The organism is Methylobacterium litchii, from assembly GCF_038442315.1.
Taxonomy (GTDB): Bacteria; Pseudomonadota; Alphaproteobacteria; order Rhizobiales; family Beijerinckiaceae; genus Methylobacterium; species Methylobacterium litchii.
The window spans coordinates 1-54,695 of the sequence record NZ_JBBXMY010000008.1; the positions used below are offsets into that span (position 1 = coordinate 1).

58 protein-coding genes and 1 pseudogene (1 of these 59 running past the window's edge) are annotated in these 54,695 nt (G+C 68.7%); 40 read left to right on the forward strand and 19 right to left on the reverse strand.

The features are described from left to right. From AAHF99_RS15310 to AAHF99_RS15345, 8 genes and pseudogenes are all read left to right on the forward strand, one after another. A pseudogene (locus AAHF99_RS15310) lies at positions 1-117 on the forward strand (IS5/IS1182 family transposase); the annotation flags it as partial. Between the two features lie 88 nt (positions 118-205). After that, a complete protein-coding gene (locus tag AAHF99_RS15315; RefSeq protein ID WP_342165289.1) occupies positions 206-1,738 on the forward strand; it encodes a sensor histidine kinase in 1,533 nt (510 codons plus the stop codon). Positions 1,739-1,785: 47 nt separating this feature from the next. Beyond that, positions 1,786-2,142: a response regulator gene (locus AAHF99_RS15320; protein ID WP_342165291.1), complete on the forward strand. Its 357-nt coding sequence runs from the start codon at positions 1,786-1,788 to the stop codon at positions 2,140-2,142. Positions 2,143-2,478: 336 nt separating this feature from the next. Then, positions 2,479-2,688 (forward strand): cold-shock protein, encoded by a 210-nt coding sequence (locus AAHF99_RS15325; protein WP_342165293.1) that lies wholly within the window; start codon positions 2,479-2,481, stop codon positions 2,686-2,688. A 103-nt stretch (positions 2,689-2,791) separates the two neighbouring features. Beyond that, entirely contained in the window at positions 2,792-3,154 is a 363-nt protein-coding gene (locus AAHF99_RS15330; protein ID WP_243953491.1) for a DUF6481 family protein, read from the forward strand. Positions 3,155-3,195: 41 nt separating this feature from the next. Continuing rightward, the gene (locus AAHF99_RS15335) at positions 3,196-3,393 is read left to right on the forward strand and encodes a hypothetical protein (protein ID WP_243953492.1); all 198 of its coding nucleotides are present in this window, start codon (positions 3,196-3,198) and stop codon (positions 3,391-3,393) included. A gap of 3 nt (positions 3,394-3,396) precedes the next feature. After that, complete coding sequence (locus tag AAHF99_RS15340) at positions 3,397-3,867, forward strand: hypothetical protein (RefSeq protein ID WP_342165296.1); 471 nt, start codon at positions 3,397-3,399, stop codon at positions 3,865-3,867. A gap of 42 nt (positions 3,868-3,909) precedes the next feature. Then, positions 3,910-4,278, forward strand: a complete 369-nt coding sequence (locus AAHF99_RS15345; RefSeq protein WP_342165298.1) for a hypothetical protein — start codon at positions 3,910-3,912, stop codon at positions 4,276-4,278. Between the two features lie 22 nt (positions 4,279-4,300). On the opposite strand, the gene AAHF99_RS15350 is transcribed toward AAHF99_RS15345, so the two are convergent. The 3 genes from AAHF99_RS15350 to AAHF99_RS15360 form a co-directional block, all read right to left on the reverse strand. After that, entirely contained in the window at positions 4,301-4,573 is a 273-nt protein-coding gene (locus AAHF99_RS15350) for a hypothetical protein (RefSeq protein ID WP_342165300.1), read from the reverse strand. Between the two features lie 87 nt (positions 4,574-4,660). Next, positions 4,661-4,792, reverse strand: coding sequence for a hypothetical protein (locus AAHF99_RS15355; RefSeq protein WP_279597732.1), 132 nt, complete (start codon positions 4,790-4,792; stop codon positions 4,661-4,663). A gap of 43 nt (positions 4,793-4,835) precedes the next feature. Next, the gene (locus tag AAHF99_RS15360; protein WP_342165303.1) at positions 4,836-5,114 is read right to left on the reverse strand and encodes a hypothetical protein; all 279 of its coding nucleotides are present in this window, start codon (positions 5,112-5,114) and stop codon (positions 4,836-4,838) included. Positions 5,115-5,420: 306 nt separating this feature from the next. On the opposite strand from AAHF99_RS15360, the gene AAHF99_RS15365 reads away from it, so the two are divergent. Continuing rightward, on the forward strand, positions 5,421-5,666 hold the full coding sequence (locus AAHF99_RS15365) for a DUF6894 family protein (RefSeq protein ID WP_243953497.1): 246 nt from the start codon (positions 5,421-5,423) through the stop codon (positions 5,664-5,666). Between the two features lie 21 nt (positions 5,667-5,687). On the opposite strand, the gene AAHF99_RS15370 is transcribed toward AAHF99_RS15365, so the two are convergent. Continuing rightward, positions 5,688-6,362, reverse strand: coding sequence for a Crp/Fnr family transcriptional regulator (locus tag AAHF99_RS15370; RefSeq protein WP_342165305.1), 675 nt, complete (start codon positions 6,360-6,362; stop codon positions 5,688-5,690). 138 nt (positions 6,363-6,500) lie between these two features. Between AAHF99_RS15370 and AAHF99_RS15375 the strand changes: the two genes are divergently transcribed. The 6 genes from AAHF99_RS15375 (at position 6,501) to AAHF99_RS15400 (ending at position 11,321) form a co-directional block, all read left to right on the forward strand. Further along, positions 6,501-7,301, forward strand: coding sequence for a pentapeptide repeat-containing protein (locus AAHF99_RS15375; RefSeq protein ID WP_342165307.1), 801 nt, complete (start codon positions 6,501-6,503; stop codon positions 7,299-7,301). A 117-nt stretch (positions 7,302-7,418) separates the two neighbouring features. After that, positions 7,419-7,808, forward strand: coding sequence for a thioredoxin family protein (locus AAHF99_RS15380; RefSeq protein ID WP_342165309.1), 390 nt, complete (start codon positions 7,419-7,421; stop codon positions 7,806-7,808). Positions 7,809-7,817: 9 nt separating this feature from the next. Further along, positions 7,818-8,537, forward strand: a complete 720-nt coding sequence (locus AAHF99_RS15385) for a cytochrome c biogenesis CcdA family protein (protein ID WP_342165311.1) — start codon at positions 7,818-7,820, stop codon at positions 8,535-8,537. Between the two features lie 112 nt (positions 8,538-8,649). Further along, positions 8,650-9,606 (forward strand): cobalamin B12-binding domain-containing protein, encoded by a 957-nt coding sequence (locus tag AAHF99_RS15390; protein WP_342165313.1) that lies wholly within the window; start codon positions 8,650-8,652, stop codon positions 9,604-9,606. Between the two features lie 70 nt (positions 9,607-9,676). Then, the gene (locus AAHF99_RS15395; RefSeq protein WP_342165316.1) at positions 9,677-9,880 is read left to right on the forward strand and encodes a hypothetical protein; all 204 of its coding nucleotides are present in this window, start codon (positions 9,677-9,679) and stop codon (positions 9,878-9,880) included. 13 nt (positions 9,881-9,893) lie between these two features. Further along, complete coding sequence (locus tag AAHF99_RS15400; protein ID WP_342165317.1) at positions 9,894-11,321, forward strand: 8'-apo-carotenoid 13,14-cleaving dioxygenase; 1,428 nt, start codon at positions 9,894-9,896, stop codon at positions 11,319-11,321. A 9-nt stretch (positions 11,322-11,330) separates the two neighbouring features. Here the strand turns inward: AAHF99_RS15400 and AAHF99_RS15405 are convergent, their stop codons facing one another. Continuing rightward, positions 11,331-12,596: a cation:proton antiporter gene (locus AAHF99_RS15405; RefSeq protein ID WP_342165319.1), complete on the reverse strand. Its 1,266-nt coding sequence runs from the start codon at positions 12,594-12,596 to the stop codon at positions 11,331-11,333. A gap of 189 nt (positions 12,597-12,785) precedes the next feature. Here AAHF99_RS15405 and AAHF99_RS15410 point away from each other — a divergent pair, with 189 nt between their 5' ends. The 7 genes from AAHF99_RS15410 to AAHF99_RS15440 all read left to right on the forward strand — a co-directional run bounded on the left by AAHF99_RS15410 (position 12,786) and on the right by AAHF99_RS15440 (position 19,182). Continuing rightward, complete coding sequence (locus tag AAHF99_RS15410) at positions 12,786-13,037, forward strand: hypothetical protein (RefSeq protein ID WP_342165321.1); 252 nt, start codon at positions 12,786-12,788, stop codon at positions 13,035-13,037. Between the two features lie 73 nt (positions 13,038-13,110). Further along, positions 13,111-14,424, forward strand: a complete 1,314-nt coding sequence (locus AAHF99_RS15415) for a DUF2254 domain-containing protein (protein WP_342165323.1) — start codon at positions 13,111-13,113, stop codon at positions 14,422-14,424. A 103-nt stretch (positions 14,425-14,527) separates the two neighbouring features. After that, complete coding sequence (locus AAHF99_RS15420; protein WP_342165325.1) at positions 14,528-15,220, forward strand: MgtC/SapB family protein; 693 nt, start codon at positions 14,528-14,530, stop codon at positions 15,218-15,220. A gap of 214 nt (positions 15,221-15,434) precedes the next feature. Then, complete coding sequence (locus AAHF99_RS15425; RefSeq protein WP_342165327.1) at positions 15,435-15,764, forward strand: hypothetical protein; 330 nt, start codon at positions 15,435-15,437, stop codon at positions 15,762-15,764. Between the two features lie 33 nt (positions 15,765-15,797). Next, positions 15,798-16,052 carry a hypothetical protein gene (locus tag AAHF99_RS15430; protein ID WP_342165328.1) on the forward strand — a complete coding sequence of 85 codons (255 nt, stop codon included), beginning with the start codon at positions 15,798-15,800 and terminating at the stop codon, positions 16,050-16,052. Positions 16,053-16,143: 91 nt separating this feature from the next. Then, a complete protein-coding gene (locus AAHF99_RS15435; protein ID WP_342165329.1) occupies positions 16,144-18,657 on the forward strand; it encodes a CheR family methyltransferase in 2,514 nt (837 codons plus the stop codon). Between the two features lie 246 nt (positions 18,658-18,903). Continuing rightward, a complete protein-coding gene (locus AAHF99_RS15440) occupies positions 18,904-19,182 on the forward strand; it encodes a DUF6894 family protein (RefSeq protein ID WP_243953516.1) in 279 nt (92 codons plus the stop codon). A 10-nt stretch (positions 19,183-19,192) separates the two neighbouring features. On the opposite strand, the gene AAHF99_RS15445 is transcribed toward AAHF99_RS15440, so the two are convergent. Further along, positions 19,193-20,062, reverse strand: coding sequence for a Crp/Fnr family transcriptional regulator (locus AAHF99_RS15445; protein WP_342165331.1), 870 nt, complete (start codon positions 20,060-20,062; stop codon positions 19,193-19,195). Between the two features lie 421 nt (positions 20,063-20,483). Here AAHF99_RS15445 and AAHF99_RS15450 point away from each other — a divergent pair, with 421 nt between their 5' ends. Further along, positions 20,484-22,571 carry a catalase gene (locus AAHF99_RS15450; protein WP_342165332.1) on the forward strand — a complete coding sequence of 696 codons (2,088 nt, stop codon included), beginning with the start codon at positions 20,484-20,486 and terminating at the stop codon, positions 22,569-22,571. 127 nt (positions 22,572-22,698) lie between these two features. Beyond that, positions 22,699-25,233: an HWE histidine kinase domain-containing protein gene (locus tag AAHF99_RS15455; protein WP_412759893.1), complete on the forward strand. Its 2,535-nt coding sequence runs from the start codon at positions 22,699-22,701 to the stop codon at positions 25,231-25,233. A 28-nt stretch (positions 25,234-25,261) separates the two neighbouring features. Here AAHF99_RS15455 and AAHF99_RS15460 read toward each other — a convergent pair whose 3' ends face one another. From AAHF99_RS15460 to AAHF99_RS15470, 3 genes are all read right to left on the reverse strand, one after another. Continuing rightward, positions 25,262-26,122 (reverse strand): flagellar motor protein MotB, encoded by an 861-nt coding sequence (locus tag AAHF99_RS15460; protein WP_243953520.1) that lies wholly within the window; start codon positions 26,120-26,122, stop codon positions 25,262-25,264. A 29-nt stretch (positions 26,123-26,151) separates the two neighbouring features. Beyond that, the gene (gene motA / locus AAHF99_RS15465) at positions 26,152-27,009 is read right to left on the reverse strand and encodes a flagellar motor stator protein MotA (RefSeq protein WP_342165336.1); all 858 of its coding nucleotides are present in this window, start codon (positions 27,007-27,009) and stop codon (positions 26,152-26,154) included. 286 nt (positions 27,010-27,295) lie between these two features. Next, positions 27,296-27,655, reverse strand: a complete 360-nt coding sequence (locus AAHF99_RS15470) for an SH3 domain-containing protein (RefSeq protein WP_342165338.1) — start codon at positions 27,653-27,655, stop codon at positions 27,296-27,298. 145 nt (positions 27,656-27,800) lie between these two features. Between AAHF99_RS15470 and pufL the strand changes: the two genes are divergently transcribed. The 6 genes from pufL to AAHF99_RS15500 are packed head-to-tail and all read left to right on the forward strand — an operon-like array spanning position 27,801 to position 32,852. After that, positions 27,801-28,640, forward strand: coding sequence for a photosynthetic reaction center subunit L (gene pufL, locus AAHF99_RS15475; protein WP_342165340.1), 840 nt, complete (start codon positions 27,801-27,803; stop codon positions 28,638-28,640). A gap of 42 nt (positions 28,641-28,682) precedes the next feature. Further along, positions 28,683-29,684 (forward strand): photosynthetic reaction center subunit M, encoded by a 1,002-nt coding sequence (gene pufM, locus AAHF99_RS15480; RefSeq protein ID WP_243953523.1) that lies wholly within the window; start codon positions 28,683-28,685, stop codon positions 29,682-29,684. Then, on the forward strand, positions 29,681-30,775 hold the full coding sequence (gene pufC, locus AAHF99_RS15485; protein WP_342165342.1) for a photosynthetic reaction center cytochrome PufC: 1,095 nt from the start codon (positions 29,681-29,683) through the stop codon (positions 30,773-30,775). The genes pufM and pufC overlap by 4 nt, the downstream gene beginning before the upstream one ends. Next, positions 30,772-31,701: a photosynthetic reaction center subunit H gene (gene puhA / locus AAHF99_RS15490; RefSeq protein WP_342165344.1), complete on the forward strand. Its 930-nt coding sequence runs from the start codon at positions 30,772-30,774 to the stop codon at positions 31,699-31,701. Before pufC ends, puhA begins: the two co-directional genes overlap by 4 nt. Beyond that, positions 31,698-32,354 carry a photosynthetic complex putative assembly protein PuhB gene (puhB, locus tag AAHF99_RS15495; RefSeq protein ID WP_342165346.1) on the forward strand — a complete coding sequence of 219 codons (657 nt, stop codon included), beginning with the start codon at positions 31,698-31,700 and terminating at the stop codon, positions 32,352-32,354. Before puhA ends, puhB begins: the two co-directional genes overlap by 4 nt. A 12-nt stretch (positions 32,355-32,366) precedes the next feature. After that, the gene (locus AAHF99_RS15500; RefSeq protein WP_342165348.1) at positions 32,367-32,852 is read left to right on the forward strand and encodes an HPP family protein; all 486 of its coding nucleotides are present in this window, start codon (positions 32,367-32,369) and stop codon (positions 32,850-32,852) included. On the opposite strand, the gene AAHF99_RS15505 is transcribed toward AAHF99_RS15500, so the two are convergent. The 3 genes from AAHF99_RS15505 to AAHF99_RS15515 form a co-directional block, all read right to left on the reverse strand. Next, the gene (locus AAHF99_RS15505) at positions 32,849-33,616 is read right to left on the reverse strand and encodes a Crp/Fnr family transcriptional regulator (protein ID WP_342165350.1); all 768 of its coding nucleotides are present in this window, start codon (positions 33,614-33,616) and stop codon (positions 32,849-32,851) included. The two genes, AAHF99_RS15500 and AAHF99_RS15505, sit on opposite strands and share 4 nt — an antisense overlap. A 2-nt stretch (positions 33,617-33,618) precedes the next feature. After that, positions 33,619-33,864 carry a DUF6894 family protein gene (locus AAHF99_RS15510; RefSeq protein ID WP_342165351.1) on the reverse strand — a complete coding sequence of 82 codons (246 nt, stop codon included), beginning with the start codon at positions 33,862-33,864 and terminating at the stop codon, positions 33,619-33,621. Positions 33,865-33,939: 75 nt separating this feature from the next. Beyond that, positions 33,940-34,695 (reverse strand): cobalamin B12-binding domain-containing protein, encoded by a 756-nt coding sequence (locus AAHF99_RS15515; RefSeq protein ID WP_342165352.1) that lies wholly within the window; start codon positions 34,693-34,695, stop codon positions 33,940-33,942. Between the two features lie 262 nt (positions 34,696-34,957). Here AAHF99_RS15515 and AAHF99_RS15520 point away from each other — a divergent pair, with 262 nt between their 5' ends. Continuing rightward, a complete protein-coding gene (locus tag AAHF99_RS15520; RefSeq protein WP_342165353.1) occupies positions 34,958-36,586 on the forward strand; it encodes an inorganic phosphate transporter in 1,629 nt (542 codons plus the stop codon). A 5-nt stretch (positions 36,587-36,591) separates the two neighbouring features. Next, positions 36,592-37,629, forward strand: a complete 1,038-nt coding sequence (locus AAHF99_RS15525) for a transporter (protein ID WP_342165354.1) — start codon at positions 36,592-36,594, stop codon at positions 37,627-37,629. A gap of 9 nt (positions 37,630-37,638) precedes the next feature. On the opposite strand, the gene AAHF99_RS15530 is transcribed toward AAHF99_RS15525, so the two are convergent. The 4 genes from AAHF99_RS15530 to AAHF99_RS15545 form a co-directional block, all read right to left on the reverse strand. Continuing rightward, positions 37,639-39,156 (reverse strand): carbohydrate porin, encoded by a 1,518-nt coding sequence (locus AAHF99_RS15530; RefSeq protein ID WP_412759894.1) that lies wholly within the window; start codon positions 39,154-39,156, stop codon positions 37,639-37,641. Positions 39,157-39,244: 88 nt separating this feature from the next. Further along, positions 39,245-40,594 (reverse strand): HAMP domain-containing sensor histidine kinase, encoded by a 1,350-nt coding sequence (locus AAHF99_RS15535; RefSeq protein WP_342165356.1) that lies wholly within the window; start codon positions 40,592-40,594, stop codon positions 39,245-39,247. Beyond that, the gene (locus AAHF99_RS15540) at positions 40,591-41,271 is read right to left on the reverse strand and encodes a response regulator transcription factor (protein ID WP_243953535.1); all 681 of its coding nucleotides are present in this window, start codon (positions 41,269-41,271) and stop codon (positions 40,591-40,593) included. Before AAHF99_RS15540 ends, AAHF99_RS15535 begins: the two co-directional genes overlap by 4 nt. 21 nt (positions 41,272-41,292) lie before the next feature. Continuing rightward, positions 41,293-41,601 (reverse strand): PepSY domain-containing protein, encoded by a 309-nt coding sequence (locus tag AAHF99_RS15545; protein ID WP_243953536.1) that lies wholly within the window; start codon positions 41,599-41,601, stop codon positions 41,293-41,295. Between the two features lie 118 nt (positions 41,602-41,719). Here AAHF99_RS15545 and AAHF99_RS15550 point away from each other — a divergent pair, with 118 nt between their 5' ends. From AAHF99_RS15550 to AAHF99_RS15570, 5 genes are all read left to right on the forward strand, one after another. Beyond that, positions 41,720-42,298: a thermonuclease family protein gene (locus tag AAHF99_RS15550; RefSeq protein WP_342165357.1), complete on the forward strand. Its 579-nt coding sequence runs from the start codon at positions 41,720-41,722 to the stop codon at positions 42,296-42,298. 198 nt (positions 42,299-42,496) lie between these two features. Next, positions 42,497-44,176, forward strand: coding sequence for a methyl-accepting chemotaxis protein (locus tag AAHF99_RS15555; protein WP_342165358.1), 1,680 nt, complete (start codon positions 42,497-42,499; stop codon positions 44,174-44,176). Positions 44,177-44,389: 213 nt separating this feature from the next. Beyond that, a complete protein-coding gene (locus AAHF99_RS15560; protein ID WP_342165359.1) occupies positions 44,390-46,078 on the forward strand; it encodes a hypothetical protein in 1,689 nt (562 codons plus the stop codon). Between the two features lie 494 nt (positions 46,079-46,572). Continuing rightward, entirely contained in the window at positions 46,573-46,851 is a 279-nt protein-coding gene (locus tag AAHF99_RS15565; protein ID WP_342165360.1) for a metal/formaldehyde-sensitive transcriptional repressor, read from the forward strand. 14 nt (positions 46,852-46,865) lie between these two features. Next, positions 46,866-47,990, forward strand: a complete 1,125-nt coding sequence (locus AAHF99_RS15570) for a nickel/cobalt efflux transporter (RefSeq protein WP_342165362.1) — start codon at positions 46,866-46,868, stop codon at positions 47,988-47,990. Positions 47,991-49,082: 1,092 nt separating this feature from the next. On the opposite strand, the gene AAHF99_RS15575 is transcribed toward AAHF99_RS15570, so the two are convergent. From AAHF99_RS15575 to AAHF99_RS15585, 3 genes are all read right to left on the reverse strand, one after another. Beyond that, the gene (locus tag AAHF99_RS15575) at positions 49,083-49,433 is read right to left on the reverse strand and encodes an HNH endonuclease (RefSeq protein WP_342165550.1); all 351 of its coding nucleotides are present in this window, start codon (positions 49,431-49,433) and stop codon (positions 49,083-49,085) included. A 148-nt stretch (positions 49,434-49,581) separates the two neighbouring features. Beyond that, on the reverse strand, positions 49,582-50,280 hold the full coding sequence (locus AAHF99_RS15580) for a hypothetical protein (RefSeq protein WP_342165363.1): 699 nt from the start codon (positions 50,278-50,280) through the stop codon (positions 49,582-49,584). After that, entirely contained in the window at positions 50,277-50,753 is a 477-nt protein-coding gene (locus AAHF99_RS15585) for a hypothetical protein (RefSeq protein ID WP_342165364.1), read from the reverse strand. The genes AAHF99_RS15580 and AAHF99_RS15585 overlap by 4 nt, the downstream gene beginning before the upstream one ends. A 198-nt stretch (positions 50,754-50,951) precedes the next feature. On the opposite strand from AAHF99_RS15585, the gene AAHF99_RS15590 reads away from it, so the two are divergent. The 3 genes in view from AAHF99_RS15590 to AAHF99_RS15600 are tightly spaced (at most 10 nt apart) and all read left to right on the forward strand, a layout consistent with a single transcriptional unit that may run on beyond the window. Next, on the forward strand, positions 50,952-52,025 hold the full coding sequence (locus AAHF99_RS15590; RefSeq protein WP_342165551.1) for a patatin-like phospholipase family protein: 1,074 nt from the start codon (positions 50,952-50,954) through the stop codon (positions 52,023-52,025). A 10-nt stretch (positions 52,026-52,035) separates the two neighbouring features. After that, positions 52,036-53,091 carry a cyclic GMP-AMP synthase DncV-like nucleotidyltransferase gene (locus AAHF99_RS15595; protein WP_342165365.1) on the forward strand — a complete coding sequence of 352 codons (1,056 nt, stop codon included), beginning with the start codon at positions 52,036-52,038 and terminating at the stop codon, positions 53,089-53,091. After that, positions 53,088-54,695, forward strand: the 5' portion of a protein-coding gene (locus AAHF99_RS15600; protein ID WP_342165366.1) for a ThiF family adenylyltransferase. 183 nt of this gene lie beyond the right edge of the window; only the first 1,608 of its 1,791 coding nucleotides appear in the window; the start codon lies at positions 53,088-53,090; its stop codon lies beyond the right edge, outside the window. The genes AAHF99_RS15595 and AAHF99_RS15600 overlap by 4 nt, the downstream gene beginning before the upstream one ends.

The window sequence follows — 54,695 nt, forward strand, 5'->3', positions numbered from 1 at the left end:
GCCCAGTTCCGCCGCCTTGCCATCCGCTACGAGCGACGAGCCGACATCCATCTCGCCTTCTCGACGCTGGCGGCCGCCCTCATCGTCTGGCGCTTCATCGAACGATGGTTTTGTTAGACGTTCTTAGTGAGGATGGAGTTTGCCGGGTGGCGAAGAACGGCACTTCCGGCTACGAATACTCTCCGCCCTGGCACACACTTGATCGATGAATGACCCGAGCGGGCGCGCGCGCAAGACCGCCTTAACCAGCTACGACATCCTCCAGACCTCCGCCGAGCCCGGCTACGACGACCTCGTCGCCCTCGCCACCCAGATCTGCGACACGCCGGTCGGCCTGATCAGCTTCGTGTCCAGTGACCGGCAATGGTTCAAGGCGCGGATCGGCTTCGCCCCCTGCGAGACGCCGCTCAGCCAATCCGTCTGCGCCCACGCGCTGGCGGAGGGGGATATCCTCATCATCCCCGACCTGACGCTGGACCCCCGCACCCGCGACAACACGCTGGTGACCGGCGAGCCGTTCATCCGGTTCTACGCGGGCGCCGTGCTGAAGGCGGCCAACGGCGTCGCGATCGGCACGTTGTGCGTGATCGACACAGTGCCCCGGCCCGACGGCCTGACCCCGCAGCAGAGGTCCGGCCTGCAGGCGCTGGCCCGTCAGGTGATGTCCCAGCTCGAGCTGCGGCGGGCCATCGGCGAGCGGGATCGCGCGCTCACCCTCTCCGACGAGGCCCGCGACGCCCTGCAGGTCAGCGAGGAGCGGTTCCGGCTGTCCTCGCGCGCCACCACGGACGTGATGTGGGACTGGGATCGCGAGGGCGACACCTTCCATTGGGACGACGCCCTCACCCGCGTCTACGGCCACGTGGCCTCGATCGTCGCGCCGACGGCCGCGTGGTGGTTCGAGCGCATCCACCCGGAGGATCGCGAGCGCGTCCGCCGGAGGGTCCTTGGCGCCGACGAGGCGGGCTCCCGGTGGGCCGACGCGTACCGTTTCCAGCGGGCGGACGGCTCCTACGCCGACGTGCTCAATCAGGCGTTCCTGATCCGCAACAAGGCCGGTCGCGTGGTGCGCATGACGGGCGTCATGCTGGACAACAGCGCGCGGGTGGCGGCGGACGAGCACCAGACCCTGCTCAACCACGAACTCAGCCACCGGCTGAAGAACACGCTCGCCATGGTCCAGGCCATCGCGGCGCAGACCCTGCGCAACGCCGCGAGCCTCGACGACGCGCGCGACGCCCTGCTGCGGCGCCTGATCGCCCTCGGCAAGGCGCACGACATCCTCCTGGCGAGCAACACCGAGCAGGCCGGGATGGAGTCCGTGATCCGGGGGGCGCTGGCGCTGCACGACAACCAGCAGGCGGGGCGCTTCCGGATCGAGGGGCCGGCCCTGGAGATCGGCCCGAAAGCCGCGCTGGCGCTCGCCCTGATGATCCACGAACTGGCGACGAACGCCGCCAAATACGGATCGCTCTCGACCGAGACGGGGCATGTCGGCATCCGGTGGCGGATCGAGGAGGTGGACGACGCCCCGCAGGTGCGGCTCGGCTGGACCGAGGAGGACGGGCCGCCCGTGACGACGCCGACGCGGGCGGGGTTCGGCACCCGCCTGATCGAGCGCGGCCTCGCCGGGACCATCGGCGGGGTGGTCAAGCTGGCGTATCACCCGAGCGGCGTCGTCTGCGATCTCGTGGCGCCCCTCGCAGGTTTTCAGGAAAAAGTAGAGATTTTAAATTGAACAAAAATAATTTGGGGCGCTTGCTCTAGGCTATGGGAAAAATAGTTTTGAAGCCAACCGCTCTGATCGTCGAAGACGAGAACATCACTCGGATGGAGACGGTCGACATTTTTGCCGATGCGGGGTTCGAGGTGATCGAAGCCTGGACCGGGGACATGGCTCTGCGCCTGTTGGAAAACTCGCCGCATATCGAAATAGTGTTCACCGACGTGCGCATGCCCGGCCGGGTGGACGGCATCCATCTCGCGCAGCTGATCGCCCAGCGTTGGCCAGAGACCGCCGTGATGGTCTGCTCCGGCCCGGTGACGTTCCGGCCGCGCGCCCTCCCGGACAAGGCGCGGTTCTTTCCCAAGCCCTTCAGCCTGAGCGAGGTCTCGGCGACGGCCCGCGCCCTGGTCGCCTGAATCCTGTCCTCGCGGCCACATTTGTCGCGAGCTGGGCAGTATTTTCGAGAGAGAAACAGGCGCAGTTTTATCTTTCTTTTCGGCAGTTTTATTATGCGCGGCGAGACGCGCTTTATCACAGCGCAACGGCTCATTTTCGGTAAAACGAATTTAGTGCTTGTGATTGTCTCGCGGCTGGCGTACAACAAATACATCGAGCTTTGGCCAGATATTCGGCCGTATCGCCCCTGCGGGGCGAGCGCACTGCATCTCTCCCATCTTCGACGATCAGCGATTGAGCGCGTGGATCCCATGCGCTCGGCACATTCGTTCGCCTAAAATAGATACGGAATACCTATGACCATCGGCACCGTTAAGTGGTTCAACGACACCAAGGGTTTCGGTTTCATCCAGCCGGATGACGGCGGCAAGGACGTGTTCGTCCACATCTCCGCTGTCGAGCGCGCCGGCATGAACAACCTGGTCGAGGGCCAGAAGATCTCGTACGAGATGGAGTCCGACCGTCGCACCGGCAAGCAGTCGGCCGGCAGCCTCCAGGCTGTCTGAGCCACGCTCGCCCGTTAGCGAGTCATTTCGAAGCCGCTCCGTCGGGAGCGGCTTCACCTGTTTTCGGCACCCCGGTTGAGCCGCGGTGCATAAAGGAATCCTTGTGGGTCAATCCAGAACAGACCAGCTCGTCGATCGCCTCGAAGCAACGGCCAAGGCGCGGGAGGCCACGCTGGCCCGCTTCCGGTCCCGTCCCGCTGCCGACGATCCGGCCGTGATCGCCCGCCAGGCGGCGCGTCGCGCCATCGTCGAGGCGCGGGACGTGCGGACGGCCGAGCGGGAAGTGGCACGGCTCGCCGCCGAAGCCGCGCGCGAGGCCGAGGCGCTCGCCGAGAAGGAGCGGGCCGAGGCCGAGATCGTCCGCCAGGCGGCCGAGAAGGTCGAACGGCAGGCGGCCCTCGCCGCCGAGCAGAAGGCCGCGCGCGATGCGCGCTTCGCGGCCCGCAAGGCGCGCGCCCGCCGCTAGGCGGCACCGTCCGCACCCGCCACCACCCTGGAGGACGAGTCATGTCTCACAAGTTCAAGATCGGCCAGCATGTCCGCCAGCTGGGGACCAGCTATGCCGGCAGCAAGAGCATCGTCGACGGCCTCTTCGAGGTGGTGCGCCTGACGCCGGACGACCGTTCCGGCGAGCCGACTTACCGGATCAAGTCCGCGACTGGCGAGCGCGCCGTGCGGGAAGGCGAACTCACGCACGCGAGCTGATCCATGCGGCCGGTCCCACGGGACCGCGCAGCGAGGACCACGCCGATCGCGAGCGAGACCCGGGCCTGTGGCCCCTGCACCCTGTGCTGTCGTGTCCTGGAGATCCAGGTTCTCGACAAGCCGGCGGGCGTCCTGTGCCGCCACAACACCGGGACCGGATGCGGGATCTACCGTGACCGCCCGGAGGTCTGCGCGCGGTGGAACTGCCTGTGGCGCAGGATCGACGTCCTGCCGGACGAGCTCAGGCCCGACCGATCCGGCGTGATGTTCTCGCTGGAGAGCCGGTCGCCCGCGTCCGACGCCCCCGATGGCGCCTGTATCGTCGGTCGCGCCGTGCGGGATGCCGCCGATCTCGACCGGGCGGACACGACCGAGGCCTTCGCCATGTTCGTGCGCGAGGGCTCCCTGCCCGTGTGGAAGGTCTCCGAGCGGGGGGCGACCCTGGTGTATCCGGGCCTGCAATTCCCCGCGTAACGCCCGGCGGCGTCACTCTGGCGGCCTGCTCAGGAGGATCCGATGTCCGTCATCCGGTGGCTGCTCGCCAGGACGATCCAGTTCTTTCTCGGCAGCGCCCACGAGCGGAAATCCGATGGGATCGCGAAGGAGAAGGAGGAGGGGACCTTCGAGGGCGCGTCCGCGCCCAAGGCCAGGACCTTCGAAGACAATTACGCGGCGGCCGCACGCCTGTTGAGGACGCGGATCGACCGGCGGTTTCCGGATGCCTATTACGCGCGGCTGAGTCCGGGCCGGAACAGCGCCTATGATTACGGGCAGGACCGGGCGCTGGCCATCGACACCATCTCCGTCGCCATCGCCATGGCGTTGCGCAACGGCGCCACCATCCAGCAGGCCGCCGAGGCCGGCGCCGAGAGCGTCGGCATCTGAGGCGCGGAGACGGCGCGGGACGTCACCCCTGCCGTGCTCCCGCCATCTCGCGGGTCCGCTCGATCATCGCGCACAGCACCGCACGGAAGGCATCCTGCTCCTGGGAGCGGGAGCCCGCGCGGTCGTCGCTCTGAAATTCGGCCAGAAGCGCGTCGAGGGCCTGGTTGCGCCGCTCCGCGCCGTCCTCGCGCAGGATCGTCTGCAGCAGGATGTCCTGGGCGGCGGCGAGATCGTTCCGGTCCGCCCTGTCGGCGAGCGTGCGAAGGGCGTCGAGCCCCGCGTCGCGTTCGTTCATGCTCTTGTCCATCAATGACCGCGCGGGAGCGACGGCCTCGGCATAAGGCTCCCGGCGCATCGCTTCAAGCGGGTGGCCCGGATCGCCTCAGCTCCGGCCGCCGGTCTTCATGACCGAGGCGACGGTCCCCTTGGCCGAGGGCGCCGCCGCGTTGCTCTTGGGCACGGGCTTCTTCGGCTTCTTGGTCTCGCGGTTCCCGCGCTTCTTTTCGATCGCCATGGTCTTGCTCCTCGCTCTGCGTGGCAGGCCGGTCGGGCCGTCGTCACGCCTCGGTCGCCGGTCGCTCCGCGAGCATCCGGATCGTGGTCGCGATCGGGAAGTCGAACGCGCCGAGCACGGCGACGAGGCGGTTGCTGGCCCAGAGTTCGGTGCGGTGCCCCGCGGTCAAACCCTTCGCCTGCCGCTGCGCGTCACCGTCGTTGCGGGCGGTGATGATGCAGGTCGTGACCACGCCGCCGCTCGGGGCGAGCCGATGCACCTGATAGGCGCGGCGCGCGTGCCGGGAGCGGGGTTGGGCGGGGAATGCGATGAGGTCTGCCACGCGCGCCTGTCCCTTGCAGGCGGGGGTACGGACCCTCAGCCACCGGAGCCTGGATCAACCGATCCGGTGATGCCGGCACTGTGCGCCTTCGCGGGATGCAAAGATAGCCCCGCCGGGACCTCATTCTTCGGGCGTGTCTGAGCTGATGAGCGCAATGAAGCAGTAATCATAGGATTACGCCGGCAGATCGGAAGAAAGGCGCAAGCTGATACAGGTGAGGGCGCCCGTCCGGGATTGGGGTCAGGCTCGTCCCGGTCGACGCCCCTCGCGCCGGCAGGGGGGCATTCCAGTCGGACGAGACCGCTGATGCCGCGTTATTTCTTCAACACCGCGAGCGAACGGCTCGTCCTGGAGGACGAGGAGGGGACCGAACTGTCCGGCACGGACGCGCTGCACGACATGGTTCGCGCCACGCTGTCCAACATGTTCGATGCCGAGTGCAACCGCGAGGACGCGCTGCAGAGCTTCTCGATCCACGCCCTCGACGAGGACGGCAACGAGGTCATGGCGGCGACCCTGAGGCTGACGATCCGGACGGCCCCGCACCGCTAGGCTTTCGCGGGGCGCCCGCGATCACCGTCGGCCGGCGGCGGCCAAGCCCGCCCGGTCGACGATGGCGACGGCCCCGCGCCGGAGTTCGATCAGGCCCGCCTCGGCCCATTGCGCCAGGATGCGGCTCACCACCTCGCGCACGCTGCCGACATCGTCCGCGAGCGTCTGGTGGGTGAGCGCGGCGACGCCCCGCGGATCGGCCTCGGCCAGGAGGCGCTGGGCGAGGCGCTGCTTGAGGGGGGCGAAGGCGACCTCGTCGATCAGCGTGAACAGGCCGGACATCAGCCGCGTGTAATCGTCCATGACGAAGCTGCGGAAGGCGGGGCTCTCACCCATCAGGTGCTGGAACGTGCCCACCGGCAGCGCGGCGAGGACGGTCCGCTCCTCGGCGACGCTCTCCGCCGGGAAGGTCCCCCCGGACAGGAGGCATTGCGTGGTCAGGGCGCAGGTGCCGCCGGGGCCGACCTTGTAGATCAGGACCTCTCGGCCGCCCTCCGACATCCGGAAGATGCGCGTCCGGCCTTCGAGGCACATCAGGTAGTTGGCGCACGCGCCGTTCAACTCGTACGCGATGGCCCCCGCATCGAGCACCGGGAAATGCACCGTCCCCCGGGCGATCTGGAGATGCGCCGGGCTGAGCGCGCGGATCGGCGGAAACCGGTCGATCCACCGCTCGACCTTCTGGGCATCCGTCATGGCTGGCGTATTTCTCCCGGCGCGCCCGACTTGTGTGACCTGGGTCACCGACCGGCTGCAGCGGATCGGCATAGCATCGCCTCACATTGAAAACGATACGGAGGCCGATCCTGCCCGGCACTCCGGGGGAGTGACACGATGCGCCGCCTCGCCCTGAGCGTCCTGCTCGCCGCCCTCGCCATCGGCCCCGCCACCGCCGAACAGGATCTCCTGCTCGGGGCGGACATGACGTCGCCCGCCATGACGAAGGCCGAAATGAGCCGCGCCGAGATCGAGGCGATGATCAAGGCGGCGGACGGCAAGCCCCTCGACCTGCACGACAAATCGCTCTCCGGCCTCGACCTGTCCGGGCTCGACCTGAAGGGCGCCAACCTGCGGACGGCGCGGCTCAACAAGGCGAATCTGCGCGGCGCGGACCTCACCGGGGCCAACCTGCAGCAGGCGTGGCTGCTGAAGGCCGACCTGTCGGGTGCCAAGCTCGCGGACGCGGCGATGTTCGGCATCACCGCGCGGGACGCGAATTTCAGCGGCGCCGACCTCAGCCGCTCCCTGCCCATCGGCGACTTCAAGGGCGCCAACATGAGCGGCGCGACCCTGGTGGACCTGAGGGGCGGCGCCGACATCAAGAACCAGTCCATGGGCCTGATGCGCGCGGTCTTCACCTCGGTGAACCTGTCGGGCGCGAACCTGAAGGGGGCGAATCTCGGCCGCTCGCGCCTGGAATACGCCAACCTGACCGACGCCGACCTCACCGACGTGGTGCTGATGGGCTCCGACCTGTCCGGCGCGAACCTGACGGGAGCCACCGTCGCGGGCGCGGATTTCAAGAACGTCGATGTCAGCGGCGCGAGACTGATCGACCTCAAGGGCGAGGACCGCGCCCGGGATTGGGGGAGCCGCGTCAGCATCGACCGCGCCGTCACGCAGGCCTCCCACTGAGCGGTCGGTGAAACCGGAGCCGGTCTTCCGGCGAAAGGATGACAGGTCCCTCCCGCCGCCGGGGGCGGGCGGACCCTCGCCGAACCTCATCCCCGGCCGCACGCGAGGATCGACCCCATGACCAGCCGCCGTTTCCTCCTCGGGCTCCTCGCCGGCGCACCGATGGTCTTCGGCACCGCCGCCTCGGCCGCCGAGCAGCCCTACGATCCCGCCGCCTTCGCGGCCGCGCAGAAGGCCGGCAAGCCGATCCTCGTCCACATCACCGCGCCGTGGTGCACCACCTGCGCCGCGCAGAAGCCGATCCTCGCCAAGCTGGAAGCCGAACCGAAGTTCAAGGACCTGCAGGTGTTCGATGTCGATTTCGACAGCCGCAAGGATGTGGTCAAACAGTTCCGGGCGACCATGCAGAGCACGTTGATCACCTATCGCGGTGAGACGGAAACCGGTCGCTCCACGGGCGAAACCAAGCCCGCGGCCCTCTCCGCCCTCCTCGACAAGGCGATCTGACCTCCCTCCATGATCGGCACCCTCGGCCTCGCCTTCCTCGCCGGCATCCTGTCGGTCCTGTCCCCCTGCGTGCTGCCCCTGCTGCCGCTGGTGCTGGGCGCGGCGGCGTCCGAGCACCGGCTCGGGCCGGCGGTGCTGGCGGCGGGGCTGGCGCTGTCCTTCGTGGCCATCGGGTTGTTCGTGGCGACGGTCGGCTTCGCCATCGGCCTCGATGCCGGACTTTTCCGCCTCGTCGCCGCCCTCCTGCTGGTGCTCGTCGGCCTCGTGCTGATGGTGCCCGTCGCGCAGACGCGCCTCGCCGCCGCCGCCGGGCCGGTGAGCGACTGGACCGAGCGCCGCTTCGGCGGCTTCTCCTCGGCCGGGCTCGCCGGCCAGTTCGGCGTCGGCCTGCTGCTCGGGGCGGTGTGGAGCCCCTGCGTCGGGCCGACCCTCGGGGCGGCCTCGCTCCTCGCCTCGCAGGGGCGGGACCTCGGCGTCGTGGCCCTCACGATGCTGCTGTTCGGCCTCGGCGCGGCCCTGCCGCTGCTCCTGCTCGGCCTCCTCTCCCGCGAGGTGCTGATGCGCTGGCGCGACCGGATGATGGGGCTCGGCAAGGGGCTGAAGGCCGCCCTCGGCCTGATCCTCGTGGCCACCGGCCTGATGATCGCCACCGGCTACGACAAGGCGGCCGAGACCGCCCTGGTGAACGCCTCGCCGGACTGGCTCACCACCCTGACCACCCGGCTCTGACCGCCGCTAGGAATATTCTTGCGGTCTTTACATCGGCCTTGGGCACGGCTCTCATGGGTTGCGGTGATCGAGCGGCCGGTAAGGCCGCCGCTGCCTCCGCAAAGGGGGGACGATGCGCGACTTCGGTTCGTCCGGACGCCGTTGGGAGGACGCTCCTCCTCGCGATTCCCACCATGCGGCGGAAGCCCGCCAGCTCTATGCGCGCAAGCGGGCCGCCGAGGCCGCGCGCCTGCGCTGCTTGGCCCTGGGGCAGGTCGTCCGGGCCGAGATCATTCCGCAGCTGGTTCTCCGCCATCGCGATTCGCTGGCCGAGCGCGTCGAGCCGGCGGGTGACTTCGCCGAGGGCGAGGTCGCGGCCTTCACCGACCTCGCCCTGGCGGCGGACGATGAGCCCATCGTCGCCGCCTTCACCGCCCTGATGACGGCGGGCCACTCCACCGACCGCCTGTTCCTCGACCTGCTGGCGCCCTGCGCGGCCCTCCTGGGCCGCCTCTGGGACGAGGATCTGTGCGACTTCGTCGAGGTGACGACGGGCGTGGCCCGGCTCCAGCGCCTCGTCGCGCGGTTCCGCCTGGGGGAGGGGACGGCCTCCCCGGACGGGCGGCGGCGCCTGCTGCTGCTGGGCGCCCCGGACGAGCAACACACGCTCGGCGTGCGGGTCGTCGAGCAATTCCTCCGCCGGGCTGGCTGGGACGTGGCGATCGGCCTCTCCGCGAGCCGGGAGGAGATCGCCGCCCGGGTCGCCACCGAATGGTTCGGCGTGGTCGGCCTGACGCTCAGCAGCGTCACCCGCGTCGAGCCGGTCGCGGCGATCATCCGCGCCGTACGGGAAGCCTCGTGCAACCGCGCCGTCGGCGTGATGGTCGGCGGCCCGATGTTCCTGCGGCACCCGGACCTCGTTCACCGGGTGGGGGCGGACGCCTCGGCGGTCGATGCGGCCACCGCCGTGCTTCTTGCGCAGCGACTGCTTGATCTTGCCGCCGATCAGGCCAAGTCGTCTGGACCGAACGAAGGTCCGAGAGCCTTCGGGGCAGGGACGGGCGGCGACGCGGGCCGCCCGGAGGCCTGAACGGCGGTGGGGGATCGAACCGGCGATCCAAGCCGCGCCAGTCACGATGTGCAGCGAGGACCCGACACCCATGAACACCGAGGAAGTCGAAGATCTGCGCCGGGCGCGCGGCGCCCTGGCCCGCCAGCGCAACTACATCGCCAAGCGCATGGGCGGGATCGAGTTGGCGCCGGTGTCCATGGCCGAAGATTTCATGAAGATCCTGGGCGCGATCGAGGCGCTGGACCGCGCCCTCACGGATGCCGGCCATCCGCACATGGACGGGGCGGACTGACGGATCGCGGCCGATGTCGAACCGTGTCCAGTCGGCCTTCCGGCTCGCGGCCGAGGGCGGCGTCGGCCTGTGGGCGGCCTGCAACCGGCTGCGCCTGCCCGGCACGGCGAACCCCTTCGTGGTCGGTGTCCACGCGCCGATGCGCGAGGAACTGGATCTGACGGATCTGCCCGTTACCGGAACCATCCCGCCCGGTCTCGACGGGCTCTACCTCAAGATGGGGGCGAACCCCGTCGCCCCCACGACGCGGGGCCACGACTGGTTCCTCGGCGACGGCATGGTGCACGGTCTCGCCCTCCAGGATGGCCGGGCGCCGTGGTACCGCAACCGGTGGATCGGCTCCCGTACGGCCGCCGCCGCCCTCGGACGCCCCGCCGCGCCCGGGCCGCGCCGGGGCGGCAACGACACCGTCAACACCAACGTCGTCGAGATCGGCGGGCGGATCTTCGCCGTGGTGGAGGCGGGCAGCTTTCCCGTCGAGCTCTCGCGGACCCTGGAGGAGCAGCGCTACAACCCGTTCGACGGGACGCTGGCCGGGTCCTTCACGGGGCATCCCCACCGCGACCCCCTGACCGGCGAGACCCACGCCATCGCCTATGACGGCCGCGTCTGGGACAGCGTCCGCCACGTCGTCGTCTCGCCGACGGGGCAGGTCGTGCGGGAGGTGCCGGTCGCGGTCGAGCACGGGCCCTGCATCCACGATTGCGCGATCACCGCGCGCTTCGCGATCGTGCTGGACCTGCCGGTCACGTTCTCGTTCCGCGCCCTGCTCGCGGGCTATCGCTTCCCGTTCCGCTGGAACCCGGCGCACAAGGCCCGCGTGGGCCTGCTCCCCCGGCAGGGAGAGGGCGGCGACATCCTCTGGTGCGACGTCGATCCCTGCTTCGTGTTCCACGTCGCCAACGCCTACGACGACGCGGACGGGCGGGTGGTCCTCGACGTCATCGCCTACGAGTCGGTGTTCACCGCCATCGGCGGCGGCCTCGACCGGCCGGGCCGGCTCGAACGCTGGACCGTCGATCCCGTCACAAGGCGGGTCGCGCGGCGCCTGCTCGATCCCGATGCGCAGGAATTCCCCCGCATCGACGAGCGGCGTTTCGGGCAGCCGCACCGCTTCGTCTACACGGTCAGCGTCCCCGCCGACGGCAACACCCAACTCGCGGGGGCGACGGAGATCTACAAGCACGACCTCGCCACGGGGGAGCGGCTGGTTCACGCGTTCGGCCCCGACCGTATCCCGGGGGAGTTCGTCTTCGTGCCCGCCCATGCCGGGGCCGGGGAGGACGAGGGCTGGCTCGTCGGGCTCGTCCTCGACACGGCCCGCGACACGACGGACTTCACCATCCTCGACGCGCGCGCGTTCGCGGCGCCGCCCGTCGCCACGGTACGCCTCGCGCACCGCATCCCGCCGGGTTTCCACGGCAACTGGTTCCCGGCGTGATCCGGCTCCTCAGGGGGCCGGCGACCGGTCCCGGAGGGTGCGCCGCGCGACCGTACCCAGGGTCAGCCCCTGGATCACGATGGTGAACAGCACCACCGCGTAGGTCGCCGCGAGGATGACCGACTTGGAGCCGCTCTCCGGCAGCGACAGCGCCAGGGCGACCGAGATGCCGCCGCGGACGCCGGCCCAGGTCAGGAACGGCACGTTGCGCGCCGAGAGGTGGCCGCCCCAGCGGAAGGCGAGGAGCGGCACGGACACCGCCACCAGCCGCGCGAGCAGGACGATGGGGACGGCGCAGGCGGCAAGCGCGAGCCCGCTCACCTCGAACCGGAGCACCAGCACCTCCAGGCCGATCAGCAGGAACAGGACCGAGTTCAGCACCTCGTCGATCAGGGTCCACAAGGCCTCGACATAGCCTTGCGTGCGCTCGCTCATGGCGTCGCGGGGCGCCCGGTCGCCGACGAGCAGGCCCGCCGCCACGACGGCGAGGGGGCCGCTGGCGCCGAGCTTCTGCGCCAGGGCGTAGGTGCCCGTGACCAGGGCCAGGGTGATGAGCACTTCCACCGGGAAGTCGTCGATGGCCCGCATGGCGCGGTAGGCCGCGTAGCCGGTCACGACGCCGAGGACCAAGCCGCCGCCCGCCTCCCGCAGGAGCAGCGTGGCGACGCCCCCGGCGTTGGTGGCCTCGCCCCCCGACCCCGCCGCGAAGGCGACGAGGACGGTGAACAGCACGATGCCGACGCCGTCGTTGAACAGGGCCTCGCCCTGCATCTCGACCTCCAGCGCCTCCGGGACCTGCACGTTCTTGAGGGTCGCCAGCACCGCGACCGGATCGGTCGGGCTGATGAGCGCGCCGAAGACGAGGGCCCAGCCGGGGGAGACCGGCCGCCCGAGCGCCTGCCCCACCGCCCAGAACGCGGCGCCGACGAGGGCGGTGGAGATCACCGTGCCCACGAGCGCCAGGGTCGCCACGGCCCAGGCCCGGTCGCGCAGGGCCTTGAGGTCGAGGCTCATGGCACCCGCGAAGAGCAGGAAGGCCAGCATGCCGTTCATCACCACGTCGGTGAAGTCGACCTGCCCCAGCACCTGCGTGAGGTCGCGGTAGAGGTGCTGCGCCGGGAAGACGAGATCGAGGGCGACGAGGGCGAGCGACGAGGCGAGGCCCATCATCAGCAGGCCGATCGTATGCGGCAGCCGCAGGAACCGGCGGTTGAGCCAGCCGAACAGGGCCGACAGGACGAGGAGCAAGGCGGCGAGGTCGAACAGCGAGATCACGGGGTTCTCCTCGGCCCCGCCCGGATGGGGAGCGGACCGGCAATCCGGGCTCGGCCGAACCGGCCACGGGCGCGATCACTCGCCCGAGGACGTTCTCCCCAGGGTCGCGCGATCCTTGCTGAACGTTTCCGGGGGCCGCACGTTGCAGGGTGCGGTTCGCGGCCGATGCCCTCGCGGAGGACAACACCCATGAAGCACACACTGTTCGCCTCGGCGCTGCTCGCCGGCCTCGGCCTCTGCGCCACGACCCTGCCCTCGTCGGCGCTGCCCATGACCGCCTTCGGCGTGCAGGCCCCCACGAACGCCGACATCACGCAGGTGCGGATGCATCGCCGCCACCGGATGCGCCAGGGCTCGGCCAGCCGCGGCAATGCCGGCATGCCCTCGCGCGGCGCGGCGGGCCAGCAATACGGCCAGACGACCGGCGGTCCGCGTCGCTGACGCGGCCCCACGCCTCCGGGGTCTCGTCGCCCCGGAGGCACCCAACTGAGGCCACGAGCAGGATGACACGGGCATGAGGGCGCGCCTTTCGGCCTGGGTCGAGATTCTCGGCGACGTCTTCTGGCTGCGCCCGGCCCTGGTTATCCTCGGCTGCATCCTGCTGGCCCAGTTCGGAATCTGGCTGGAGACGGCCCACATCGCCGGCTACGATGCCGCCTCGCCGAATGCGAACTGGGGCTATTCCGGCGGCGCCGAAGGGGCACGGGCACTCCTCAGCGCCATCGCCTCTTCGAATATCGGGGTCGCCGGGACGACCTTCTCCATCACCATCGCGGCCTTGACCCTGGCCTCCGGCCAGATGGGCCCGCGTCTGCTGCGCAATTTCATTCGCGATGCCCGCAACCAGACGGTGCTCGGCATCTTCCTCGGGACCTTCGCCTACGCGCTGATGGTCCTGCGCACGGTGCGCACCGTCGAGGAGAACCCGTTCGTTCCGCACCTCGCCATCACCGGCGCCCTGATCCTGGCGCTGGTCGCGGTGGGCACGTTGGTGTGGTTCGTCCACCACATCGCCACGAGCATCAACATCGAGACCGTGGTCGATGCCGTGCAGCAGGACCTCTGCCGGGCCATCGCGACCCATACGCGAGACGAGGCGGGGGCCGCCCGTCCCACAGGGGCGCCGGGTGGGCGGGCCATCGCGGAAACGAAGGGCGGCTACGTCCAGGCCATGGACGCCGATTCGCTGGCCGACTGGGCCCACGAGAACCGGGTGACGGTCACGCTGCGGGTGCGGCCGGGCGACTACGTGCCGAGCGGATACGGGATCGCGTTCCTGTCCCGGCCGGTCGAGGGCGCGGAGGAGGCCATCCGGGACGCCATGACGCTCGGGCGCCGCCCCGCTGCGCTTCAGGACCCGGAATACTCGATCCGGCAACTGGTGGAGATCGCAGTCCGGGCGCTCTCGCCGGGCATCAACGACCCGTTCACCGCCGGCAGCGTGGTGGACCATCTCGGCGACGCCCTGTGCCGGATCGCCCCGCGCCACCTGCCGACCGGCGTGGTGCTGCGTGATGGCCGCCCCGTGCTCGTTCATCCGGTGACGGATTACGATGGGCTGTGCGATGCCATGTTCCACATGATCCGGCAGAACGCGGCCGGCTCGGTTCATGTCCTCGCCCGGATGCTCGACGTGCTCACCCGCGTCGCCGAGGTCGAGCGGCGGGAGGACAGGGCGGCCGACCTCGCCCGCCACGCCGCCCTGGTCATCGCCGCCGCCCGCCGCGACGTGACGGACCCGTCCGACCTCACCGACCTCGAAGACCGGTACCGCCAGTTCCGCGACGTCGCCGGGGGGCCGAACGTCTCCCCGGGAGAGCAGCCCTAAATTCCGGTTCATTCCGGAACGCGGGGGTGGGCTCGGCCTTCCTGTCTTCGCCCGAGGCCTGAAGGGCCGAGGTCGGGCGTGGACATGAAACCGTGGAGCTTGAGTGACAGCCGATCTCACCTTCGATGTCGTGATGGTGCGTCTCGCGTTGAGTTTCGCCGCCGCGTTCCTGCTGGGCTGGAACCGGGAGGAACTGGGTCATCCGGCGGGCATGCGCACCATCGTGCTGCTCTGCCTCGCGGCGTGCACCGCGATGCTGCTCGGCAGTGTCCTCCTCACGGAAACCCGGGGCGACGCCGCCGGCCTGTCCCGCCTCGACCTGATGCGGCTGCCCCACGGCATCCTCGCGGGCATCGGGTTCATCGGCGCGGGGACGATCCTGAAGCAGGGCAGCACGGTCCGGGGCGTCACCACCGCCGCGACGGTCTGGCTGGCGACGGTGGTCGGCCTCTGCTTCGGGGCCGGCGCCTGGCCGCTCGGCGTCGCCACGACGTTCATCTCCCTCGCCACGCTGCAGGGGCTCGGTCTGGTCGAAGAGCGTCTGCGGCAGAGAAGCTACGGCACCGTCACGCTGGCGTTCGACGCCGGGGAGACGTCCCACGCCGCCCTGCTGCAGCGCCTGCGCGCCGAAGGGCTCGCCATCCGGTCGAGCACCCTGGAGCAGGAGGCCGGGACAGGCACGCTGCGCTGCCTCGGCGCCCATCGCGGGGACGACCCGGACTGGGCGCTGTCCCTCATCGCCACCCTCCGGAACGCGGACGGCGTTCAACGCGTCGCGTGGGAAGACATGGCCTGAACGCGGTCGGCGGCGTGCGACTTTCCGGAAAGTCTATCCTTCGCCGGTGTTGAGAAAATTGTCTTGATGACTTTTGCCTGCTGAATACAAACTCCGCGCCATCTTTTGTGCTTGCCGCCAACGCGGTTTGCCACATTCGCGGATTGCGTGCATGGTCGAGGCGGCCGGGGGGGCTGTCTCGTCTTGCGGATTCACTGAGGCTCGGAGCGTCACGATGGACCGCACGCGTGCAGACCGGTGCCTCGAAATCGCCCGCGCGTTGCGCACGGCGGCCGAGGAGACGCGGCGGACGCTTCAGACCTCGCGCGATCTCGTCCGGCGCTCGGCGGAGCAGTCGCTCTCGGCGGCGGGACCCACGACGCACCGCGACGACGACCTCCCGCCCTCGAAGGACTTGGTGGAGTCCGTCATCGACGCCTACGAGACGGCGCAGGACGAGGCGGACGCGCAGACCTGCCTGCTCCTGGGCCATGTGCTCCAGCATCTGGGGCGGCGCGTCCTGAATACGGTCGGCCCGAACGGGATGGGTATCGCCGTGCACTGAGCGCACCGTTGCGGCCGCCAGCGAAGAGGGCACATGACCGGTGAAGATCCCTACGGCGAGGGTCATGCCAACGCGCTGGGCCGCATCGCCTCCACCCTCGGGGTGCCGGTGGAGGCCTTCCTCGCGGCCGACCCGGCGGCCGGTCCGGACCTCGCGTCGGCCGGGATGGACCTGGACGCCTCGGCCCAGGTCCTGGCGCTGCTGCGCCTGTTCGTGCGGCTGAAAAGTCCCGAGGCACGGGCCCGCTGCCTGTCCTATGTCGTGCAGGAGGCCATTCACGACGGTTGATCCACAAGGCCGTCCCCCACACGTGGCCAAGCCTGGCGATGCTCGGCTCGATCGGCGCCGTGGCATCGACCGTGAGGTTTGAAACACGATCATGGACCAGGATCACTTCCCGATCATCGGCCTCGGCGCGTCGGCCGGCGGCATCGAGGCCATGCGCGGCTTCTTCCGCGGAGTGCCGGAGACGCTGACGGCGGCCTTCGTCGTCGTGACCCATCTCAGCCCGCAGCACGAGAGCCTGCTGCCGGATGTCCTGGCCCGCTTCACGCCCCTCACGGTCGTGGCCGCCACCGCCGGCGTGGCGGTCCAGCCGGGCCATGTCTACGTCATGCCCTCCGGCCATACCCTCGGCATCGCGGACGGCCGGCTGACCCTGAGGCCGCTCGGGCCGGAAGGCCGCGAGACGAAGCCGATCGACCTGTTCCTGACCGCCCTGGCGATCGACCAGGGCGAGCGTGCGGTCGGCGTGATCCTGTCCGGCGGGGACGGAGACGGCGCCATCGGCGTCAAGGCGATCAAGGAATACGGCGGCCTGACCCTGGCCCAGGTGGCGGACGGCTACGGCCCGGAAGCCGCCGACATGCCGATCAGCGCGATGCGCACCGGCTTCGTCGATTTCGGCGAGACGGCCGAGCGGATGGGAGACCGGATCGCCGCCCACATCCTCAAGGATCGCAGCGCCTCCCCGGCCTCGGAGGAGGGCCAGGCGAACGACGAGATCGACGCCGAATTCCTCAAGGAAACCTTCGGCATCCTCCGTCGGCAGGTCGGCCACGACTTCTCCGGCTACAAGCCCAGCACCTTCATCCGCCGGCTGCAGCGGCGCATCAGCATCATCGGGGCCTCCGGGCCGAGCGGCTACCTCAAGCTGCTGCGCGTGGATTCGGCCGAGGTCGGAGCGCTGTTCCGGGACCTGCTGATCGGCGTGACCAACTTCTTCCGCGACACCGCCGCCTTCGACGCCCTCGCGACCCAGGTCGTCCCCAAGCTGTTCGACAACCGCTCGTCGTCCGACGTGGTGCGGATCTGGGTGCCGGCCTGCTCCACGGGCGAGGAGGTCTACTCGCTGGCCATCCTCGTGCGCGAACACATGGCGACCCTGGCCGATCCGCCGCGCGTGCAGATCTTCGCCACGGATATCGACGAACGCTCCCTCACGGTCGCCCGCGCCGGGCGCTACCCGCGGGCCTATCTCGACGCCGTCTCGCCCGAGCGGATCGCCCGGAACTTCGTGACCGAGGGCAACAGCGTGATGGTCGGCAAGGATCTGCGCGACCTGTGCACCTTCGCCCCGCACAGCGTCCTGCGCGATCCGCCGTTCTCCCGGCTCGATCTCGTCTCCTGCCGCAACCTGTTGATCTATCTCGGCGTCGAGGCGCAGCAGCAATTGATGCCGGTGCTGCACTACGCGCTGCGCCCGCGCGGATACCTGTTCATCGGCATGGCCGAGAACGTCACGCGCTTCGAAGACCTGTTCGACACGATCGACAAGCGGCACCGCATCTTCCAGGCCCGCGACGCGATCGTGCTCGCGCGGCTGCCGGCGATGTCCGGCCCCGAGACGCCGAGTTTCACGAGCGTGGCACAGCATCGGCGGCGCAACGCGACGACGCACATGGCCCTGCGGCACGCGGTGGAGGCCCAGGTGCTGGCTGAGTTCACCCCGCCGCACGCCGTCGTGACGCGGACAGGCGAAGCCGTGCACTACTCGTCGCGGATCGGCGACCATCTGGAGGTCGTCGCGGGCCAGCCGACCCGCGAACTCGCGGCGATGGCGCGCAAGGGGCTGCGCCTGGAACTGCGGACGGCCCTGCGCGAGGCGATCGAGGGCAATACGCGGGTCGTGCGCGGCGGCATCGGCGTCGAACTGCCCGATGGCCGGCTCCAGACGGTCTCCCTCGTCGTCAAGCCATTGCCCTCGCCCGGCGAGACCGAGCCGTTGTTCCTCGTCGTGTTCAATGAGGTCGCCGCCCCCGTCACGCGGGAGCGGCAGCAGAGCCTGGAGACGGACGAGCGGGACAGCGTGATCCAGGGGCTGGAGCGCGAACTGGCCAGCATGCGCGAGCGGCTTCAGGCCGTCATCGAGGAGTATGAGACCTCCCTGGAGGAGCTGAAATCCTCGAACGAGGAGCTCTACTCCGTCAACGAGGAGATGCAGGCCGCGAACGAGGAGCTCGAAGCCTCGAAGGAGGAGACGCAGTCGCTGAACGAGGAGCTTCAGACGGTCAATTCCGAGCTGGCGGCGAAGATCGAAGCCATCGACCAGATGACCGACGACCAGTCGTTGCTGTTCGAGGGCACCAACACGGCGAGCGTTCTGCTGACGCCCGATCTCCGGATCCGCCTGTTCACGAACGCGGCGGCGCAGATCTTCGGCCTGCAGCCGAGCGATGTCGGCCGCTCCCTGCGCAACTTCTCGGCGCCGATCCCCCTGTCCTGGCTGCAGGAAGAAATCCCGGCGGTGCTCATGGAGAAGCGGCCGTTCGAGCGGACGGTCGATGGGGCCGATGGCGCGCGGTACCGGGTCCGGCTGATCGCCTCGACCCGGAAGGGCGACCGATTGCCCGGCATCGTCGCGAACTTCACCAATCTCCTCGAAGAGAAATGACCGGGGAGGGGCCGTCCGGCACCCTCCGACCCGGCTTTCTCAAAAAAGATTGCGTTGCTGAGAAAACTATCTTCGCGGAGCAGCTTCAAAAGACTGGCAAAATAGCGGCGGCCCGCGCACAAAAACTCACTATTGTGAATGAAAGCACGGAGAATCTGCTATATGGCTACCGCATCGCTGGCATCGTGATGTGGGCGCCGGCGGCTGGTAGACGGATGCGCTCCCGCCCCGAACAGCGGGAGAGGCATGCCTCGCTACTTCTTCGATATCCATGACGGGCTGTCGCTGAAGCGCGATGCGATCGGGATGGAATGCGATGGCTTCCGCGGCGTCCGCGTCGAGGCCATGCAGACGCTGCCGCAGATCGCCTGCGACCTGATTCCGACGGATGGCGACCGGCAGGCCTTCACCGTTCTCGTGCGGGACGAGAACGACAGCACCGTCTACACGGCGACGCTGACCTTCGCCGGGTTGTGGATGGGCGACACGCCGATCCCCGAGGTCGAGACGGACGCCTTCGGCTGAGAGGCCAGCCTCACTCGCTCCGCCGGCTGAGGTGCAGGTAATCGGGATTGAAGTCGCAATAGGCTTTCAGGCGATCCACGTCGGGAATGATGAGCCGGCGCCGGCGCAGGACGATCAGTCCTTCGTCGCGCAGATATTGCAGCGTCCGGTTGACGTGGACGGACGTGAGGCCCAGCACCTCCGCGAGTTCCTGCTGGGTGAGGGGGAACGGGTAGTTGTTCGCATCGCCCACGCCCGCCGCCCGGAGCCGCACGAGCAATTCGCAGAACAGATGTGCGATCTGCTGCGGTGCCTCGCGCAGGGCCATGTTCACCAGCCATTCGCGCAGGATCGCCCCATCGACCAGGGTGGCCCAGTGGAAGGCGTGGGAGATGCGCGGATAGTTCTCGACCAGTTCGAGGATCGCCGTGCGCGGCAGTTCCGCGACGGTGCACGCCGACACGGCCATGATGCCGTGATCCATCGTCCCGAGGACCGCGCCGTGCAGGTCGGTGAAGTCGCCGGGAACGAGCAGGGCCATGATCTGGCTCTTGCCCTGGCGCAAGACCTTGTAGCGGCAGGCGAACCCGTCGAGCACGACGTAGACGTTCTCGGGGCGGTCGCCCTGCAGGACGATCTGCTGGCGCGCGCCGATCCGCCGGATTCCCGCGAGCCGGGCCAGCCGGTCGCAATCGGCCTCCTTGAGGTCCGCGCCGTGCCTGAGCTTGTTGATGAGGGGCCCGAACACCGCGCGCCCCGCGTGATCGCCCGCGTGACCCTCCTCGTTCCCCTCGAGCGGGGCCGGGACGCTGCGCTTGACCTCCTGCCGGACGGTGCTCAGCACCCTGCGACGGCCCTGCAGGTCCGAAATGCCGACATAGGCGCGCAGAAGACCGATCATCTCCTCCACGGCCGCCGGTGCTGTCTCGGCGTGGAGTTGCTCGACAGAGATGCCGAGAACGGACGCGATTTCCTTTGAATGCGTCCCAAACTGGGCTGCAGAACCAGATGCCTGGGACATGCCGCAGGGTAATAAGCTGGAGCCCCCACGTATACAACTTAGTTTATTTCTATTGCGCAATCGGTCCCATCGCTAAGACAATTTGCCGTTATTTCTGACTTTTGATGTGTGACGATACCCGGCGCGACGTTCCTTTTGGACGACTGACGTCGCGCCGAATTATCCGGCGCCGTGCGGCGGGCGGCGGGACAAGCGGGCGCCCTCCGGCGGGCGCCGCGTGAGATCCCTGGCCGCGACGGCCGAGGGCCGGGATACCTGAGGGGTCGCGGTCGGTTGGTACCCTGGACCAAGAAGGGATGCCATGACCGAACTTACCTCGCTCAACGCCGGCCACGGTGGCGAGACCCACCAGAATGCCGACGCCGACCACCCCGTGCTGACCACCAACCACGGCACGCCGGTCTCCGATAACCAGAACCAGCTCAAGGCCGGGCCGCGTGGGCCGGTCCTGCTCGAGGACGAGGTCTATCGCGAGAAGATCAACCACTTCGATCACGAGCGCATCCCGGAGCGGATCGTCCATGCGCGCGGCTCCGCCGCCCATGGCTACTTCGAATGCACGGAGAGCCTTGCGGACGTCACCGTCGCCGACCTGTTCCAGAAGAAGGGCCAGCGCACCGAGGTGTTCACCCGCTTCTCCACCGTGGCGGGCGGCGCGGGCTCGATCGACACGCCGCGCGACGTGCGCGGCTTCGCCGTCAAGTTCTACACCCGCGAGGGCAACTGGGACCTCGTCGGCAACAACATCCCGGTCTTCTTCATCCAGGATGCGATCAAGTTTCCCGACCTGATCCACGCGGCCAAGATGGAGGCCGACCGGGGCTACCCGCAGGCGGCCACCGCCCACGACACGTTCTGGGACTTCATCAGCCTCATGCCCGAGTCGACCCACATGATCATGTGGGCGATGTCGGACCGGACGCTGCCGCGCACCTTCGCCAACATGGAGGGCTTCGGCGTCCACACCTTCCGGTTCATCAACAAGGAAGGGAAGAGCACCTTCGTCAAGTTCCACTGGAAGCCCAAGGCCGGCCTCGCCTCGACCATCTGGGACGAGACCGTGAAGATCGCCGGAGCCGATCCGGACTTCCAGCGCCGCGACCTGTTCGAGCGCATCGGGCGCGGCGACTTCCCGACCTGGGAACTCGGCGTGCAATTGTTCGACGAGGACTTCGCCAACAGCCAGCCCTACGACGTCCTCGACGCCACCAAGATCATCCCCGAGGAAGTTCTCCCCGTCCGCATCGTCGGCAAGATGGTCCTCGACCGCTACCCGGACAACTACTTCGCGGAGACCGAGCAGGCGGCCTTCGTGCCGAGCCACGTCGTGCCGGGCATCGGCTTCTCGAACGATCCGCTGCTCCAGGGCCGGCTGTTCAGCTACACGGACACGCAGCTCTCGCGGCTCGGCTCGGTGAACTTCCACCAGCTACCGATCAACGCCGCGAAGGGGCGGGCCGCGGCGGCCGGCTGCCCGTTCATGAACCAGCAGCGCGACGGTCACATGCAGATGGCGGTGCCGAAGGGCCGCGCCAACTACGAGCCGAACAGCCTCGCCCGCGCGGGCGAGCCGGGCGGCGCCCGCGAGGACGCCTCCAAGGGCTACGTGACCTTCCCCTCGGAGGAGGAGGGGCAGAAGCTGCGCATCCGGCCGGAGAGCTTCGCCGACCACTACAGCCAGGCGCGGCTGTTCTTCCGGTCCATGGACCCGGCCGAACAGGCGCACATCGCCTCCGCGCTGGTCTTCGAGCTGTCCAAGGTGAGCCTGGAGCACATCCGGCTGACGATGGTCGCCAACTTGCGCAACGTCGATGAGGATCTGGCGACCCGCGTCGCCGACGGGCTGGCGATGGACCTGCCCCCCGCCTCGCCGACCGCCGCGCCGGTTCTGGACATGGCGCCGTCGCCGGCCCTGCGGATCATCCGGGGTCCCCTCGAGCGGCACACGCTGGAAGGCCGCACCATCGGCATCCTGATCGCCGACGGGACGGATGCGGGCGAGCTGAAGTCGCTGAAGACCGCGATCAAGGCCGCGGGCGGCCACGCGATGACCATCGCCCCGAAGGTCGGCAAGGTGCCGCTCTCCGACGGCTCGGCCATCGCCGCCGACGCGCAACTGTTCGGCCAGCCCTCGGTGACGGTCGATGGCTGCGCGGTGATCCTCTCCGAGAAGGCCGTCGGCAAGCTCGTGAAGGAAGCGGCTGCGGTGCAGTGGGTGATGGATGCCTTCGGGCACCTGAAGGCCATCGGCGCCAACGCCGCCGCCAAGCCGCTGCTCGACAAGGCGGGTGTCGAGGCGGACGAGGGCGTGACCGATCTCGGCGGCTTCGTCGAGGCGGCGAAGAAGCGGTACTGGGACCGCGAGCCGAAGGTCCGCACCCTGGCCTGACCGCACGTGGGGACGACCGCCCGGGATCATGATAGACCCGGGCGGTCGTCCCGTTCCGACCGCGCCGAACGCAATCGACGCTTCAAGGGTTTCCCGTGACCAGCCCCGAAACGTCGCGACACGGATGATGCCGAGCCCGGACGAAACCGGTCAGACCATCGACCTCACCACCTGCGACCGCGAGCCGATCCACGTGCTCGGCGCGACCCAGCCGTTCGGCTTCCTGCTCGCCGTCTCGGCCGACTGGATCGTCACCCGCGCCAGCGCCAACGTGGCGGACCAGATCGGGCACGCGGCGGAGGACTTGCTCGGCCTGCCTCTGGCCGCGATCCTCGACGGCGAGGCCATCCACCTCCTGCGCGGCCACCTTCAGACCCTGCGCGGGCCGGACGCCTTCGACCGGGTGTTCGGGGTGAACCTGATTCCGGGCCGACCGCCCTTCGATGTCGCCCTTCACCTGTCCGGCGGCTCCATCGTCATCGAGGCCGAGCCCTGCGCCACGGAGCACCTGAGCGCCGGCAACCTCGTCCGCTCGATGGTCGCCCGTCTCCAGCATACGGCCGACTTCGAGCCCCTGTGCCGCGAGGCCGCCCGCCAGATGCGGGCGCTGACCGGGTTCGACCGCGTCATGGTCTACCGCTTCGCACCCGACGAATCCGGGGAGGTCATCGCGGAGGCGGTGCGCTCCGGCCTCGACCGCTATCTCGGCCTCCATTATCCCGCCTCGGACATCCCAAAGCAGGCGAGGGCGCTCTACGAGCGGAACTGGCTGCGCATCATCGCCGACGTCGATGCCCCGGCCATCCCCGTCGTGCCGGCGCGCGACCCCACGGGCGAACCCCTCGACCTGTCGCTCTCGACGCTCCGCACGGTCTCGCCGATCCACCTCGAATACCTGCGCAACATGGGCGTGGCCGCCTCGCTCTCCGTCTCGATCATGCGGGGAGGGCGCCTGTGGGGCCTGTTCGCCTGCCATCACACCGAGCCGCGCCACATCTCCCTGGAGCGGCGCACGGCGGCGGAGCTGTTCGGCCAGATGTTCTCCTGGATCCTGGAGAGCCGCGAACGGGAGGTCGTGGCCGCCCAGGAAGCCCTGTCGCGGGAGACGCACAACCGCCTGATGAGCGCCATGGCCTCGGGCGGCACGGGCCTCGACGGCCTGTCCGACTTCGCCGAGGAACTGTCCGGCATCGTCGCCTGCGATGGGCTCGGCCTGTGGGTGAACGGCGCGATCACCCTGCTGGGGATGACGCCGACCCGCGAGGAGTTCACCGGCCTCGTCCGCTTCCTCAACCGCACGGCCGCGAGCCGGATCTACGCCGTCGATGAGATCGGACGCTTCCACGAGCCGGCCCGCGACTTCACCGAGCGCGCGGCCGGGATGCTCGCGGTGCCGGTCTCGCGCACCCCGCGCGACTTCCTCGTGTTCTTCCGCAAGGAGGTGGCGCGCACGGTGACCTGGGCCGGCAACCCGGAGAAGCCCGCAAATCCCGGCCCGAACGGCGTGCGCCTCAGCCCGCGCAAGAGCTTCGAGGCGTGGCAGGAGGTCGTGCGCGGTCGCTCGCTGCCCTGGTCGGAGGCCGAGGCCCGCACGGCGGAGGCGCTGCGAGTCACGCTGCTCGAAGTGATCCTGCGCTTGAGCGATTCGGCGGAGCGCGAGCGCAAGGAGGCGCAGGAGCGGCAAGAGCTCCTGATCGCCGAGTTGAACCACCGGGTCCGCAACATCCTCAATCTCATCCGGGGCGTGGTCACGCAGAGCCGGGCCGGCGCGGCAGACGCGGCGACCTTCACCGCCCTGGTCGGGGACCGCATCCAGGCACTCGCCCGGGCCCACGATCAGGTCACCTCCGCCAATTGGGGGCCTGGCTCCCTCGCCGAGCTTCTGACCGTGGAGGCCGCCGCCTATCTCGGCGCCAAGGCGGACCGCGTGGTCCTCGACGGAACCGACGTGCTGCTCGAGCCGCAGGCCTTCACGACGATGGCGCTGGTGGTGCACGAACTCGTCACCAACTCGGCCAAGTACGGCGCCCTGAGCGACAGCGCGGGCCGGGTGAATGTGCGCTGGGAGCGGGACGCCTTCGACGCCCTGGTCATTCACTGGTCCGAATCGGGTGGCCCCGCCGTCACGGCCCCCCGCCGCCGGGGCTTCGGCTCGACGATCATCGAGCGCTCGATCCCCTACGAACTCACCGGCGAGGCCGAGATCCGCTACGCCCTGACGGGGCTGACCGCGCGCTTCGCGATTCCGGCCACCTTCATTCGCGCCGCCCCGCCCCGGGCCGTGCGGACGACGAAGGCGGAGGAGCGCGTGCCGTTCGCCCTGTCGGGCACGGTGCTGGTGGTCGAGGACAACATGATCATCGCCCTGGAGGCGGAAGAAGTACTCACCGCCATGGGGGCGGAGACGGTGGACATGGCGGCCTCCGTCCGCGAGGCGCTGCGCCTGATCGAGACGTCGCCGCCCGACCGGGCGTTGCTCGACGTGAACCTCGGCTCCGAGACGAGCGTGGCGGTGGCGACCAAGCTCGCCGCCCTCGGCATCCCCTTCGCCTTCGCCACCGGCTACGGCGAAAGCTTCAAGGTCCCGGCCGAACTCGGCGACGTCCCGGTGGTCAAGAAACCGTACGGGGCCGACAGCCTGCGGGTCGCCTTCGCGCGGTAGGCTACGCGCGGTGCGACCCGCCCCGTCGTCAGCGCAGGAGGTTCGAGGGCGCGGGCGGGCTCGCGTTGAGCAGGGTGATCGTCACCCGCCGGTTCGACGCGATGTAGGGATCGTCGGGGAAAACCGGCTCGGTGTCGGCGCGTCCCACCACGGACGCGAAGTTGTCGTTGGGCACCCCGGCACCCGACAGGATCTCCCGCACCGCGAGGGCACGCCCGGCGGTGAGGTTCCACGGTTCGACCGCCGGCGTCGCGCCCGGACGCGCGGTGGCCGTGTGGCCGGTGATCGTCAGGCGGTTGGGCAGACGGCGCAGGGTCGGCGCGATCGTCTCCAGTACGCGCCGGGTGCGCTCGTAGGGCTGGACGGAGCCGTCCTTGAACATGGAGCGGCCGTTCTCGTCCATGAGGGACACGTTCACGCCGTCCTTGGTCGGCTCGATGACGATGTTGTGCGACAGCTCGTTGATGTCCGGCATCGTCTGGAGCGCCTGCCGGAGGCTGGCCATGGCGCTGAAGTTGGCCTGCGCGACGGTGGCCGAGCGGGTGGCATCGAGTTCGCCGGTGCGGGACGGCTTGGTCATGCGCGCCGTGTCGTCCGGTTCGTCGGAGCCCGTCTCCGTGTCGCGGGGGGTGGACGACTTCTTGCCGGCCGAATCGAGGGCGGTGCCGTACATCATGCCGCCCGCGCCGCTGCTCGTGGGGCTCAGCGCCGCCGGCGCGAAGTATTCCGCCAAACCGATCTTCTGCTCCTGCGTCGTCATGCTGATCAGCCACATCAGCAGGAAGAACGCCATCATGGCGGTCACGAAATCCGCATAGGCGATCTTCCAGGCCCCGCCGTGATGGCCATGGGCGGCCTTCTTGACCTTCTTGACGATAATGGTGGCCATGGACGTCCCTGCTGGAGATGGAGGCCGGTCTAGGCGGGCAGAGCGGCGGTCGCTTCTTCGACCTCGGTGAAGGTCGGACGGACTTCGCTCATCAGGGACTTGCGGGCGAATTCGATCGACATCACCGGCGGCTGGCCGCCGATATGGGCGAGCAGGCCCGCCTTGAGGGACAGGTAGTACTTGGCTTCGGCGGCGAAGAGGCTCTTGAGCGACTGCGCCATGGGCCCGAAGAAGCCGTAGGCGACGAAGACGCCGAAGAAGGTGCCGACGAGGGCGCCGCCGATCAGGTGTCCCAGCACCTCCGGCGGCTCCTTGATCGCGCCCATCGTCTTGATGACGCCGAGCACGGCGGCGACGATGCCGAGGGCCGGCGTGCCGTCCGCGAGCGACTGCATGGCCGACACGAGACGCTCCTGCTCCTCGTGGTGCGTCTCCAGCTCCTCATCCATGAGGACTTCGATCTCGTAGACGTTGTTCACGCCCAGCGTCACCATCCGCATGTAATCGCAGACGAACTCGACCGCGTGATGGTTCGCGGCAAAGGTCGGGAAGGCGTTGAACAGCGTCGACTCGCTCGGGTTTTCGATGTGCGGCTCGAGCGCCATCGCCCCCTTAGACTTCACGAACTTGAACAGGGAATACTGCATCCCCAGCAATTCAAGATAGGATTGCTGGTTGTACTTGGGGCCTTTCACGAGGGTGAGCAGCATGCCGGGCACGGCCTTGAGCACCGGCCCGATGTTCCCGATGATGAAGGCGCCGATGGCCGCGCCGAGGATGATGACGAACTCGTAGGGCTGCCACAGGACGGCCAGATGGCCCCCCATCTGCGAGTAGCTGCCGAAGACGCAGGCGAAGACGACCAGTGTGCCGACGATCAGCCGCATGATGTGCCATCCTTGCGTGGCGGCAGAGACGGCCCGCGCGACGCTACCAGTGGGGAGCATCGTCCCACCGAGCCTTTAACCCACCCTTTCTCGAAAGGCGGGGTCATGCCGGTGCCGTGCCAGACCGAGTTTCACGCTACGGATTTCTCGCAAGCCGATTAAAAATCCGTTTGCGGAACATGATCTGCAATCGTTCATTTCTCGCGATGAGCAAAACAGAGGATGACGCCTCTACAGCGTAAGCCGATCAGTTTCGCCGCCGGCCTGCCCGAGGCAGGCGTCTGTGCTATCGTTTCGTCTGGCAGAACCGCTCGTCCTGCCACGCCCCTCCGCCCGGCTGCACCGCAGTGAAGCAGGCGCCCTCCGGCCGGTGGCCGTCCGGCAGGACGGCGTTCGACGGCCCGTGCACGATCTCCTCCCGCACGAAGCCTTCCGTTTCGCCGTAGACGACGCGGCACCAGCCCGCTTGGCACGACCGGACGTCGAGGGGCGTCTCGCGTTCGATCTCATCCAGCACGCGGGCGCTGCTGCGGGGGGCCGCATAGAAATAGGTGTCCCAGCGGGCCGCCTCCGGCGCGGCCGACGCCGGCACCGCCGCGCCGCAGAGCAATCCGGCCGTCAGGGCCACCGACCAGATCCGTCCCATCGACCCGTCTTCCCGCTGGGGCCGATCCCGTCGGCCCACCGCACGGTATCGCGTCGCCCCTCCGGCGGACTTGATAAATGTCATACCGAACTGACACCCATGCTGTCATTTCTCGATGACACATGGGGTGCCAGGGGCCGCAGGCATGGCGATGCTCTCGTTCGAGCGGAAATACCGGATCGCTGGCGGCACGCTGGTGGGCGGGAGCCTGTTCGATTTCTGGGTCGGGCCGTTCTACGTCGGCTTCTTCGGCGTCACGGCGGCGTTCTTCGCCCTGCTCGGCACGTTGCTCATCGTCTACGGCGCCGCCATCGGCCCGACCTGGGCGCTGTTCCAGATCAGCATCGATCCGCCGCCCATCGCCAACGGTCTCGCCTTCGCGCCGCTGAAGCACGGCGGCCTCTGGCAGATCATCACGATCTGCGCGCTCGGCGCGTTCGTCTCCTGGGCGCTGCGGCAGGTGGAGATCTGCCGCAAGCTCGGCATGGGCTACCACGTGCCGGTGGCGTTCTCCTTCGCCATCCTCGCCTACGCCTCGCTCAACGTGGTGCGGCCGATCCTGCTCGGGGCCTGGGGCTACGGCTTCCCCTACGGCATCATGAGCCACCTCGATTGGGTGTCGAACGTCGGCTACCAGCACCTGCACTTCCACTACAATCCCGCGCACATGATCGCGGTGACGTGCTTCTTCACCACGACCTTCGCCCTCGGCCTCCATGCCGGCGAGATCCTGGCGGCGGCCAATCCCGGCAAGGGCAAGCCGGTGAAGTACGACGAATACGAGAGCGCCTACTTCCGCGATACGATCGCGTATTCGATCGGCGAAATCGGCATCCACCGGCTCGGATACTTCCTCGCCCTGAATGCGGGGCTGTGGAGCGCGGTCTGCATCATCATCTCCGGGCCGTTCTGGACCCAGGGCTGGCCCTATTGGTGGGACTGGTACCTGAACCTGCCGATCTGGAGCACGGGCGGCAAGATCTGATCCGCCCCCGTCCTCGACGACATCCACACGGAGATCACCCGGATGCCGCAGTTCCACACCCTGTGGACGCATATCGAGCTGCGCGGCCCCGACGAGGCCGGCCCGCCGCTTCAGATCGGCTCGCCCGGCCGCATCGGAAAGCCGTTCCACTCGCAATGGCTGGGGCGCATCGGCGAGATGCAGGTGCTGCCGACCCATCTCGGGCCGACTGGCGTGGCCTCCCTGCTCTGCGGCTTCATCGCCATCGAGATCATCGGCCTGAACATGCTGGCCTCGGTGGATTGGAACCCGGTGCGGTTCATCCGGCTGCTGCCGTTCCTGTCCCTCGATCCGCCCCCGGCCAAGTACGGCCTCGACCCGTTCCCGCCGCTGCGCGAGGGCGGCTGGTGGCTGATGGCGGGGTTCTTCCTCACCGCCGCGATCCTGCTGTGGTGGGTGAAGATGTACCGCCGGGCGCGGGCGCTCGGCATGGGCACGCACATCCCGTGGTGCTTCGCCAGCGCGATCTGGCTCTACCTCGTGCTCGGCTTCATCCGCCCCATCGCCATGGGCTCGTGGTCGGAGGCGGTGCCGTTCGGGGTGATCCCGCACCTCAACTGGACCGCGACGTTCTCGGTCCGCTACGGCAACATCTTCTACAACCCGTTCCACATGCTCTCGATCTCGTTCCTCTACGGATCGACGATGCTGTTCGCCATGCATGCCGGGACGATCCTGGCGGTGACGCCGCTCGGCGGCGAGCGCGAGACCCATCAGATCACCGACCGGGGCACGGCCGCCGAGCGCGCGGCCCTGTTCTGGCGGTGGACCATGGGATTCAACTCGAACTACGAGTCGATCCACCGCTGGCTCTACTGGTTCGCCACCCTCGTCACGCTGACCGGTGGCATCGGCATCCTCGCCACCGGGACGCTCGTCGACAACTGGTACCTGTGGGGCGTCAAGAACGGGCTCGCGCCGCAATACCGGCCGGCACCGGACCTGCCCGCCGCGCCGCCGGCAAAGGCGCTCAAGACCATGCAGGACAAGGTGCTCGGACGATGAGGATCGGCCCTCCCATCCTGGCGGTCGGCCTCGTCTGCGCCGGCCTGTTCACCCTGTTCGTGCCGACCTGGAACCTGCCGACGAAGGGCACCCAGACCGGCCCGAACGGGCCGTCCCTCGTGCAATACGCCCCGACGGGAAGCCCTCTGTTCCAGACGCGGAACGGCCCGCCCCCGGCCAATCCGCCGCTGATCGAGGACACCCGTCCGGCGACGGAGGCGTACAAGAACGTCACCGTGCTGACCGACCTGAATGCCGGGCAGTTCATGCAATTGCAGCAGGCGATCACCAATTGGGTCGCCCCGCAGCAGGGCTGCGACTTCTGCCACGCGGGGGCCGATTTCGCCTCGGACGCGAAGCCGACCAAGGCCGCCGCCCGCGACATGATCAAGATGGTCCGCCATCTCAACGCAGACTGGACGGAGCATGTCGGCGCGGCCGGCGTGACCTGCTGGTCCTGCCACCGGGGCCAGCCGGTGCCGGCGGAGATCTGGTTCTCGCGCCCGCCCCACCCGCAGGGCGCCCACATGGACAAGCCGGAGAACTGGAACGAGTCCGGCGACAGCGTGCGCCAGTTCTTCCCGAATGCCGGCTACGAGCTCTACCTGCTGCAGGACACGCCGGGCCTCGCCCAATCCTACACGGCGCTGCCCAACGGGCAGGTGGCCGACCAGGTCGTGGTGAAGCGCCTCTACGAGGTGATGATGCAGATGTCGGCCGGCATGGGCGTCAACTGCACCTACTGCCACAACTCCCGCGCCTTCTACGATTGGGGCCAGAGCCTGCCTGCCCGCTGGACCGGCTATTCCGGCATCCAGATGGTCCGGGACATCAACCGCAACGTGCTGCTGCCCCTGGCGGTGCGCATGCCGCAGACCCGTGAGACGGCGGACGACCCCCACACGATCGTGCTGCCCGACCGGATGCGCGGTCCGCAGGAGGGCAACGGCTTCGTCCTGTGCGGCACCTGCCATTACGGGCTTCCGAAGCCCGCCGACCACGCGCAGGAACTGCTCACGGTCTTCCCCGGCCTGAAGGGGCCCGGCCGCGAACACGCCGCCTCCGCCGCCGACCAGGGAGGCCAGCCGTGAACGAGGGCGTCAGCCAGATCGCCGGATCCGCCGGCCACGGGATCGACCCGGCCACCGGCCTCGTCGGCAGCACGACCGCCAGCGACGCGGTCGGGGCCTGGGGGTTCCACCTCGGGGCGGTGACGCAGCACATCGACGGCGTCGTCGTGCTGTTCTGGGCCTTCGCGCTCTTCTTCGGCGCCCTGTGCTGGTACCTCCGCGCCGAGGACAAGCGCGAGGGCTATCCGATGGAGGACCCGACGCAGCCTCCCCGCGCCCATCCCCTCGTCGGCTTCCCGCCGCCGCCCGCGCCCAAGACTTTCACCCTCCAGAAGGGCGGGACGGTCACCCTCCCGAACTTCATCTCCCCCCCGGAGGTGCCGGCCCGCCATCTCCATCCGTTCCCCGGCTCGGCCTTCGTGCCGACCGGCGCCAACCCGATGCGCGACCCCATCGGCCCGGCCTCTTGGGTGCTGCGCGACGAGGAGCCCCTTCTGATGGAGGGCGAGAAGCTGCAACTCGTGCCCCTGCGCGAAGTCGGCGACGCATGGCACGTCCAAGGGGGCGATTCCGATCCGGTCGGGATGCCGGTGGTCGGGCGGGACGACAAGGTCGCCGGCCATGTCCGCGACCTGTGGGTGGACCGCGGCGCCAAGCTGCTGCGCTACCTCGAGGTCGAGCTGAACGACGGGCGCCGCCGGCTGATGCCGGTCTTCTTCGCCAACGTCAGCCCGAAGTTCCGCCGGGTGAAGACGCGCTCGATCTTCGCCGAGCAGTTCGCGGCGATTCCCGAACTGAAGGATCCCGACCGGATCACCGCCCGGGAGGAGGATCGGATCAGCGCCTACTTCGCCGGGGGCAAGATGTTCGCCGAGGGCGTGCGCCGGGGCGCGTTCGGCGGCGGGGCGGACGCCCGCGACGGGCTCGGCCGGAAAACCAGGGCATGACGATGCGCACGGCACACCGCGCCACTTCCCCCAGCGCTCCCCCGCGCCCCGTGGGCGTCCGCCTGGAGCCCGGCGAGCAGATCCTGTGGCAGGGCCGCCCGGAGGCGTCGGCCCTGCGCCGCCACCTCCTGAAGGGGCGCTGGCTCGCCGCCTACTTCGCCCTCCTGCTCGGGTGGAAACTCGCGCTGATCGTCGCTCTCCGGGGCCTGCGCCCCGAGGAGGTGTTCGACACGGCCGTGCTGCTAGGTCAGGGCGCGGCCCTCATGGGGATCCTCGCCTACCTCGCCTGGGCGCTCGCCCGCAGCACGACCTACACCGTCACGAGCCTGCGCGTCGTGATCCGCCACGGCATCGCCCTCCAAGGCACGGTCGACATCCCCCTCCGGGCCATCCGCAGCGTCGCCGTGCGGATCCACGGCGACGGGACCGGGGACGTGGCCCTGGCCGTGCGGGACGGGGGCGGGGTCGGGTACAGCAAGCTCTGGCCGCATGTCCGCGGCCTGAGCCCGTCCGCGCCGGTACCGATGCTGCGTGGCCTTCGGGACGCCGCGCTCCTCGGGATCCGCCTCGCCCGGCGCCTCGACGACCCCGCGCCCGCCCTGACCGGGCAGGACATCCGACCCAGGGCGACGCCGCACGCGACGGCGGCCTGACGGGAAGCAGCCATGACGACGGACCTCCTCCAGGCGCTCCTGGCGGCGCTGGTGCTCGGGCTCGTCGGCGCCGTCTCCCTCGCCGTGGGTGAGCCCCTGCTGGTGCCGAGCCTCGGGGCCGCGATCCTCCTGCAGGTCCACCTGCCGGACCTACCGAGCGCGCGAGCCTGGAACACGGTCGTCGGCCAGCTCTGCGGCGTCGCCTGCGGTTTCGCGGCGCTCTACGCGCTCGGGGCCGCGCATGACCCGAGCTTCAGCGGGACCCACCCCCTGACGGTCGGGCGGGTGGCCGCGACGATGATCGCCGTGGCGGGGACCCTGCTGCTGCAGGCCCTCCTCGGTGCGGTCAACCCGGCCGGCGGCGCGACGGCGCTGATCCTCACCCTCGGCTCCGAGGCCGCCACCCTGGCCGGGGCATTGCGCCTGACGACGGCCGTGCTGCTGGTGACCGCCCTGGGGGAGGGCGCGCGTCGGCTCTCCCTGATGCTTCGCCGCTAAGCCGAAGCCCGTTCGCCGGAGCGGCGCCGATCCTCGTCGAAATGCAGGTAGACGGGATCGAACTCGGCCGTGGTCACGAGGCCGGGCCAGTCGCCGATGGTCAGGTGGCCGCCCTGGAGGACGATGCGGCACTGCGCCCGCAACGTCCGGAGCGACCGGTTGAAATGCACCGCCGTCACGCCGACGGCATCGGCGAGCTCCGCCTGCGTCGGCGGCAGCGGACAGCACAGATTGTCCGCGAGGCCTACGGCGCGCTGGCGCATGTACATCTCGCAGAACAGGTGCGCCGTCCGGCCCAGGGACTGACGGCGGCCGAGGGTCATGATCCGCTCGCGGTAGACCGAGGCATCGACCAGCGTGTCGCGCCAGAGCGCCGCCATGACCCCCGGACGGCCGACGACGAGGGCGCGCATCGCCTCGTGGGGAATGAAGGCCAGGGTGCAGGCGGTGAGGCTCGCCAGGGAATGGTCCATCACCGGCAGGTAGAGATGCTGCAGGTCGGGGATATCCCCGGCGATATAGAAGGACAGGATCTGGCGGTCGCCCGCCACGGTGTAGCCGTAGCGATGGGCCCAGCCCTCCAGCACGAGGCAGCAATGGGCGGGCCGTTCCCCGACCGTGGCGACGTCCTCATGGGGGCCGACCTGCCGGATCGTGTGCGGCAGGGCGAGCACGGCCCGCCGCTCCTCGTCGTTGAGGCGGATGACGCTCTCGAGTTTGCGGAGGAGGGGCGTCAGGGTCTGGGGGTGGTGGGATCCCGCCACGGCTATGCCTCGGCCCGGCGCGACCACGCGGCCGTCAAGGTCAGGATCACATCGAGCACGGAGGTCCCGGCCGCATCGCGGACGGCGACCGCGATCGTGTGCTGGTCGTGGAGGATGGCCTCTTCCGCCGCGATGCCCGTGAGCGTCCGCACGGCGATGGCCCGGACCTCGTCGAGGTCACGGCATTCCGCGCCGGTATCGTCCCGGTGCAGGCCGCCGTTCTCGATCTCGAAGAAGTAGCGGGCCAAGGCGACGGTCTCGGGGGCGGGAAGGTCCGGGCCAACCGGGCATGACCGGAATGGTTGCAGGCCGGCCGGGGCCATTCACGCGGCCGGTTGCACCGGCGACAGCAGGGCAGGGTCGGTGAGGCAGGCATCGGCGCCCCACAGGCCGGGCTCCGCGCCGCCCCGGGCGACGAGGGCGCCTCCGACGACGACGCGCAGCGCGGGATTGCGCGAGGCCCGGCGGATCACCGGCATCGCCCGCCGCAGGGCGGGCGAATGGGCGTCGCAGGCCAGGGAGAGCCCGAGGACGTCGTACCAGCCCGTCGCGAGGGCCATTGTGAGGTCCGCCAGGGGATCGGCACCGGTTCCCGCGATCGTCGTCGTCCAGCCCGCATCGCGGAGCAGCCCGGCGACGTGGCAGAGGCCGTAGGTGTGGGTTTCCCCCGGCGCCCCGGCGAGAAGGATGCTGCGGCCGGGCCGTGCTCGGCCGCGCCCGACCTGGGGGCCGATCGCATCCCGCAGGACGGATTGGAGCCGTCCCATCGCCTCCGTCACGTCGAGGAAGTCACAGAGATCCTCCTCCCACATCACGCCGAGATCGCGCGCCACCGGAGCCAGCATCTCCGCGGCGAGGACGGGCCAAGGGGTCCCACGAAGCGCCCACCGCGTGACCTCCGCCCGGAACCGAGCGGGATCGTCGAGCAGGAGCCTCGCCAGCTTGCGCGAATCCTGATCGGCGACTTGGAGTTGTTCACGATGGAGACCGCGCAGCGTCGGCAGGATCTCGCGGTCCATGAGGCCCGAGAGGATTGCCGTCGAGCGGGCGTGGGCGGGGCGCTTCGTCCACCCCTGCAATTCTTCCCGAACTTCGCATGCTCTTGCTGCGCCATATCTAGAAGACAATCCTTGCCGCCGACTATCATCTTCTAAAACTGGCATATGCATGGGAAGTATGAGTGCCAGATCTTAGGATTAGGCGCATTGATAAAAATCAAGCTCCCCTCACGCAGGTTCGGACGGCTCAGTGGTGAGCGATCGACCCGTCATCCACAGCACGTCACCCAAGCGTCACGAGCCGACTTTAATCCCTCGAAAACCGTGATTTTTTGAGGTTGCCATGGCCGACGCCGCCCTTGCTCCGACCGGAGCGGTTGGACATTCGCCTGCGGGCAAGCCTCGCCTCGACCATGGCATGCATCCGGGGGGCGTGATCGCCTTCCTGCTCGTCCTCGTGGCGGGCCTCGTCTACGCGGTCGTCAGCTTGATCACCGACATGAACGCGGTCGGTGAGGCGCCGCTCGCCTACGGCGCCTTCGCCCTGCTGGGCCTCGCCCTGCTGATCGCCCTCGGCTTCGAGTTCGTAAACGGCTTCCACGACACCGCCAACGCGGTGGCCACGGTCATCTACACCCACTCCATGCCGCCCCTCGTCGCGGTGATCTGGTCGGGGACGTTCAACTTCCTCGGCGTGATGCTCTCCTCCGGTGCGGTGGCTTACGCCATCGTCACGCTGCTGCCGGTGGAGCTGATCCTCCAGGTCGGCTCGGGGGCGGGCTACGCGATGATCTTCGCGCTGCTGCTCGCGGCGATCATCTGGAACCTCGGCACCTGGGCGCTCGGCCTGCCGAACTCGTCGTCCCACGCGCTGATCGGCTCGGTGCTCGGCGTCGGCCTCGCCAACCAGCTCATGGGCGGGCAGGACGGCACCTCCGGCGTCGATTGGAACCAAGCGTTCGGCGTGTTCAAGGCGCTCGCCTTCAGCCCGATCTGCGGCTTCGTGCTGGCCGCGCTGCTGCTGCTGGCCCTGAAGTTCACGGTGCGGCGCAAGGACCTCTACGAGGCCCCCAAGGGCGATGCCCCGCCGCCCCTGTGGATCCGTAGCCTGCTGATCCTGACCTGCACGCTGGTCTCCTTCTTCCACGGCGGCAACGATGGGCAGAAGGGCATGGGGCTCATCATGCTGATCCTGATCGGCGCCGCCCCCACCGCCTACGCCCTGAACCGCACCATGACCGCCGACGCCACGCCGGCCTTCGTGCAATCCTCGCAGGCCGCGAGCGGCGTCTTCGCGCCGCGGGCGAACGGCGCGGCGCAGCCCGATGCGGCGCAGGCCCGTAAGGTCGTCAGCGACGCGCTGAAGGCGAAGGAACTCGATAAGCCGCCGGTCTACGCCGCGCTGGCCGCCCTCTCCACCGACATCGCCAAGGCCGTGCAGGGCTACGGCTCGATCCGGCAGGTCCCGGCGGCCGCGACCTCCAACGTCCGCAACGACATGTACCTCGCCTCGGACGCGATCCGCCTGCTGCCGAAGACCGGCGCCAGCTTCTCGGAGGCCGAGACCAAGACCCTCAAGGGCTACACCGACCTGCTCAACGCCGGCACGCGCTACATCCCCGATTGGGTGAAGGTCTGTGTCGCCCTGGCTCTCGGCCTCGGCACCATGGTCGGCTGGAAGCGCATCGTCGTCACCGTCGGCGAGCGGATCGGCAAGACCCATCTCACCTACGCGCAGGGCGCGTCCGCCGAGATCGTCGCGGCGGGCACGATCGGGCTCGCCGAGCTCTACGGCCTGCCGGTCTCCACCACGCACATCCTGTCCTCGGGCGTCGCGGGGACGATGGCCGCCAACGGCTCCGGGTTGCAGATCGCCACCGTGCGCAACATGGCGCTCGCCTGGGTGACGACGCTGCCGGCCGCCATCCTGATCGCCGGCACGCTGTTCTTCATCCTCCGCCACGTCTTCTGACGATCATGGAGGCCCTGGCCGGCACGAATCCCCGCCGCCTCTGCGACGAGCCGCCCCTGCCGGGGCTGCTCTGGGCGATGCGGTTCGATGAGACCGGCCGGGGTCACCCGGTGGACAGCGACGCGCCGCCGCTCCATCCGGGAGGCTTCGGCGAAGGCTTCACCTGGCTGCACTTCAATCTGAACGACGCGCGCCTGCCGGCCCTGGTCGCGGTGGGGCGCCTCGGCCCGCCGCATCTCGCGGCTGCGTCCTTCGCGAGCGATCCGCACCAACGCATCGTCGTCGAGGCCGGTCACATCGGCGGCGTGGTCGCCGATCTCGTCCGCCAGGCCGGCGAAGGCCGCACCGTCGATGCGGGCGGGCGGCTGCACTTCGTGATGGGGCCGCGGCTCCTCGCCAGCGGCCGCCGCCATCCCGTGCTCGGGCCGGACCTCGCCCGGGACGCGGCGACCCAGGGGCATTGCATGCTCGCGCCGGTCCACCTGCTGGAGGGGATCGTCGATCACGTCATCACCGCCATGGTCGGGACGGGCAGTCGCCTCGCGGACGAACTCGACGAGATCGAGGATCACATCCTCGACGAGCGCGTGCGCGGCGAGCGCCGGAGGCTCGGGCCGATCCGGCGGGATGCCGTGCGGCTTCACCGGCAATTGCTCGGCCTGCGGGCCGTCTTCCACCGCCTCGAAACCGCCGACGAGGACGTTCCGCCCGCCGCGACCGCTGCGGCCGCGCGGATCGCGCAGCGCCTCGATGCCCTCGACCGGGACATGGTGATGCTGGCCGACCGCAGCCGTCTGATGCAGGAGGAGCTGTCCTCCTACCTCGCGCAGGCCTCCAACCGGCAGCTCTATACCCTGTCGGTGATGACCGCCCTGTTCCTGCCCCCGACCCTCGTGACGGGTCTGTTCGGCATGAACACCAAGAGCCTACCGCTCACAGAGGCCGAGGGAGGCTCCTTCGTGGCGATGGCCTTCGCCGGCCTTTCCGCGCTCGTGGCCTTCGGCGTGATTCGCGGCCTCGGCATCCGCCCCCCGCGGGATTGAACCGCCCGCTCAGTAGCGGGTGATGAAGCGCAGGCCGAACACCGTCGCGTTGCGCACCCGCTTGCCGTCCCCATCGCGTGGGTTGGCGATCCCGCCGCCCGGATGGACGACGTATTGGACGATCGGCTGCAGGGCGATGCCGGGGGCGAGCACGGCCTGATAGGTCGCCTCCACCAGCGTCTCGGCGCTGCGGCGGGGGGTGGGCGCGTCACCCAGCACCGCGGCGATCGTGTCGAGGCGCCGCGCGGCGCGGGAGATCCGCGTGACGCCGACGGCGAGGCCCAGCGTGTCGTCGGACCGGCCGGGGAACAGGCCGCGATAGGCGATGCCGGCGTCGAGATAGAAGTCCACGAGGTTGCGGTCGCCGGGGGAGGCGGAGGCGCGCAGGAAGACGCTGGCGCCGTCGTTGGGATCGTCCGGCTCCTGATAGATCGTCTGGTCGATCAGCCCATAGAGACCGGAATCCCCCGAGACCCATCGAGAGAGGCCGCTCGCCGGATCGGGGGTGAGGGCATCGACGCGGCCGAACCGGTGCCAGCCTCCGAGCGTCACGGTGCCCGGCCGACCCTGGGCGCCGGGGCGGGTGTTGTAGGCGTAGGAGACCTCCCCGATGACGAGCGGCGGATCGGAGACGGGGAAGCGGAGGCCGTTCGGGTTGCGGCGCTGCGGGTCGATCCCCGAACGCGGATCGCCGCCGCCCGGCGTGCCGTCGATCAGGCTCGTTTGGAAGGACAGTTCCGGCGTCGGCACGTATTTCAGGCGCACGGTCGGTGCCGAGAGGGGATAGGCCGGGCCGCCATCCACCATGTTCGCCGCGATGATCTCGGGCCAGCCGAACGTGCCGTTGCCGAACAGGATGCTGGTCTGGCTGACCATGTACTCGGTGTCGGCGGAGAGCTGGCCGACCCGGAGGAACAGCGTGTCGTCGAACAGGCTCTGCTCCAGCCAGATCTCCGACAGGCGCGAGGCGGGCAGGGCCTCGATCTCGCTGACGGTCATGAGGTTGCCGACCCGGCTGCGCGAGGTCCCGCTCCCCTGGATCTGGTAGAGCGTGGCGTGGGCCGTGGCTCCCTTCCAGCCGGCGAAGGTGTCGAGATCGACATCGACGTCGAGGTCGAGGAGCGTCAGGCCGGTGGAGCCCCGCCGCAGGCCGCCACGCATGTTGCGGTAGGTCTCGGCCACCGCGATCAGCCCGAAGGTGATCCCGTGCCGCTCGAGGAAGGCGCGATAGCCGCCGGGGTCGCCCGCCGGACCCAGGAGCGGCTGGAACGAGGTCGTCACCTCCGCCGCGCGTCCTACCCCGAAGACGGGCTGGGCCACCGAGGTCTGCGGATCGCCGCCGGCGCCGCCGGGCGAACCGATGGCGATGCCCTCGGCGGCGACCCGCGCGGCCTCGGTCTGCGCGGCGGCGGGGCCGGGCTGAAGCCACAGGCCGAGCGCGGCCAGGAAACAGAGGATGGTGCGGGACGCGGGACGCACCTCGATCTCCGGCCTGGGTGGGACGAGCGAGCAACGCCACAGCTTCATCACCGTTCGACGACAGCACAAGCAGGCCGCGTGCCTCGCCGCCACCGCCGTTCGGGTGGCCTGTCATCCGGGGCAGGGGCGAGTGACGTTAGTCGGCGTTCCAGAGCACCTGCACCTCCAGCCCTCCACCGGGCCCGACGCCAAACTCCATCCGCGCGCCCGCCGCCCCCGCCACGTCGCGGGCGATGGCCAACCCGAATCCGGTGCCCGGACGGCTTTCGTCCCAGCGTACCCCGCGCCCCAACCCCGCCAGCGCCGTCTGGCTCATCCCCGGCCCGTCGTCGCTGACGGACAGGCAGCCGCGCGGCCCGTCCCCCGTGCCGGTCACACGAACGCGCCGATGGGCCCACTTCCGGGCGTTGTCGAGGAGGTTGCCCAACACCTCCATCAGCTCACCCTCGTCGCCCGGATAGGTCAGATCGGCCGGGATCGCGACATCCCAGCTCAGTGAGCCCCCCTCGGGCAGCCGCTGCATCGTCGCGATCAGTCGCTCGGCGACGGGCGACACCGCACAGACCCGTTTCTGCAGATTCGTCCGCTCCGTCAGGCGGGCGCGGGCCAGGGCGCGCTCGACCTGCCCGTTCATCGCCCGCGTCTGCTCCGCGATCTCCTCCGCCAGCACCGGCTCCGCGGCAGAGAGGCCGCGCCTCACGGCGTCGAGCACGGCCAGCGGCGTCTTCAGCCCGTGCGCCATGTCCGCCGCACCGGCGCGCGCCCGCACGAGGGCCCGCTCCTGGGCGTCGAGCAGCCGGTTGAGATCGGACACCAGCGGGCGCACCTCGTCGGGAAAGGCCTCGGGCAACCGCTCCCGCGTTCCGGCATGGATCGCCGCGAGGTCGGCCCGGAGGGCGCGGAACGGCGCGAGTGCCCGGTGCACGAACACCGCCATCGCCAGGGTGAGGGTCCCGAACAGGGCCGCGAGCGAGGGCACCAGCAGGCTCAGGAACGTCGCCCGGCTCGCGGCCAAGTCGCGCCGATCCTCGGCCACGGCGACCCGCAGGCGCGTCGCCATCCCACCGGCTCCCCCGATCTCGATGGACCGCGACAGGGCGATCAGCCGCCCCCCGTCCGGACCCGTCGCGTCGGAGACCGTCGCTGCATCCCCGCCGCGATCGTCGGGCAAGTCGAGCTGCTTGTCCCAGAGCGAGCGCGAGCGGAGCAGCTTCCGGTCCGGGGCCTCGATCTGCCAGTAGAGACCGCCATAGGGCGTCGCGAACCGGGGATCGGGGGGCTCGCGCGACAGGGTGGGGGCGCCGTCGGGGGCCAGCCCGACCCGTCCGACGAGGAGCTTGGCCGCGCGGTCGAGTTCGTCGGCGGTGCGCGCCTCCAGCACGCGGTCGAAGATGATCGTCAGTCCGAAGCCCGCCAGCAGCAGCGCGAGGCCGATCAACGCGGCGGCGGCGAGCCCGAGCCGCAGGCGCAGGGAATTTCCCCTCACGGGGTCGGTGCCTTCGGGTGATCCGCAGGCACGAGGTACCCCTGGCCGCGCCGGGTTTCGATCACCCCGGAACCGAGCTTGCGCCGCAGGCGCGTCAGCAGGGCTTCGAGGGCGTTGGCTTCGCGGTCGCTGCCCACCCCGTGCAGGTGGTCGAGGAGTTCGCCGGCCGGCACCACCTGTCCCTGGCGGTGCATGAGGAAACTGAGCAGGCGGTATTCCAATGCGGTCAGGTCGACCTCGCGGCCGGCGACGCTGACGGCGCGGGTCCGGGTATCGAGCTCGACGGCCTGGGCGCGGAGGACCGGCGAGGCATGGCCTGCGGTGCGCCGCAGGATGGCGCGCAGGCGCGCGGTCAACTCCTCCATCCGGAACGGCTTGACGAGGTAATCGTCCGCGCCCGCATCGATGCCCTCGACGCGCTCGCGCCAGCCGTCACGGGCGGTGAGGATCAGGACGGGGATCGCCACGTCGGCCGCGCGCAGGCGGCGCAGGACGCCCAGGCCGTCGAGCCGGGGGAGGCCGAGATCGAGCACCATCGCGTCGTAGACCTCCGTGTCGGCGCGAAACCACGCGGCCTCGCCGTCGGCGACCACGTCGGCGACATAGCCGGCCCGTTCCAGGCCGTCCTTCACGTCCGCGGCGATGCGGGGCTCGTCCTCGACGATCAGCACCCGCACCGGACGGACTCCCCTGTGAGGTCAGTCATCGTCGTCCTCGTCGAGGATCTTGAGGGTGCGGGCTTCGACCTTCACGGTGCGGCGTTTGCCGTCCGCGTCCAGGATGCGCAGCTTATAGAGCCAGCGCCCGTCGTGACGCTTCAGGTCCACGGAGACGACGTCGCCGGGCACGGCTGTCCGGGCGGCCCGCAGGACCTCTTCGAGGGGCCGGATCTCGCCGCGTTCGAGGGCCCCCCGGGCCCGGTCGGCGTCGTCGTCCGCGCGCGACGGCGCGACCCCGGCGAGGCCGGAGCACAGGAGGGCGACGAGGAGGATTCGGCAGTGGGTCATGGGTCCAGGCGCTTTGGGACACTGAACCTGACGAGAGGCTGACAGGATCCGTCAGGGTGGCGGGTCTCGCATCCGGCAGAACGCTCCGCAGAAACCTCACTCGCGGAACTGACCAGCTATGTCCCTCATCCTCGGTATCCTCCTCACCGCCGCCGCCGCAATCGCCGGCACCCTCCTGTGCCCGTCGCCGCCGTCCTCGAACCGCCACCGGGTTCCCGGCCTCGCGCTGGCACTGGCCGCCGGCTTGGCTCTCGCCCTCGCCGGCAGGCCGGCCGAAGCCGGGGATCTGCTTCAGGGACGGGCCACGGTCGTCGACGGATCGACCCTCGTGGTCGGGGGCGTTCCCGTGACGCTCAGCGGGATCGTCGCCCCGGCCGCGAAGACGACCTGTTGGGATGCCCACGAGGCCCCCTACACCTGCGGACGCCGCGCCGCCGCCGAACTGACCGCGCATATCGGAACGGAAGGGCTGACCTGCGAGCGGTCGGGGCCCGCGGACGATCGATCGGCCGTGGCGGTTTGCCGGATGGGGGCCGAAGACCTCGGCGATTGGATGATCGCCCGTGGCTATGCGGTCCCCACCAGCGACGCGCCCGCGTCTTACAAGAAGGCGGCCGATCGTGCCTGGGGACAGCGTGTCGGCCTGTGGGCCGGGATCTTCGAAGATCCGACGAGCTGGCGACAGGCTGCCCGATAGGCCGGGGCATCGTGTCGCCGCTGCCAAGTCGATCCGCAATGGACGCCGGGGAAGATCAAGCAAGGTCGCGTGAACGATCCCCGCAACGGAAGTAAAATCCACCGTTGCAGGGATATGTGCTCGGCTACACTTAACCCGCCGGCAACGCTTGGTCGCGCTCTTAGGCGCCATCATCTCTCGGTTGCTTACGGACGCCCCATGCGCCTCACCCTTGGCCACAAGCTGACCGGCGTCGTGGGCCTGCTCGGCCTCGTCGCAATCGGCATCTCGGCCTTCGCCCTCCGCCAAGCCGAGGGCGAGAGGCGGCAGGCCGTCGCGACCGAGGCCACCTGGAACGCCAGCCTTCAGGCCAAGACGCTGGCGCAGGCGATCGAGCACGCCGTCGTCCAGGCCACCGCCATCTACATCGCCACCGACATCGACGAGGCCAAGACCCGGCTCTCCGCGCTTCAGGAGGCCCTGGCCGCGGTCGAGCAGGCCCGCGGCCCCTTCCTCGCGGCCATGGCTGAGCAGGTGTCGGCCGAGCGGAAGCGCAAGCTCGACCTCGCCGTGAAGGAGTTCATCGCCTACCAGACCGACACGGCCGAGATGGGCCTCACCCTGTCGCCCAAGGCCGCGCTGATCCAGGCCACCGACGAGGCCACGGTGAAGAACCGCGAGCGCATGGTGGCCGAGATCGGCACGCTCGGGCGCGAGACCCTGGCCCGGCTGGACGCCCAGCGCGCCGCCGCCGAGGAGGCCCGCCGCTGGACGACCCTGATGCTGCTCGCCGTCCCGGCCGTGGCGCTGATCCTCGGCCTCCTCGCCGCGTTCTGGATCATCTCCACGCAGGTTCGGCGCCCCCTCCATCGCCTCCGGGCGACGATGCTGGCGCTGGGGGCCAGCAGGCTTGAGGAGCGCGTGCCGTTCACCGGGCGTCGCGACGAGATCGGCGAGATGGCCCGGGCCATCGAAGGGTTCCGCACCTCCCTGATCGAGAAGCGCGCTCTCGATGCCGACGCCGTGGCCCGCTCCGGCCGGGACGCGCTCAGGGCGGATGCCCTGGCCCAGGCGACGCACGCCTTCGAGGTCGAGACCGGACGGACGCTTGCGGACCTCGCCGGCGCGGCCGAGGCGATGCAGGGCGCGGCCGACACGGTGTCCGCCACCGCGCGGCGCACGACCGACGAAGCCGGCCGGGCCACCCTCGCCTCCGGGCAATCCGTGGAAGTCGTCAACAGCATCGCCGGCGCCGCCGAGGAGCTGTCCAGCTCCGCCCGGGCGATCGAGGAGCAGGTGCGCTATACCAGCGACATCGCGGGCACCGCCCTCTCCGATGCCCAGGCCCTCGAAGGGACGGTGGCCGGACTGGCGCGGGCGGCCACCGAGATCGAGGCCGTGGTCTCCCTCATCCGCAGCGTCGCGGAGCAGACCAACCTGCTTGCCCTGAACGCGACGATCGAGGCGGCGCGGGCCGGATCGGCCGGCAAGGGGTTCGCCGTCGTCGCCGCCGAGGTCAAGGCGCTCGCGGGGCAGACTGCCTCGGCGACGGACCGCATCACCGCGCAGGTGGCGGCGATCCAGGCCGCCGCCGATGGGACGGTCGAGGGCATCGGGGCGATCGGACAGACCATCGCGAAGATGAGCGACGCCGCCTCCACGGTGGCCGCCGCCGCCGAGCAGCAGGGCCAAGCCAGCCAGGAGATCGCCCAGGCAATCGCGAACGCGGCGGCCGAGGCCCGCACGATCTCGGGCAGCATCGGCAGCGTTCGCGAGGCCGCCGCCTCGAACGAGACGCAGGCCGGGACGGTGTCGGACGGAGCCCATGACGTCGCGGCCAGCGCAAACGCCATGCGGTCCGCGATCGAGACTTTTCTCCATCGCGTCCATGCGGCGTGAGGCGGTGCGGGGGGCGCTATCGTCCTGAATGAGAACCGCGCCCATGGGTCTTATCCGCAGGCCAAGAATTCCCTGGCGCTCACCCAAGTATCCATACTTTTCGTTGCAAGCATCATTCTAAGTCAACGCAGCGTCATGGACGACGGCGCATCTGACCTCGGTGCACCCGCTTCACCGGACGGGCACCGTGCCCCGCGTCGGAGACCGCCCGCCATGCCCTCGCTTCGCCGGCACGTCTTACGGATCTCCTCTCTCGCGATCCTCGTGGCGGCGGCGGCTCCCCATCCGGCCTCCGCGCAGACCGTCTCCGAGATGGCCGCCCGCATGGATGCGATGCAGCGCCAGATGCAGGCGATGCAGCAGGAACTCGCGGCGCTTCGCCGGCAGGCCGGGACCCAGAAGCAGGCCCTCGCGGGCGAGGCGCGGGAGCGCCGCACCCTGTCTCGCGAGCAGGCACGCCTGGCCGAGCGGCAGTCGCGGCAGCAACAGGTCGCGCAGGCCGGCGGCCCCGGCGGGGCGCGGCCGGCGCCGAGCGAGCACACGCCGGTGATCCTGGCCAACGACCTCGTGTGCAATTCCGGCAGTTACGCCCTCGGATCGGCGATCTGCTTCACACCCGGCGGCTTCGTCGAATTGGCGGGGTTTTACCGGAGCGCCAACACCGTCTCGGACGTGGCAACGGATTTCAACGGCATCCCCTTCCGCAACAGCCCGCAATCGCGGGAGGGCGAGTTCCGCCTCTCCGCCCGCCAGAGCCGGCTCTCCGGCCTGTTCACCGCGCGCGTCGAACCGACGCTCCAGATCTCCGGCTACTATGAGATCGACTTCCTGGCGGCGGGCGTCACCTCGAATTCCCGCGAGAGCAACAGCTACGTCCCGCGCATCCGTCAGATCTTCGCCACCGTCGATTCCCTGGATACCGGCTGGCACGTCCTGGCGGGGCAGGCCTGGAGCCTGATCACCACCGATCTTTCGGGGATCACGCCCCTCAAGGAGCAGATTCCCCTCACCATCGACGCCCAATACGTGCCGGGCTTCAACTGGACCCGCAACCCGCAGATCCGGGTGGTGAAGGACATCGCGCCGGGCCTGTGGGCAGGGCTCTCGGTCGAGTCGCCTCAGAGCGTCCTGCCGCCGAGCCCCTTCGCGGCGCCCGGGACCGTCAACGTCAACAACAGCGGCGACGCGGCCGGGCTGCTGAACAACGCGACGACCTACTCGAACAACAGCATCCCCGACATCGCCGGCAAGCTCGCCGTCGAGCCGGGCTTCGGCCATTACGAAGTGAAGGGGCTGGTGCGCTTCTTCGACGACCGGATCGCGCCCGGCACGCTGACCGGCGGGCTTCGCACCGCGGGCCGCTCCGAGACGGCGGTCGGCTACGGCCTCGGCGGCGCGGCGACCCTGCCGGTGATCGACAAGCGCCTCGACCTCCAGATCAGCGGCCTCGTCGGTGAGGGGATCGGCCGCTACGGCTCGGCGCAGCTCCCGGACTTCGCCCTGCGCGCCGACGGCTCCATCGCGCCGACTCCGGTGTTCCAGCTTCTGGCGGGCGGCGTCTACCACGTCCAGTCCGGGACCGACGTCTACCTCTATGCCGGCTGGGAGCATGCCAACCGGACGGGGGCGTTCAACACCACGGGGTACGGCTCCCCGACCCTGGTCGTCACCGGCTGCAACGTCGAGAGCGCCGCGAGCGGAAGCTGCCAAGCCGAGACCCGCGACATCCGCCAGATCACCGGTGGCTTCTGGCACGACCTCTACAAGGGCGCCTATGGTCGCCTCGTCGCCGGCGCGCAGGTTTCTTACACCGAACGCGACGCCTTCCGCGGGACGCAGGGCGTCCAGCCCTCGACGCACCTCGTCACCGGCCTGACCTCCTTGCGCTATTACCCGTTCTGAGCCCCCGGCCTCCGGCCGCTTCGGAGCGGCAAGGCTCGGACGGCGTGATCCGCGGCCTGGAGATCGCCTTGCCTGGACGATGCTCGAAGTCGCCCAGGAGTTCCTGGGCCTTGCCCGAGGCTCGGCTTTCGCGTTCCTGATCCCTCCCGCCACGGTTAGCGGGAACTTGGGGCCGAGGGGCGCAGTCGGAGAAGCCCCCGCAGGATTCGGAACGGCAAAAACGCCAGCTTCAGAACGGCCCGGGCGAGCAGGACCGCCATCACCGCGAGGATGGCCAGCGCCGTGTTGAGCATCGGGGCGTTCCCTGCCGGGGTTGATCGCCCGAATTGGACCTGGACCGACGGCAACGCCCCATACGCCACGAACACGGCGATACGGAGGACGCTCGGTCGACCTTCGCGCGTTACCTTGCCGGCTGGCCCGAAGCGACACTCTGAGCTCGACAACTGATAGGGTACCCCCCTATACAATGCACCGCGAGGATGAACCGTCCGATGGCCCATACGATCAAGGACAAGACCAAGCTCCTGGCGCGGGTGCGCCGGATCAAGGGACAGGCGGAGGCCGTCGAGCGCGCCTTGGAGGCGGAGATCGGCTGCTCCGACGTCCTGATGCTGGTCGCCTCGATGCGCGGGGCCATCACCGGCCTGACCGCCGAGCTGATGGAAGACCACATCCGCCACCACGTCGTGAACCCGGACGCCGAGCCGGACGCCGAGCGCGCCCGGGGAGCCGCCGAGTTGATCGAGGTGGTGCGGACCTACCTCAAATAACGCAGGCCGCACCCATGACCGCACTGCCCGACCTGCTCCGGGAGGGGACCGCGCACGCCTGGCTTTTCGTGCCGACCGCCATCCTCCTCGGCGCCCTGCATGGCATGGAGCCCGGCCACTCCAAGACGATGATGGCCGCCTTCATCATCGCCGTGCGGGGGACCGTGCAACAGGCGGTCCTGCTCGGGCTCGCGGCCACGCTCTCGCACACGGCGGTGGTGTGGATCATCGCCTTGGGCGGCCAGTACCTCGGGCAGGAATGGGGGACGGAGGCGACCGAGCCGTACTTCCAGCTCGCCTCCGCTGTGATCATCGTCGGCATCGCCCTCTGGATGGCATGGCGGACGTGGCGCGAGCAGCACCACCCGCACGACCATGACCATCATCATCACGACGAGGCGCGTCGCATCGCGACGCGGGACGGGACCTTGACGCTGGAGGTGTTCGAGGATGGCGTGCCGCCCCGTTGGCGCGTCCGTGGCGATCATGGACGGCTGCCAGCCGCTTCGGCGCTGACCGTGGAGACCCTACGCCCGGACGGCGAAAGGCAAACCTTCGGGTTCGCGCGCAACGGCGACCATCTGGAAAGCTTAGACGAGATCCCGGAACCGCATGCCTTCACAGCGCGGCTTCGGATCGACGCTCCGGGTGGGATGGAATCGCACGAGATCGCGTTCGAGGAGCACGACCACGCTCATATGAACCTTGGCGACGAGGACGACGCCCATGCCCGCGCCCATGCCGACGAGATCCGGAGACGCTTCGCGGGCCGCAGCGTCACCACGGGCCAGATCGTCATGTTCGGCCTGAGCGGCGGGCTCATCCCGTGCCCGGCCGCGATCACCGTGCTGCTGCTCTGCATCCAGCTGAAGCAGCTGAGCCTCGGGTTCGCACTGGTGGTGTGCTTCAGCATCGGCCTCGCGCTGACCATGGTGTCGGCGGGCGTGCTGGCGGCGCTCAGCGTCAAGCACGTCGCCTCCCGCTGGTCCGGGTTCGGCACCTTCGCCCGGCGGGCCCCCTATGCCTCGGCCGCGCTGATCGTGGTGGTCGGCGTCTATACCGGCTGGCTGGGCTGGCAGGGCATCGACCGGCACCCGGCCGATCATGCTGCCGGCGCGGCCCCGTCCCGGCAAGGCTGAGGGCCGATCCCCGACGACGGGTCCGACACTGGGGTCGCGGCACCGACCGCCGTGACCGAGGTTCGGATGGACGGCATGCATGGCCATCGCGGCCATCACGTGATGGGCCACCGTCACAGGCGCGGCCACATGATGGGCCACCACCGCTCTCACCGCATGTGATCGTCATGCCGCCGGGACGCACGAGCCCAGCCGCGAGCGCCGGACAGGGTGGGACGCTCATGCATTCCACCCGTTCTCATTGTTGGGCTTTTACGCCCGGACGGGGCGGGGGATGTGCGCCACCTCCTCCCGACTGATCGGTTGCCGGCCTGCACTCGGCGATGCGAGGGGGCAGCTTCTCAACAGCCGGCCGCTAAAGATGTTGCATTGCAGCACATTATAGGTTTGGGAGTGACTGGGCCGGGATTCTTGGTACGGACCGAGCGAGAGTCTGCTGTTTCATCGTTGCCGTGGACCGCCGGCAGGCATCGATCTCTGGTTGGATTGTGTTCACGCTTCTCCATGAGAGAGGAGCAGTTGCCAGCTAGGTAGTCGCGCGCTTCGCTCCCGGTCGACCCAGTACGTCTCTACTCATTCCAACAAAATCGCCGTCGTCACCAGTATACCGCCCAATGACGGGATACGTTTCATTGCACTATCAACGGTCTGCCGCTTTAGGCAAGCGCGTGAAATCGGCCTCGCAATGCAAGTGGCCCGGAACAGATCGTAATAAAATCAATGACTCAGCGAGGTTTTGGCTGGGGCGCCAGGATTCTCACCCAGAACGAACTCAGCAAGCCGTCCCGCTCAAGTCATTGTGTTTGCACGCGCTTCAGCTTCGTGCGCACACCGAGTTGATACGATCCTGCGTCCAGCGCCAAGGGCTCATTCCGCTGCTCCACAAGGGATCGCAGCAACCAAAAAACAGGATAGGCGGCCCACCCTTCAGGTCCCGACTATGCATGAGATTTCGTCGGCAAAGCGCCAGCAGCCGACATTGGGTGCCCGCCCCGAAGCCGACATTTCGGCATCAAATGCACGGTCGACATCAGTGCTTGAAGCAGCGCTCTCAATGCCGTGGCAAAAACTGCCGGTGCGGTCTTTCGTGATCTATAGTAGAGCAGATGCCTTCCAGGTGCGGTCTACCAAGGTTGGGACGCTATCTGGGTCGTTGGCTTGCCGCGAAACGAGAATGCTCAGGTCGTCAGATAAGCTGATCAGACCATGGTCGAACATCCAGTGCGCAGTGCCCAACAATGCGAGGCCATTGCTGACGATGCCCGGACTGTTCGCTTCGACGGGACGAATGTGAGCCGCTGCGACCTCGACGTGCCCACCGCCATTGGTTATCTTAAGCGCTGTGTTGGAATAGCGCTCGGCATACGATTGAGCACGACACGTCGAAACACACGATCGCGGACAGCCGTTGAGACGATCGGGGACAGGCGCGACCGCTCCGATTCGGCAATGTAGGGGTGCTGCAGCTCGGCGAAGATCTTTGCGTGCCTTGGATGGCGAAGCTTGCCTGCTATTAAGGGCCGGTCGGAATCATGATCTGATGGCGAGCACGTCCTGGATTTTGTGTGGCCGTTCCACAGTCGATCATCCGCTACCGGATACCGATGCTTGCCGGCCGATCGCGGCGAATGATGATCGTTCCGGACGTGTTGAGGCCGTTTTCTCCCTTGCGATTTGTCCAATATTCGCCGCGTAGCTCGCCGTTCGACATAATCTCGACGATTCCTGCTCCAGAATGCGTACGCGCGTCAGTCGGCTCTACCGGTAACTGGTCAATCTGTGTGTAGACATAGCTGAGCTTCGGCTTCTTTGGCTTTGCCCAGCTCGGCCGCACATAGTCGGTCGTGCTGCACTTCTCGGTGCCCTGGGGTACGATCTCAATTTCCATCTCGAATAGGCCGACCTTGATCGTGACGTCGGCGCCGGTGACCCTCTCCTCAGCCTGAGTGATCGGGTCGGTCAAGGCATCAAATTGCGCCGCACTGCCCTTGGCGGCTAGATACAGGCGTTCGACCCGCGGCCAGTTGGAACGGATTTCGGCCCTCCACTCACCGTCGAGCCACGGAAACCACCAGATTCTTCCCAACGTTGCCCAATGGACGAAACGTAAGGCCGGAGTCCAGTTGAGAAGCAGACCGAGGCAGGTCAGGAATGTGACGATACGGCTCGACCATTTTACGAGGTCGGCAGACCCCTGTACAACGCCGCAACCGATCAGAACCACGATCGGCGCAACGACTAGGGCGACTAGAATCGTTATCAGGACTGAGCGGTTCAGCGCATGAATCACGGCGCGCGCGCCTTATCGGCCGGGACTGCCACGAGATCGACGCGGCGATACGCCGTTTCCCGGCCCTCGCGGAACACTGCGATCCCGAAATCGCGGCTGGCGATGCCCGTGGCAAGCACTCCTGGAAGCGCTGAACCGAACAGGGCGGCCAAATAGCGTCCTCCAAACCGCTTCGAGCGGTCAATTGGCGCGCTGGGCACGATTGGCGGCGAGAAATATTGGGCAACTCGGAGGAGGCGCAGGTCCGGGCCTAGCACGTGGAAGCCGTCATGATGCTGGTGGGCTCGGTTCGAGATAGTAGCAAGCACATCCGCAACGTCCGGAGCCTCGCTGAAGTCACTGACAGTGCACAAAGGAAGAATTGGCAGCTCTTGGGGTCGCGTGCTGACAATGACGCCCGTCCCAGAAAAATCGACGCCGGCGTGCGCCTCGACGTCCACGAGGAGCTCGAATAGTGAGTCAGTCACATCCATGTCGGCTGAGATCATAAAAGACAGCCTTATGCGCTTGGCTTGAAAGCGCAACCCGTATGACCACGCTCGCGATCCGCCTACCCGATGCTTCCCGACTGGCATTCGGGTCCACCAGTCTGAAGTTCGTTCACGGTTCGTGCTTGAGCTTGCCTCGGCTTTCGAATAGCTTGAGTGACCGTGTTCCATAGGCACTCCCTTGTGACCCGACCTCTTCGCGTCCTGAGCATCGATGGGGGTGGCATGCGCGGCATTTACTCGGCCGCGTTTTTGGCCGGGTTGATGGAACTGTTCGCCCGCGAGCGGGACGGAGAGCGCCTAGACTTCGGGAAGGGCTTCGACCTGATTGTCGGCACCAGCACGGGGGCGATCATCGGGTGCGCCGCTGCGATCGGCGAGCCGATGGAGAAGGTGGTTGAACTCTACGAGGAACACGGCCCCAAGATCTTTCCGATCCGCCTCACCGATGACTGGCGAGTCATTTCACAGCTCAAGACGCGGCCGGGGTACCTGAAGAAGGGCGAGCAGGCACTCCGTACCGCGCTGGAGAGCGTGCTCGGTGCGCAGACGATAGCTGGCGTCTTTGCGGAGCGAGGGATCGCACTCGCGATCCCCGCCGTCGAGATGGGGCAGCAGCGGTCCTGGGTGTTCAAGACCTCTCACCTTGGTGGTCATCGCGACGACAAGTTCAAACTCGTAGACGTATGCATGGCCACCAGCGCGGCCCCAATCTTCCGGTCTCTAGCAGCGATCGAGGCCACCACCGACACTCTCGGCGGCCATCTCGTGTTCGCCGACGGGGGACTATGGGCCAACAATCCGGTCCTGGTCGGCCTGCTCGACGCTCTCATGATGGCCGCCCCCGGCCAGCCAATCGAGATTTTCACGCTCGGAACCTGTCCGCGGCCTGAGGGTGAGGAGATCGATCCGGCCGACGTTCACCGTGGGCTTTGGGATTGGAAGTTCGGCGGCAAGGCGCTGCAGCTCAGCTTGTCCGCTCAGGAGTTCGCCTTCGACAACATGGCCCGCATGCTTGGCGGCATTTTGGGCGAGCTAGGCCGACCGGTCAGCGTAACCCGCTTCCCGAACGGCCGCGTGCCTCCCGACGCCCTTCAGTTCTTAGACCTCGACGACACGCGGCCCGAGGCGATGAGGCGGCTAAAAGCGCAGGCGCGGGCCGATGTCAGCGTCACCAAGAGCGCTTGCGACGACGTCAACAACCCGGAGGGGCAGCGGATCGCGCGGCTGCTGCGCGACCTGCCCGTCCGAGCTTAGAGGAAACCCGATGTACGACACGTCCATTCAGATGCTTGGCTTTCACGACGCCGAGGTGAACCTGCCCAGCACCGAGCGCACCGAGATGCGCAAGCGCCGCAACGCTAACCGCGATCGATTGAAGAAGGGACTTGCGGACGCCGATAAGCCGTCGCCGATCGGCCAACACACCCAAGGTTCGTACGCGATGCACACCATGGTGCAGGACGCGAGCACCGATTATGACATCGATGACGGCGTGTACTTCAAGAAAGACAAGCTTGTTGGACCGAACGGCGGCGAGATGTCGGCGCTCGCCGTGCGCGAGATGGTGTGCGACGCATTGCAGGACGTGCGCTTCAACACGCCCCCGAAAGTGCTCAAGAATTGCGTCCGCGTGTACTACAATGAGGGATTTCACGTCGACGTACCCTCATATCGGAGGATCGAGACGACAAACGCCTGGACTGGCCAGACGACCTACAACTACGAACTCGCGAGTTCCGGCTGGAAGTCCTCGGATGCGCTCGCGGTCACGAAATGGTTCAGGGAACGCAACGAGCATCACAGCCCGGATTTTGACGATACCGACGGGCAGTTCTGCCGCGTGGTCCGCCTGCTGAAGGCGTTCGCCCGCAGCCGCCCTTCCTGGAAGCCGCTGACCGCGACTGGGTTCATGATCACCAAGCTGGCGAACGACTCGTTCTCCGCTTCAGCCGATCGGGACGACATCGCCCTCCGTGAAACCATGAAAGCCATCCGGTGGCGGCTGGAGTGGAATAAGAGCGTCGCGCACCCGACTCTCACGAATGAGACCATCACGCACGATGACGACACGCGCCCCGGTCATTTCAAAGACCGACTTGTCGAGAACCTGAAGCACCTCGAAGTTCTCGATGATGGCCAATGCACGCACGCTGACGCGATGGCAGCTTGGGACAAGGTGTTCTGCACGGACTGGTTTTCGCAGCAGCCGTCACCTGGCGCAAACAGCGGCGGGTCGGGCGGAACTAAGAGTTTGGCCTCCCCGGCTCGGCCCGTCGAGAAGCGTGAAGGCGGGCGTTACGCGGTACGGCGCTTCGCTTGAGCTTTCTCGCCACGAAGCGTCAGCAGGCGGTCGGCCTTGTCGCGGCTTGGGTGGCCGCGACGGTTGAGGGAGCGGACCGATTGAACCCCGCGTTGCTCCGCGCGCTGGGTCGCGACGAGAGCTGGGACGGGTGGCGGTTGCCATTGCGCGGCGCGCGCGGCGGGGATCTCCACCTCCTGCTCGATCCGGAGTTCCCTTACTCGCTGCCGCGTTTTGCTCTCGGTCGCCGCACCGACCTGCTCAGGGCGCCCCACGTCGAGACCAAGGGCCGTCTCTGCCTAGCAGGCGATGGGGGCCGGGCGGACACCCTCGACCCTGTCGCTGTGGTCGCCTACTCGTTCGGCGAGGCTCTTGCCCTCATCGCCGAGGACGAGGCGGGGGCGAACCGCGAAGATTACGCCATCGACTTCGACGCGTACTGGCGACGCGACGTGACTGACCCTCTGCCCCTTCGAACGTGTCTCCACGCCGAACGACGCAGTCGTTTGGTGTCGGCCTGGCATGGACAAGCCTTTTACTTCATCGCTGAGAACGCGAGGGACGCTCGAACTTGGCTGACCAACCGGTACGGCGTGGATGAAACTCGGGCTTTCAAGAACGCGGCCCTGATCTGGCTCGATCGGCTGCCAGAGCCAGAGATGTATCCCGACAACGCCGGTAGAGCGCGCCGGCTGATCGAGGCCAGCTCCTACCGTGGCCTCCCGGTTTTTGATCGCTTGATGGCGACCATGGCCGACCGGGCTGCCGTCGTGTTCATGGGAGCCACCGCAACCGGCGACGTCGTCCAGGCTGGGCTCCTCGTGGAGGGCCCTGACTGGGCCAGCACCGGCACGAAGGCGCCGAAGCCGAACGTGAGCCGCGGGTTTCGGCCCGGGAACGCGCCTCCTAGTATTCTGGCGCTGCGCCGTCGATCCCACCGCGTGGAGGTGCAGCGGACCGACGCCTGGCTGGGGCGCATGCGCGCTGGTGAGGGTGCTCAACTCGCTGGAAAGAGGGTGGCTGTTCTCGGCTGCGGGTCGCTGGGAGGCGGCGTCGCGAAATTATTGCTGCAGTCCGGCGTCGGCCGCATGACCTTGATCGATCCGGACACCTTCGCGTGGGTCAACGTCGGGCGACATGAACTCGGCTCGGACAGCACCGAGCGAAACAAGGCGACTGCGCTCGTCGAGCGCTTCAGGCCTATGTACCCGCATGCGCGCGAACTTAGAGCGGAGCCGACTTCCTGGCAGGTGCTACTCCGGCGAGATCCCAAGGCCTTGCACGATTGCGACCTCATCCTCTCGCTCATCGGTGACTGGAACGCGGAGAGCGCGCTAAACGATCTACAGCGGTCCGGGACGGACGAGGTCAGGGCGGCGATCCTGTACGGCTGGCTTGAGGAACAGGCGGGAGCCGCGCACGCGTTGGCAATTGGACCAACAGGCGCGTGCTTGCGCTGCGGTTTCGGACCGACCGGAACGATTCATGTCCCCGCGACAACTTGGCCGCGGCATGCTCCCGTCGGATGTGGCGGCCCGACCAGCATCTACGGCGCCGTGGATCTCGCTCCCGCACAGTCCCTGATCGCGTCGCTCGCGATCGACCTGTTGCTCGGACGCGCATCA

What these genes read in the sequence shown, in the direction of transcription:
- AAHF99_RS15315 (WP_342165289.1), top strand. Translation starts at nt 206, where the DNA reads ATGAATGACCCGAGCGGGCGCGCGCGCAAGACCGCCTTAACCAGCTAC.
- AAHF99_RS15325 (WP_342165293.1), top strand. Translation starts at nt 2,479, where the DNA reads ATGACCATCGGCACCGTTAAGTGGTTCAACGACACCAAGGGTTTCGGT.
- AAHF99_RS15335 (WP_243953492.1), top strand. Translation starts at nt 3,196, where the DNA reads ATGTCTCACAAGTTCAAGATCGGCCAGCATGTCCGCCAGCTGGGGACC.
- AAHF99_RS15340 (WP_342165296.1), top strand. Translation starts at nt 3,397, where the DNA reads ATGCGGCCGGTCCCACGGGACCGCGCAGCGAGGACCACGCCGATCGCG.
- AAHF99_RS15345 (WP_342165298.1), top strand. Translation starts at nt 3,910, where the DNA reads ATGTCCGTCATCCGGTGGCTGCTCGCCAGGACGATCCAGTTCTTTCTC.
- AAHF99_RS15350 (WP_342165300.1), bottom strand. Translation starts at nt 4,573, where the DNA reads ATGAACGAACGCGACGCGGGGCTCGACGCCCTTCGCACGCTCGCCGAC.
- AAHF99_RS15355 (WP_279597732.1), bottom strand. Translation starts at nt 4,792, where the DNA reads ATGGCGATCGAAAAGAAGCGCGGGAACCGCGAGACCAAGAAGCCGAAG.
- AAHF99_RS15365 (WP_243953497.1), top strand. Translation starts at nt 5,421, where the DNA reads ATGCCGCGTTATTTCTTCAACACCGCGAGCGAACGGCTCGTCCTGGAG.
- AAHF99_RS15370 (WP_342165305.1), bottom strand. Translation starts at nt 6,362, where the DNA reads ATGACGGATGCCCAGAAGGTCGAGCGGTGGATCGACCGGTTTCCGCCG.
- AAHF99_RS15375 (WP_342165307.1), top strand. Translation starts at nt 6,501, where the DNA reads ATGCGCCGCCTCGCCCTGAGCGTCCTGCTCGCCGCCCTCGCCATCGGC.
- AAHF99_RS15380 (WP_342165309.1), top strand. Translation starts at nt 7,419, where the DNA reads ATGACCAGCCGCCGTTTCCTCCTCGGGCTCCTCGCCGGCGCACCGATG.
- AAHF99_RS15385 (WP_342165311.1), top strand. Translation starts at nt 7,818, where the DNA reads ATGATCGGCACCCTCGGCCTCGCCTTCCTCGCCGGCATCCTGTCGGTC.
- AAHF99_RS15390 (WP_342165313.1), top strand. Translation starts at nt 8,650, where the DNA reads ATGCGCGACTTCGGTTCGTCCGGACGCCGTTGGGAGGACGCTCCTCCT.
- AAHF99_RS15395 (WP_342165316.1), top strand. Translation starts at nt 9,677, where the DNA reads ATGAACACCGAGGAAGTCGAAGATCTGCGCCGGGCGCGCGGCGCCCTG.
- AAHF99_RS15400 (WP_342165317.1), top strand. Translation starts at nt 9,894, where the DNA reads ATGTCGAACCGTGTCCAGTCGGCCTTCCGGCTCGCGGCCGAGGGCGGC.
- AAHF99_RS15410 (WP_342165321.1), top strand. Translation starts at nt 12,786, where the DNA reads ATGAAGCACACACTGTTCGCCTCGGCGCTGCTCGCCGGCCTCGGCCTC.
- AAHF99_RS15415 (WP_342165323.1), top strand. Translation starts at nt 13,111, where the DNA reads ATGAGGGCGCGCCTTTCGGCCTGGGTCGAGATTCTCGGCGACGTCTTC.
- AAHF99_RS15425 (WP_342165327.1), top strand. Translation starts at nt 15,435, where the DNA reads ATGGACCGCACGCGTGCAGACCGGTGCCTCGAAATCGCCCGCGCGTTG.
- AAHF99_RS15430 (WP_342165328.1), top strand. Translation starts at nt 15,798, where the DNA reads ATGACCGGTGAAGATCCCTACGGCGAGGGTCATGCCAACGCGCTGGGC.
- AAHF99_RS15435 (WP_342165329.1), top strand. Translation starts at nt 16,144, where the DNA reads ATGGACCAGGATCACTTCCCGATCATCGGCCTCGGCGCGTCGGCCGGC.
- AAHF99_RS15440 (WP_243953516.1), top strand. Translation starts at nt 18,904, where the DNA reads ATGCCTCGCTACTTCTTCGATATCCATGACGGGCTGTCGCTGAAGCGC.
- AAHF99_RS15445 (WP_342165331.1), bottom strand. Translation starts at nt 20,062, where the DNA reads ATGATCGGTCTTCTGCGCGCCTATGTCGGCATTTCGGACCTGCAGGGC.
- AAHF99_RS15450 (WP_342165332.1), top strand. Translation starts at nt 20,484, where the DNA reads ATGACCGAACTTACCTCGCTCAACGCCGGCCACGGTGGCGAGACCCAC.
- AAHF99_RS15455 (WP_412759893.1), top strand. Translation starts at nt 22,699, where the DNA reads ATGCCGAGCCCGGACGAAACCGGTCAGACCATCGACCTCACCACCTGC.
- AAHF99_RS15460 (WP_243953520.1), bottom strand. Translation starts at nt 26,122, where the DNA reads ATGGCCACCATTATCGTCAAGAAGGTCAAGAAGGCCGCCCATGGCCAT.
- motA (WP_342165336.1), bottom strand. Translation starts at nt 27,009, where the DNA reads ATGCGGCTGATCGTCGGCACACTGGTCGTCTTCGCCTGCGTCTTCGGC.
- AAHF99_RS15470 (WP_342165338.1), bottom strand. Translation starts at nt 27,655, where the DNA reads ATGGGACGGATCTGGTCGGTGGCCCTGACGGCCGGATTGCTCTGCGGC.
- pufL (WP_342165340.1), top strand. Translation starts at nt 27,801, where the DNA reads ATGGCGATGCTCTCGTTCGAGCGGAAATACCGGATCGCTGGCGGCACG.
- pufM (WP_243953523.1), top strand. Translation starts at nt 28,683, where the DNA reads ATGCCGCAGTTCCACACCCTGTGGACGCATATCGAGCTGCGCGGCCCC.
- pufC (WP_342165342.1), top strand. Translation starts at nt 29,681, where the DNA reads ATGAGGATCGGCCCTCCCATCCTGGCGGTCGGCCTCGTCTGCGCCGGC.
- puhB (WP_342165346.1), top strand. Translation starts at nt 31,698, where the DNA reads ATGACGATGCGCACGGCACACCGCGCCACTTCCCCCAGCGCTCCCCCG.
- AAHF99_RS15500 (WP_342165348.1), top strand. Translation starts at nt 32,367, where the DNA reads ATGACGACGGACCTCCTCCAGGCGCTCCTGGCGGCGCTGGTGCTCGGG.
- AAHF99_RS15520 (WP_342165353.1), top strand. Translation starts at nt 34,958, where the DNA reads ATGGCCGACGCCGCCCTTGCTCCGACCGGAGCGGTTGGACATTCGCCT.
- AAHF99_RS15525 (WP_342165354.1), top strand. Translation starts at nt 36,592, where the DNA reads ATGGAGGCCCTGGCCGGCACGAATCCCCGCCGCCTCTGCGACGAGCCG.
- AAHF99_RS15530 (WP_412759894.1), bottom strand. Translation starts at nt 39,156, where the DNA reads ATGAAGCTGTGGCGTTGCTCGCTCGTCCCACCCAGGCCGGAGATCGAG.
- AAHF99_RS15545 (WP_243953536.1), bottom strand. Translation starts at nt 41,601, where the DNA reads ATGACCCACTGCCGAATCCTCCTCGTCGCCCTCCTGTGCTCCGGCCTC.
- AAHF99_RS15550 (WP_342165357.1), top strand. Translation starts at nt 41,720, where the DNA reads ATGTCCCTCATCCTCGGTATCCTCCTCACCGCCGCCGCCGCAATCGCC.
- AAHF99_RS15555 (WP_342165358.1), top strand. Translation starts at nt 42,497, where the DNA reads ATGCGCCTCACCCTTGGCCACAAGCTGACCGGCGTCGTGGGCCTGCTC.
- AAHF99_RS15560 (WP_342165359.1), top strand. Translation starts at nt 44,390, where the DNA reads ATGCCCTCGCTTCGCCGGCACGTCTTACGGATCTCCTCTCTCGCGATC.
- AAHF99_RS15565 (WP_342165360.1), top strand. Translation starts at nt 46,573, where the DNA reads ATGGCCCATACGATCAAGGACAAGACCAAGCTCCTGGCGCGGGTGCGC.
- AAHF99_RS15570 (WP_342165362.1), top strand. Translation starts at nt 46,866, where the DNA reads ATGACCGCACTGCCCGACCTGCTCCGGGAGGGGACCGCGCACGCCTGG.
- AAHF99_RS15585 (WP_342165364.1), bottom strand. Translation starts at nt 50,753, where the DNA reads ATGGATGTGACTGACTCACTATTCGAGCTCCTCGTGGACGTCGAGGCG.
- AAHF99_RS15595 (WP_342165365.1), top strand. Translation starts at nt 52,036, where the DNA reads ATGTACGACACGTCCATTCAGATGCTTGGCTTTCACGACGCCGAGGTG.